General features: G+C 67.1%; 37 protein-coding genes and 1 pseudogene (1 of these 38 running past the window's edge). 25 read left to right on the top strand and 13 right to left on the bottom strand.

What is annotated here, in order from left to right:
- The 3 genes from GLP40_RS31285 to GLP40_RS33435 form a co-directional block, all read right to left on the bottom strand.
- The coding region (locus GLP40_RS31285) for an IS3 family transposase (RefSeq protein ID WP_328290874.1) at positions 1–780 on the bottom strand (780 nt) is incomplete at its 3' end.
- Positions 781–797: 17 nt separating this feature from the next.
- A complete protein-coding gene (locus GLP40_RS34635) occupies positions 798–1091 on the bottom strand; it encodes a transposase (RefSeq protein ID WP_154791605.1) in 294 nt (97 codons plus the stop codon).
- Positions 1092–1256: 165 nt separating this feature from the next.
- Positions 1257–2300 (bottom strand): SDR family NAD(P)-dependent oxidoreductase, encoded by a 1044-nt coding sequence (locus tag GLP40_RS33435; protein WP_328290871.1) that lies wholly within the window; start codon positions 2298–2300, stop codon positions 1257–1259.
- Between the two features lie 99 nt (positions 2301–2399).
- Between GLP40_RS33435 and GLP40_RS31270 the strand changes: the two genes are divergently transcribed.
- Both GLP40_RS31270 and GLP40_RS31265 read left to right on the top strand, forming a co-directional pair.
- Positions 2400–2801 (top strand): MerR family transcriptional regulator, encoded by a 402-nt coding sequence (locus GLP40_RS31270; RefSeq protein ID WP_328290870.1) that lies wholly within the window; start codon positions 2400–2402, stop codon positions 2799–2801.
- 270 nt (positions 2802–3071) lie between these two features.
- Positions 3072–4174: pseudogene (locus GLP40_RS31265) on the top strand (IS630 family transposase).
- A gap of 305 nt (positions 4175–4479) precedes the next feature.
- Here GLP40_RS31265 and GLP40_RS34955 read toward each other — a convergent pair.
- Positions 4480–5655 (bottom strand): cytochrome P450, encoded by a 1176-nt coding sequence (locus GLP40_RS34955; protein ID WP_154791603.1) that lies wholly within the window; start codon positions 5653–5655, stop codon positions 4480–4482.
- A gap of 145 nt (positions 5656–5800) precedes the next feature.
- Positions 5801–6262, bottom strand: a complete 462-nt coding sequence (locus GLP40_RS31255) for a nuclear transport factor 2 family protein (RefSeq protein ID WP_154791602.1) — start codon at positions 6260–6262, stop codon at positions 5801–5803.
- Positions 6263–6741: 479 nt separating this feature from the next.
- Here GLP40_RS31255 and GLP40_RS31250 point away from each other — a divergent pair, with 479 nt between their 5' ends.
- Positions 6742–7518 carry a DUF72 domain-containing protein gene (locus tag GLP40_RS31250; protein WP_154791601.1) on the top strand — a complete coding sequence of 259 codons (777 nt, stop codon included), beginning with the start codon at positions 6742–6744 and terminating at the stop codon, positions 7516–7518.
- A 247-nt stretch (positions 7519–7765) separates the two neighbouring features.
- On the opposite strand, the gene GLP40_RS31245 is transcribed toward GLP40_RS31250, so the two are convergent.
- Positions 7766–9028, bottom strand: a complete 1263-nt coding sequence (locus GLP40_RS31245) for a PucR family transcriptional regulator (RefSeq protein ID WP_196054860.1) — start codon at positions 9026–9028, stop codon at positions 7766–7768.
- Between the two features lie 173 nt (positions 9029–9201).
- Between GLP40_RS31245 and GLP40_RS31240 the strand changes: the two genes are divergently transcribed.
- Positions 9202–10779 (top strand): GMC family oxidoreductase, encoded by a 1578-nt coding sequence (locus tag GLP40_RS31240; RefSeq protein WP_328290869.1) that lies wholly within the window; start codon positions 9202–9204, stop codon positions 10777–10779.
- Entirely contained in the window at positions 10773–12473 is a 1701-nt protein-coding gene (locus GLP40_RS31235; RefSeq protein WP_407671734.1) for an aldehyde dehydrogenase family protein, read from the top strand. The genes GLP40_RS31240 and GLP40_RS31235 overlap by 7 nt, the downstream gene beginning before the upstream one ends.
- A gap of 376 nt (positions 12474–12849) precedes the next feature.
- On the opposite strand, the gene GLP40_RS31230 is transcribed toward GLP40_RS31235, so the two are convergent.
- Entirely contained in the window at positions 12850–13770 is a 921-nt protein-coding gene (locus GLP40_RS31230) for an NAD-dependent epimerase/dehydratase family protein (protein ID WP_154791599.1), read from the bottom strand.
- Positions 13771–13879: 109 nt separating this feature from the next.
- Between GLP40_RS31230 and GLP40_RS31225 the strand changes: the two genes are divergently transcribed.
- A complete protein-coding gene (locus tag GLP40_RS31225; RefSeq protein WP_154791598.1) occupies positions 13880–14821 on the top strand; it encodes a GlxA family transcriptional regulator in 942 nt (313 codons plus the stop codon).
- Positions 14822–15238: 417 nt separating this feature from the next.
- On the opposite strand, the gene GLP40_RS31220 is transcribed toward GLP40_RS31225, so the two are convergent.
- Together GLP40_RS31220 and GLP40_RS31215 are read right to left on the bottom strand one after the other, a co-directional pair.
- Positions 15239–16198, bottom strand: coding sequence for a phosphotriesterase family protein (locus GLP40_RS31220; protein ID WP_154791597.1), 960 nt, complete (start codon positions 16196–16198; stop codon positions 15239–15241).
- Positions 16195–17697, bottom strand: coding sequence for a long-chain-fatty-acid--CoA ligase (locus tag GLP40_RS31215; RefSeq protein ID WP_154791596.1), 1503 nt, complete (start codon positions 17695–17697; stop codon positions 16195–16197). The genes GLP40_RS31220 and GLP40_RS31215 overlap by 4 nt, the downstream gene beginning before the upstream one ends.
- Positions 17698–17928: 231 nt before the next feature.
- Between GLP40_RS31215 and GLP40_RS31210 the strand changes: the two genes are divergently transcribed.
- The 11 genes from GLP40_RS31210 to GLP40_RS31160 all read left to right on the top strand — a co-directional run bounded on the left by GLP40_RS31210 (position 17929) and on the right by GLP40_RS31160 (position 27463).
- Entirely contained in the window at positions 17929–18570 is a 642-nt protein-coding gene (locus tag GLP40_RS31210) for a TetR/AcrR family transcriptional regulator (protein ID WP_328290867.1), read from the top strand.
- 274 nt (positions 18571–18844) lie between these two features.
- The gene (locus tag GLP40_RS31205; protein WP_328290866.1) at positions 18845–19597 is read left to right on the top strand and encodes an SDR family oxidoreductase; all 753 of its coding nucleotides are present in this window, start codon (positions 18845–18847) and stop codon (positions 19595–19597) included.
- 10 nt (positions 19598–19607) lie between these two features.
- A complete protein-coding gene (locus GLP40_RS31200) occupies positions 19608–20597 on the top strand; it encodes an NADPH:quinone oxidoreductase family protein (RefSeq protein WP_154791594.1) in 990 nt (329 codons plus the stop codon).
- A 37-nt stretch (positions 20598–20634) separates the two neighbouring features.
- Positions 20635–21396 carry a 3-oxoacyl-ACP reductase FabG gene (gene fabG / locus GLP40_RS31195; protein WP_154791593.1) on the top strand — a complete coding sequence of 254 codons (762 nt, stop codon included), beginning with the start codon at positions 20635–20637 and terminating at the stop codon, positions 21394–21396.
- A gap of 32 nt (positions 21397–21428) precedes the next feature.
- Positions 21429–21881 carry a MaoC family dehydratase gene (locus GLP40_RS31190; RefSeq protein ID WP_154791592.1) on the top strand — a complete coding sequence of 151 codons (453 nt, stop codon included), beginning with the start codon at positions 21429–21431 and terminating at the stop codon, positions 21879–21881.
- An 18-nt stretch (positions 21882–21899) separates the two neighbouring features.
- On the top strand, positions 21900–23087 hold the full coding sequence (locus GLP40_RS31185) for an acyl-CoA dehydrogenase family protein (RefSeq protein WP_154791591.1): 1188 nt from the start codon (positions 21900–21902) through the stop codon (positions 23085–23087).
- Positions 23084–24202, top strand: a complete 1119-nt coding sequence (locus GLP40_RS31180; RefSeq protein ID WP_154791590.1) for an acyl-CoA dehydrogenase family protein — start codon at positions 23084–23086, stop codon at positions 24200–24202. Before GLP40_RS31185 ends, GLP40_RS31180 begins: the two co-directional genes overlap by 4 nt.
- A 56-nt stretch (positions 24203–24258) precedes the next feature.
- Positions 24259–25482, top strand: a complete 1224-nt coding sequence (locus GLP40_RS31175; protein ID WP_154791589.1) for an acyl-CoA dehydrogenase family protein — start codon at positions 24259–24261, stop codon at positions 25480–25482.
- Positions 25483–25523: 41 nt separating this feature from the next.
- On the top strand, positions 25524–25847 hold the full coding sequence (locus tag GLP40_RS31170) for a putative quinol monooxygenase (RefSeq protein ID WP_154791588.1): 324 nt from the start codon (positions 25524–25526) through the stop codon (positions 25845–25847).
- A complete protein-coding gene (locus tag GLP40_RS31165; RefSeq protein ID WP_154791587.1) occupies positions 25847–26848 on the top strand; it encodes an NADP-dependent oxidoreductase in 1002 nt (333 codons plus the stop codon). The genes GLP40_RS31170 and GLP40_RS31165 overlap by 1 nt, the downstream gene beginning before the upstream one ends.
- Before the next feature lie 15 nt (positions 26849–26863).
- Complete coding sequence (locus GLP40_RS31160; protein WP_328290864.1) at positions 26864–27463, top strand: TetR family transcriptional regulator; 600 nt, start codon at positions 26864–26866, stop codon at positions 27461–27463.
- Positions 27464–27547: 84 nt separating this feature from the next.
- Here the strand turns inward: GLP40_RS31160 and GLP40_RS31155 are convergent, their stop codons facing one another.
- Together GLP40_RS31155 and GLP40_RS31150 are read right to left on the bottom strand one after the other, a co-directional pair.
- Positions 27548–29083: an MFS transporter gene (locus tag GLP40_RS31155; protein ID WP_328290863.1), complete on the bottom strand. Its 1536-nt coding sequence runs from the start codon at positions 29081–29083 to the stop codon at positions 27548–27550.
- 550 nt (positions 29084–29633) lie between these two features.
- Entirely contained in the window at positions 29634–30518 is an 885-nt protein-coding gene (locus GLP40_RS31150) for a class I SAM-dependent methyltransferase (protein WP_154791623.1), read from the bottom strand.
- 51 nt (positions 30519–30569) lie between these two features.
- Here GLP40_RS31150 and GLP40_RS31145 point away from each other — a divergent pair, with 51 nt between their 5' ends.
- The 6 genes from GLP40_RS31145 to GLP40_RS31120 all read left to right on the top strand — a co-directional run bounded on the left by GLP40_RS31145 (position 30570) and on the right by GLP40_RS31120 (position 36670).
- Complete coding sequence (locus GLP40_RS31145) at positions 30570–31949, top strand: NADH:flavin oxidoreductase/NADH oxidase family protein (RefSeq protein ID WP_154791586.1); 1380 nt, start codon at positions 30570–30572, stop codon at positions 31947–31949.
- Positions 31946–32536, top strand: a complete 591-nt coding sequence (locus tag GLP40_RS31140) for a TetR/AcrR family transcriptional regulator (protein ID WP_154791585.1) — start codon at positions 31946–31948, stop codon at positions 32534–32536. Before GLP40_RS31145 ends, GLP40_RS31140 begins: the two co-directional genes overlap by 4 nt.
- A gap of 32 nt (positions 32537–32568) precedes the next feature.
- Entirely contained in the window at positions 32569–33723 is a 1155-nt protein-coding gene (locus tag GLP40_RS31135; RefSeq protein ID WP_154791584.1) for a DUF6670 family protein, read from the top strand.
- Positions 33724–34019: 296 nt separating this feature from the next.
- A complete protein-coding gene (gene pnuC, locus GLP40_RS31130; RefSeq protein ID WP_328290862.1) occupies positions 34020–34712 on the top strand; it encodes a nicotinamide riboside transporter PnuC in 693 nt (230 codons plus the stop codon).
- A 199-nt stretch (positions 34713–34911) separates the two neighbouring features.
- Entirely contained in the window at positions 34912–35775 is an 864-nt protein-coding gene (locus tag GLP40_RS34950; protein WP_154791583.1) for a universal stress protein, read from the top strand.
- Between the two features lie 280 nt (positions 35776–36055).
- Positions 36056–36670: a cutinase family protein gene (locus GLP40_RS31120; protein WP_154791582.1), complete on the top strand. Its 615-nt coding sequence runs from the start codon at positions 36056–36058 to the stop codon at positions 36668–36670.
- Between the two features lie 19 nt (positions 36671–36689).
- Here the strand turns inward: GLP40_RS31120 and GLP40_RS31115 are convergent, their stop codons facing one another.
- Positions 36690–37079 carry a hypothetical protein gene (locus GLP40_RS31115; protein WP_154791581.1) on the bottom strand — a complete coding sequence of 130 codons (390 nt, stop codon included), beginning with the start codon at positions 37077–37079 and terminating at the stop codon, positions 36690–36692.
- 994 nt (positions 37080–38073) lie between these two features.
- Here GLP40_RS31115 and GLP40_RS31110 point away from each other — a divergent pair.
- Positions 38074–38742, top strand: a complete 669-nt coding sequence (locus GLP40_RS31110) for an ArsR/SmtB family transcription factor (protein ID WP_154791580.1) — start codon at positions 38074–38076, stop codon at positions 38740–38742.
- A gap of 139 nt (positions 38743–38881) precedes the next feature.
- On the top strand, positions 38882–40435 hold the full coding sequence (locus tag GLP40_RS31105; protein ID WP_154791579.1) for an amino acid permease: 1554 nt from the start codon (positions 38882–38884) through the stop codon (positions 40433–40435).
- Positions 40436–40446: 11 nt separating this feature from the next.
- Here GLP40_RS31105 and GLP40_RS31100 read toward each other — a convergent pair whose 3' ends face one another.
- A protein-coding gene (locus GLP40_RS31100) for a 3-oxoacyl-ACP reductase (RefSeq protein WP_407671733.1) crosses the window boundary here: on the bottom strand, positions 40447–40990 show its 3' portion. 236 nt of this gene lie beyond the right edge of the window; the window shows 544 of its 780 coding nt (coding positions 237–780); the start codon falls outside the window, past its right edge; the stop codon is at positions 40447–40449.

The following is a 40990-nucleotide window of genomic DNA, read 5'->3' as shown; positions in this document are numbered from 1 at the left end:
GTTCGCGCACTGGAAACACGGTGCATTGCCTACCGGTTCAACAGCGGGAGCCGTGTAACGGGAGACTGTTAAGCACGGTTCTGAGAGCGGCGGCGGGTGAGATTCCCGCCGCCGACTCACCTCGTAGCAGGTTCCTGTGCGACCTACCGATCGTAAGATGCCGAGTTCCTTTGCCGTCGCCGCGAATTCAGCGGAAAGATACTGACTGCCGCGGTCGCTGTGGAAGATTGTCTTCCCGGTGGCGATGGGCAAGTTCCGGGCGGCCATGCGCAGGGCGTCGGTCACCAGTTCGGTGCGCATATGGTCGGCCATGGCGTAGCCGACGACCTTCTTCGAATAGCAGTCGAGCACGGTGGCCAGATACAGCCAGCCTTCCCAGGTGCGGATGTAGGTGATGTCGCCGACGAGCTTGCGTGCCGGCGCGTCGGCGGTGAAGTCACGCGCCAGCAGGTCGGGCAGGTCGGCGGCGTCACCGGCGACGGTGGCGACCGGCCGGAACGGGCGGGGCTGGCACGGCACCAACCCCAGCTCACGCATGATCTTGCGCACGGTGTCGGGATCGACCCTGGTGCCCCACCGAGCGAGCTGGGCGTGGACGCGGCGGTAGCCGTAGGTGCCGTCGGAGTGCTCGAAGCAGAACCGGATCTCGGCTTCGAGGACTTCCCGCCATTGCGCCGTGGCCGACGGCTTACGACCGCGCCAGTCGTAGAAGCCCGAGCGCGATACCTCCGCCCACCGACACATGTCGACCACGGAATGATTGCCTTCTTCGGACGCGATGAACGCGTATTTGACCGTTACCGGTGCTTCTTCGCGAAGAAGGCCACCGATTTTCCCAAGAAGCGGTTCTCCTCTTCCAGCTCCCGAACCCGCCGCTCCAATTCCTTCAACCGGGCACGTTCCGGCATCGACAAACCGGTATCCGCTGCAGAGTTCATTCGCTGGAACTGTTTGACCCAGTTACGGATCGTCTGATCAGTCACCCCGCAATCACGCGCGACATCGACGACCGGCCGGGACTTCTCGACCACCTCGCGTGCCGCCGTCTCCCGGAACTCCGGGCTGAACTGACGCGACTTCCTCTGTGCCACAAACCACTCCGTTCAGTTACCCAAATTCTACTTTGGGTCGCTGTCCGAAGAACTTCCAGCACCTCACACACCATCAGAAGCACTCGAAGAGGTGTTGCGCTGACCGCCGGAACCGCACCAATTTGCAGGGTGCGGATCTCCTGGTTTCGTAGTGTGCAAAAGTGGTTAAGGCGAAAGCCGAGCCGGAGCTGGTGCCGCATGGTACTGGCGGATTCGCCAGTCGTCCTCGACGTGCTGGATGACCAGGGACAGGCAAAGCTGGCGAGGCTCGCCTGTGGGCGAGGTGAATTCGGCCTCTGCGAAAGCGCTCACTGTTTCCTCGCCCAGCCGTACCGCGTGCCGTACCTTCGCGGTGACTGTCGTACCGTCTGCGACGTTGTCGTAGTACGCGGAGATCTCGGCGGGGCCGACTCGCAGATCGGGGTCGACCCCCTGGAAGAGTGCATCCTCAGTGAACAACGAAGCGATATCCGTCGTTCTACGATCGTTGAACGCCGTCTCCCAGGCGTTGAGCACTTCGGCCACAACACCGCTCGCCCGCTCCTGAACGCCGGAATCCGCCACCCGGCGGAAGCCGTGCCCCGTGTGGATGATTTCACGCTCCCACTCGTGACGCGCCTGGATGTGCAGGCGCCAGTAATGCTCTGCTATGTCGTCCGGATCGAATGCGGTGCCTGGGGCGACCGGGCCGTCGATGGTGACTGTCGCGATGTGGACACCCGACGGTCCATACTGTTTGTCGAGCAGGGTCACGAGGGCGCGCACTCCGGCCTTGCCCAGGGAAAGACTGACATACTCCGGTTTCGGCTCCGGCATGCCACCGGTGACAATTAACGAACCACTACCGCGTCGCGCCATCGCGGGGGCGACGAGCGCCGCGGTGTTGATCGCCCCCACCACGTTGACCGCCCACGCCTCCTGGTGCGCGAGGACCGACAATTGCCCCGGCAGGTCGGGCCGGATGACCGCCGCGTTGTAGACCACCACATCCGGCACACCGAACATCTCGTTCGCGGAGGTGAGCGCGTCGCGAAGCGCCATCTCGTCGGTACTGTCCGCCGCGAAGGTGGCAATGGGCACCCCGAGAGGTTCGGCGGCGACGGTCTTCAAAGTGGTATCCGACCGGGCAACCATCGCGATCGGCATTCCCTCGAGCGCGAATCGCCGGGCGACGGCCAGACCGATTCCCGGCCCGGCTCCGATGATCACAGCTCCTGTCATCACTAACTCCTTCAGCTTCCTGCAACGTACGAAGGAAGGCTAAAGTCTCACATCAGTGAGAAGGTCAAGCCTAACGAGGGAGCCACTGTGCGAATCGGCGCCCTGGCACGTGCCACCGGAGTGAACGAGCGGCTGCTGCGGTACTACGAGGACCGAGGTCTGCTCCGGCCGATCCGTCGCTCCAACGGCTACCGCTACTACACCGAGTCGGACATCACCACGGTGGCGCATATCCGGTCGTTGCTAGCTGCGGGCCTGTCCACCGCCGTGATCGCCAGGATTCTGCATTGCATTCACGGCGACGGTGAAGAACTCTCACCATCGCCATGCCCAGGGATGATCACCCAGCTACGCCGAGAACACGCTCGGATCGATCACACGATCACCCGGCTCCAGGCAGCCCGGCAGACCCTCGACGCACTCATCGACGACGCCGTCGACCCGTCACGCGCCGGTGACGTAGCTCGGCAACGAAACAACCAGGGATGACGCCACGCCGGGGTCTGTCCAGGATAACGGCTCTGTCGCGCTTTCGGTTTGCGCCGTGAGGCGCTGTGATTCGAGAGGGTCTTCCAGCGTGGCGTCACCATTCAGTGGCGCATCTTTCGGCTACTTAAGACTGGTGGTAGGACGTGATCCCGGCCAGGATCAGTTCCAGTACCCGGTGGGAAGCTCTCTAGTGTCCCGCGCCGGGAATTCGTTGTTTAAATCAAGGTTGTGAGCTGGCGTGTCGGTAGGTCTGCTCGGGATGGACCGTTCATGCTGGCGGTCGTGCGTGGGCGTCCGAAGCAGCGGTTGGTGTTGACCGATGAGGAGCGGCAGGTGTTGACCGGGTGGACCCGGCGGCGCAAGTCGGCGCAGGCGCTGGCGCTGCGGGCACGGATCGTGCTGGCGTGCGCGGGGGAGGGCGGGTTGCGGTCGAACACTGATGTTGCTGCGGCCGAACGTGTTTCGCTGCCGACGGTCGGCAAGTGGCGTCAGCGGTTTCTGGAGAAGCGGCTGGACGGGCTGGGTGACGAGCCACGGCCGGGTGGTCCGCGCACGATCACCGACGAACAGGTCGAGCAGGTACTGGTCGCGACGCTGGAGCGGTCCCCACACAGTGCCACGCACTGGTCGAGGGCGTCGATGGCTGCCGAGACCGGTTTGTCGAGGTCGTCGGTCGGCCGGATCTGGAAGGCGTTGCGGTTGCAGCCGCACCGGAACGACGAGTTCAAGATTTCCAACGATCCGTTGTTCGTGGACAAGGTGCGTGACGTGGTCGGGCTGTATCTGGATCCTCCGGAGAAGGCGATCGTGTTGTGCGTGGACGAGAAGTCCCAGATCCAGGCCCTTGACCGGTCGGCGCCGGTGTTGCCGATGATGCCGGGCATGCCCGAGCGGCGCACCCACGACTACGTCCGCCATGGCATCACGACTCTGTTCGCCGCGCTGAACGTGGCCACCGGCGAGGTGATCGGACAAATCCACCGCCGCCATCGCGCCACCGAGTTCAAGAAGTTCCTGGCCAGGCTCGACAGGGAAGTACCGGCCGAGCTGGACGTGCACCTGATCTGCGACAACTACGGCACTCACAAGGCGCCGATCATCGTGAAATGGCTTGCGGCACATCCCCGCTTCCACATGCACTTCACCCCGACCTACTCCTCCTGGCGGGGCGAGGTCGAACGTTGGTTCGGCCTGCTCACCGACCAGCAACTCCGACGCGGCGTCCACAAAAGCATTGCCGCACTGGAGAAATCAATCCGCGATTGGGTCACCGCATGGAACGAGGACCCCAAGCCGTTCGTCTGGACCAAGACCGCTGGATCCTGGAACGACTCGCCTCATATTTGAAACGAATTCCCGGCGCAGGACACTAGCTCGAGTTTTAACGTCTGGGGTCGTGTTGAGGACCCCAGTTGATCATGGACGAAGCCCTTGGCTGATGATTTGTCTTGCGACAGAAAAAATCTCGGAACCAAGGGCTTCGGTGAATAGTGTGCACGATACCGGCTGTGCCGGTGTGTTGGGGGACCTTTTCCTAGGAAATTCGAGGTGGAATGGCACCGAGCCTCCGCCCCGGCCGCAGTTGGCTTCGGCCGGGCAGACGCACCAGATTCCGATCCCCGACCCGCGTCGAAGACCGATAGAACAGACCTCGGTTGAGTCGGTCAGAGGGCGCGGATTACCGTGCGACACGGTCGAAGCGCAGGTGAAGTTCACGAGGTGCGCCGACGCTGATGCCGACCGACCGCTGTACTACGGTGCCGGGGGCGAGGCGGAATCCGGTGAGCCGGTCCAGCAGGCGCGTGATGCCGATGTCGAGTTGCATGCGCGCGAAGTGACGGCCGACGCAGCGATGGATACCGATGCCGAAAGCCAAGTGCGGATTGCGGTTACGGTCGAAATCCAGTTGCCCTGGATTGTCGAATCGATCGCTGTCGCGGTTGCCCGATCGCCAGTGCACCGCGAGTCGGTCGCCCTTGGCCATCGCGACGCCGAGCAGGTCGTTGTCCTCTACGACGAGTCTGCCCATGACGCTCACCGTCGAGGTGTAGCGCAGCAGCTCGTCCAGATCGTGTGCGGCCCAATCGGGTTCACGCAGCCGCGCCTCCAGGCCGGGCATTTCGGCGAGATACTCGGCGATGTAGGCGAGTGCGCCACGGGTGGTGTCGAGCCCGCCCAACAGCAGCACGGTGACTACGCCGAGACGTTCCTCCATGGTGAGCGGGCGGCCGCCGGCAACGGTGGCATCGACGATGGACTGCAGCAGATCCGCGCGGGGCGCGGCTTCCCGCTCGGCCATGAGCTCGGCGGCCAATGCCGCGACGGCGGCGAAACTTTCGGGCGTGTTCTGCACCGACACTTGCGTGACGGCATCGACCGCGCGTGCCAGCCGCTGCTGGTTGTCGTCGTCGAGCACGATCTTGGCCAGCGCACCCGCGGTGAACGGGATCGCGAACTCGCTGACGAACTCGACCTCCCCGCGGTCGGCGAACCGGTCGATGAGTTCGTCGGCGAGCTGTTGCACCACAGGCGCGTATCGCCGCAACGCCGACCGAGAGAACGGCTCGTTGAGGAATGCCCGGAAGTCGTGATGCAGCGGCGGATCCACATCGATGGGCGGCAACGCGACTGGCACCGAAGTCAATCCGGGCATGGCGGAACTGAATATCTCCGGATGCGCGGCCACCGTGACAAGGTCTTCGTACCGCGTGACCACATGCATTCCGCCACCGAATCCCGTGTGCACGACCGGGCATCGCTCGCGCGCCCACGTGAGCTGATCGTCGAGCCGCGCGCAGTGGTCTTCGTCGAACCAGTCGAGACGATCGAAGAACTCCTGATGGCCGTCGGTCACGCCGAACCCCTTCCCGCCCCAGAGCAGTAGTGCGCTGATGGTGCGCCCGGCGGGCGCACCGAGTCAACCCGCTCGGCGCGTCGAGGACCGATCAGAACTCGCCCGATTCCGGGAAAGCGCTTGTGCGCCATGCGAGGTCGTGGTGTCAATCCTCTGCGGCGATTCGCCGAGGCTCGGTGCGGAGGTGGTGGGAGAGGTTGCCTGCCAGGGTGATGTGGACCTGCCGTTCCATGAAACTCCAGTCGTTATCCAGGCGGGTGAAGTGATCGATATAGCGGCCTGCGGCGATGGGTTGGAGGGGGAGGTCGGGGAGGGCTTGGAAGACGGTGAAATAGGAACGGGCCGTGGCGATGTGGGATTCGTCGTCGAACTCGATGGCGATATTGGTGGTGGCATGGTGGGTGCGCGGAGTGCCGTCGTCGTAGAGGATCACCGTGGCGCGGAACATCTTTTCAAGGTTTTCGCCGCCTGTGATCGTGGTGCCGCTGCTGGTGAATGTGGCGTTGGCGAACAATGCGCCGACGCCGGTGAAATCCCCGGCGTCGACCAGTTCCGCGTATGTGGTGATCAGGTTCGTCACGGCGGTCGTGTCGGCGGCTGTGCTCATACCATGTGAGGGTAGGCGGCAGGTGGGCTACCGCGTGGGCCGACGCCGTGTAGACGTGCCGTACGCCGTCGACGGTCTGCGGTGCGCGGACCAGCTTCGCGACCTTGTCGGCGCGGTCGACGAGGTCGTCGGCGCTGCCCTCGCGAGCGCGGCCGCGGACCTGTGTCGTCGAGCGAGCGGCCATGGTTGCTCATGGCCGCTTTACCCTCGCTCTCGACTGTGGAGAATGCGCAACTGGTCGTGAAAAACGCTGTGCGGCAATGGGTTATCGGAGAATCAGCGCTCGACCCTTGCTTGCCCTATTTGTCCAATATGTGATCGTCAATGGCCGGGAGGCCGCCCATGGGCTCTGTAGAATGAGTGACGTCGACTCGGCTGTGCCGCCGTAGCCGACAACCCACAGCACCGGAGCGGAACGGAGTTCTCACTCTGGAGAGCCAGGTCCTCGAATGCCGTGGCCGCCACTCGGGTGGCGCGCCATGACGGTGTTTGTCGGGACTTCGGGGTGGCAGTACGCCGACTGGCGGGAGGTGCTGTACCCGAAAGGTGTCGGGCAGCGGCGGTGGCTGGAGTGTTACGCGCGAGGGTTCGCCACCGTGGAGTTGAACGCCGCGTTCTATCGGCCGGTGGCGCGTAGCACCTTCGAGGGGTGGCGGAAGCGGACGCCGGGTGATTTCGTGATGGCGGTGAAAGCGAGCCGGGTGGTCACGCATTATCGGCGGCTGAGCGATGTCGAGGTCCCGGTCGAGCGGATGATCGATGCGGCCCGCGGGCTGGGGGACCGGCTGGGCCCGATCCTGCTTCAATTGCCGCCCACGCTGACCGCCGCCCCGGACCGGCTCGACACGGTGCTCGGGCTGATCCCCGACGACCTGAGGGTGGCGGTCGAACCGCGCCACGAGACCTGGTGGAGCGACGAGGTGCGCGAGGTACTCGAAGCGCACAATGCGGCTTTGTGCTGGGCCGACCGACTGAACCATCCGGTCACGCCACTGTGGCGCACGGCCGACTGGTCATACGTCCGCTTCCATGAAGGTGCCGGTAGGCCACGGCCTCGCTACCCGGAACGCGTGCTGGCCGAATGGGTCCGGCACATCGACGACGCATGGGAACAAGACCAGGACGTTTACGTCTACTTCAACAATGACCCCGGCGGCGCGGCTGTCCATGATGCGGTCCGGTTCGCCGACCTCGCCCGCACCGCGGGCCGCCCCGTCACCCGCACTCCCGACCGACTCCCGCTCGCGTCCGACTAGAGGAGCGAGACCCGCGGGCAGTTCCTGAGTCGGCTGGTCGGATTCGCGATGCAGTCGCGCGAGGAAGACGTCGAGGCCGCCGGCAGCGCCCGTCGGTCCTGACCGAAATCCTGGTCAGTTACGTGCAGCCACGGTAGATCAATTTGTTGTCTATTTGACGATGTCCAGACTCGCCGAATACGCGGCACACCGGTGACCACGCATCGTGGAATTGGGCAGCTATTCGTCTATGACCGGCAGCATGTCCTCAGGCCGGATCAACGCCGGCCAGCCGCGCGGCATGCAACGCGATGTACAGCTCGGCCGCGGCCTTCGGGTCCGAACACCGCCGATCGGTGAGGGTCTCGATGCGCCGCAACCGGTAGTGAATGGTGTTCCGGTGGTAGTGCAGCCGTTGCGCCACCTCGGTATTGGACCCGCCGCACTCGAACCATAGCTCCAGCGTGTCGAGCAGGGTGTCGCGCTCCTCCGGCGGCAACTCCAGAACCGGCCCCAGTACATCGTCGGCCAATTCCCGCGACGCCGAGGGCGCGTGCGCGAGCACGAGCGGAATCGGCGTGCTCCCGTACGCGGTGACGGTGGCGCTGCCGGGCGGCGCGCACCGCCCCGCGAGTTCCGCCTCGCGCAAGGCGGTCCCCGCCGAGCCGGGCGTCGGGAAGGGGCGGCTCACCCCGATTCGTCCGGTCGCATGTGAGCGCAGGCGCGACAGCACCCGCTCATGTGACCGCGCGGTGGCCACATTGAGCAGCCCGATCCGGGCGCCCGGCTCGCTGAGCCAGATCGACTCGACGAAGTCGGCCCGCAGCCGTTCCTCGATCCCGAACAGCGGTTCCACTGCGCCGGAATCGGTTTCGGCGTATACGACGACGAAACTGCCCAGCGGCGGCAGGTGCAGGGCCCGTGCGATATCGCGCTGGGTGGGATCGTCCGCCTCGCCGTCGAACAACCTCCGCAGCATGGCGCGGCGTTCGAAGTCGTGGCGGCGTACCCGCTCGTTGAGGAAGTCGGCGTACGCGTCGGCGGCGGCGCCGGAATAGTCGTCGAGGATCCGCCACATCTCCGAGCCGAGCCGCGGCAGCACGTCCAGATTCGTTCCCGCCGCCGCGATGAGCGCCCGTTCCCACAGCAGCCGCCCGGCCATCCGGTACGCGTGCAGCACGGCAGCGATCGGCACGCCCAGTTCCGCCTTGACCCGACCCACCACCGTCGCCGGTTGCAGCCGCCGCCCGGCGCTCCCGGAGAGTTGTTCGAGCAGGGCGGTCAGGTTGTCGCGGACGACCAGGTGCAGCTGGGCCTCGGTGAGGGCGGCTTCGGCGTAGGCGTGGTCGCCGGTGAGGATACGGCCGACGAGTTCGGTGGCGAGATCGTCGACCTCGACGAGCAGGCTGCGCGCCACCGCGGTCGAATCGCTCGACGGCACCGCCGTCGAACCGCTCGACGGTGCTGCGGTGGAACCGGTCGGCGGCAGTGCGGGGGAGCCGCTGCGCGGCGGCTCGGTCAGCGCTGTCATGGATTCGATAGTAGGCATGTGCTCTCGACACCGATTGTGCTCCAGCACAAACGGCCGCGCGGCATCGGTAAACCCGCGCACATGGTGGGCGGATGCACCGGACACGCAGTATCGACACCGACAGCGACAGTGACCGGGGTCATACCCCGGGTCGAATGATGAGGTGGAGAGAGGTGTCGACCGTGTACGACTACGTCGTCGTAGGCGCGGGATCCGCGGGATCCGTGCTGGCCAGCCGATTGTCCGAGGATCCGGCGATCCGGGTGGTTGTGATCGAGGCCGGGCCGCGTGACACCGCCGAGGAGATTCACCTGCCGGCCGCCTTCCCGTCCCTGTTCAAGAGCCCGCTGGACTGGGACTACGACACCGAGCCCGAACCCCGCCTGCACAGCCGCCGCGCCTACCTGCCGCGCGGCCGCGTCCTGGGCGGGTCCAGCTCCATGAACGCCATGATCTACATCCGCGGGGCCCGCGCCGACTACGACGCCTGGGCCGCCGCCGGCGCGGACGGCTGGAGCTATGACGAGGTGCTGCCCTACTTCGTGCGGGCCGAGGACAATGAGCGTGGCAAGGACGCCTATCACGGCGTCGGCGGGCCGCTGTCGGTCAGCGACAGCCGGTCGAATCATCCACTCGGCGAGGCGTTCCTGCGCGCCGCCGAACAGGCCGGGCACACCCGCAACGACGACTTCAACGGCGTGACCCAGCTCGGCGTCGGCCGCTATCAGGTGACCCAGCGCAATGGCATGCGCTGCAGCGCGGCGGTCGCCTACCTGCACCCGGCGCTGGAGCGGAGGAACCTGACCGTCATCACCGACGCCCTCGCGCACCGGATCGTCATCGAGAACGGCCGGGCCACCGGCGTGGTGATCGGCCGCGGCGGCAGCACCGAGACCATTCGCGCTCGGCGCGAAATCGTGCTGGCCGCAGGCGCTTACGGATCGGCACAGCTGCTGTTGCTGTCCGGCGTAGGCCCGGCCGAGCAGCTGGCGGCCTTCGGCATCGAGACCGTCCGCGACCTGCCGGTCGGCCGGAATCTCCAGGACCACCTATCGGTGTTCCTCAACTACCGCACCGACCGCGAATCCCTGATGACCGCGCTCACGCCCGAAAACCTGGGCCTGCTCCAGGAATCCGGTCGCGGCCCGCTGACCTCGAATATCGGTGAGACCGGCGGCTTCATCGAGACCCGCGCCGGACTGGCGGGCCCGGACATCCAGTTCCATCAGGCCCCGGTCCTCTTCCACGGCGAGGGCATGGGCGCGGCGACCGAGCACGGATACGCCTTCGGTCCGTGTCTGATCAACCCGACCAGCCGCGGCGAACTCACCCTGCGCTCGGCGGACCCGGGCACCGCGCCGCGCATCCGCCACAACTACCTCGACACCGAGGCCGACCGCGCGAGCATCATCGCCGGACTGCGCAGTGCCCTCGACATCGCCGACCAGCCTGCGCTGCGTGACATCACTACCGGCGAATTCCTCACTCCCGCAGGCGATTCCGATGACGACCTGCTCGACTTCGCTGCCCGCACCGCCCAGACCCTCTATCACCCCACCTCCACCTGCGCCATCGGCGCGGTCGTCGACTCGCGCCTGCGCGTGCTGGGCGTCCAGGGCCTGCGCGTCGCCGATGCCTCGGTCATGCCGTCGGTGGTGCGGGGCAATACCAACGCGCCCACGATCATGATCGGTGAGAAGGCCGCGGTCATGCTCGTCGAGGACGCCGACTCGGAAGGAAACGCATCGTGACCACGACCGTCGCGGCGACCGTCGAAGCCGCCGTCTCCGCGCTCCGGCAGGGCGAAATCGTCTGGGCGCGAACCGCTCTGCCCGCGCGACGGCGGCTGCTGGATCAGATTCACGCCAATACCGCCCGCTATTCGAGGGAGTGGGTCGAGACCGCCGCCGCCATCAAGCAGTTGCCGCTGGACTCGCCGCTGCTCGGCGAGGAATGGGTCAGCGGCCCCTACTCACTGCTCACCGGCGCGGCGGCGCTCGCGGAATCGCTGCTGGCACTGGAGGAGGGCCGCAGCCCGGTCGACGGCTATCCGATCCATGCCGCCCCCGGCGGACGCACGGCGGTCGACGTCTTCCCGCACGGTCTCTTCGATTGGTTGCTGCTCAACGGATTCCATGCGGAGGTCTGGTCCGGGCCTGGTGTCGATGCCGAAACCGTCCGCGCCCGAGCCGGCCTGGGGCAGCGCACCCCGAACCAGACCGGCGGTGTCGGCGTGGTCCTCGGCGCGGGCAATATCTTCTCGATCGCACCGCTGGACGTGCTCTACCAGCTCTATGCCGACAACCGGGTGGTGGCGCTCAAGCTCAACCCGATCACGGACCCGCTGCTGCCGGTACTGGAGAAGATCTTCGCGCCCATGATCGAGCTCGGCTTCGTGCGCCTGCTCACCGGTGGTCCCGAGGTGGGGACGGCGCTGGTGCACCATGCCGGCGTGGACGCGGTGCACATGACCGGCAGCGCCCTCACCCACGACGCCATCGTCTTCGGCACCGGCGAGGAGGGCGCGCGGAACAAGGCGGCGGGCACACCGACACTGACCAAGCCCATCACCAGCGAGCTGGGCGGCGTCTCACCCACGATCGTGGTGCCGGGCCGCTGGTCGAACGCCGACCTGCGATTCCAGGCCGAGCACCTGGCCACCCAGCGCCTGCACAACAACGGCTACAACTGCGTCGCCGCGCAGGTGGCGGTGATCTCAGCGGACTGGCCCCAGAAGGACCGATTCCTCGCCGAACTGCGCGCCGCGCTCGAGCGGGCCCCACAGCGCCCGGACTACTACCCGGGATCGGCCGCCCGCGTCGACGACGCGCGCCGGTCCTATCCGGACGCCGAGCGGATCGGCGCGCGTACCCTCATCACCGGCCTGGTGCCGGACCGCAATGAAGCCGCGCTGCGCACCGAGTACTTCGCCCCGGTACTGGGCGTACTCGAATTGCGCGGTGACCCAGCGGAATTCCTCGCGCAGGCGGTGCGCGTGTGCAATGACGAGTTCGAGGGCACCCTCGGCGTCAACATCATCGCCGACCCGGCCACCATCGACCGGCTGGGCGAGCACTTCGACCGAGCCGTAGCCGATCTGCGGTACGGCACCGTCGCCATCAACGCCTGGACCGGCCTCGGCTACCTGACCGCCCGGGCCTCGTGGGGCGCCTTTCCCGGGCATACCCTCGCCGATATCCAGAGCGGAATCGGCGTGGTGCACAACGGATTGCTCATCGCCGAACCCGAGCGCACCGTGGTCCGGGGTCCCTTTCGCCCCGCCCCGCGGTCGCTGTTGCGCGGCGAGTTCGCGCTCTCCCCGAAGCCGCCGTGGTTCGTCACCAACCGCACCGGCGCCACCACCCTGCGGCGTCTGACCGACTTCGCGAAGCGTCCCGGCGTCGCCGCGCTTCCGGGCATCTTCGCCTCCGCGCTGCGCGGCTGAGCGCGGAGAACCGGGGTGCGAGTGCAACAACGGGTTCAGGTATCGGCGTGAGCCGGGCCGATTCGTACCGTGTGGCCTATTTTACGTTGCGTGACAACGTTTTTCGGGCATCGATAGCCGAGGATCGCTGCCGGTGGCTGAAAGAAGCGCTGGCCTCGCTCAGCAGAGAATGGAAAGTCGGCCCGGACCCGTGTGAGGACGAAGGCGAGTACTGCCTCGATGAGGATGAACTCGCGGCCCTTACCCCGACGAATGGGCCGACGACCAGGACGAGTAGCAAAGGCGTAGCGCCGGATTCGGCAGATCTGGACCTCGTGGGCCGGATAGCCCGTAAGGCTTGATGCCCTGTCGAGCACGGCGATCGGCGCGCATATGGTCAGGAAGTGCTGCCGAAGCGGGCGGTATCGGTGAGGACCGTGTCGATCGGAGTGGGGAACAGGTCGAAGGTTTGCTGGGTCAGCGCTGAGTCGAGGACGTCGGGGTATTCCAGCGAGTAGTACATTTCGATCAGTTCCGCCATGATGGGGTCGGTCGCGCCCGCCCATGCCAGATCCGTCAGGGACATCGGGATCAACTGTGGCGCAGGCGAGTTGGTCAGCTTCGCGAGGCGCTCGGCGACATCTCGCAGTGACATGATCGTCGACGGCACATGCCAGGCCCGGCCCCAGGAGCGGTCGTCACGGGCGACGGCGGCCAGGGTCCGCGCGACATCGTCGACGTAGGACCAGCTTTTCGGTACGTCCGGGTCGCCGGGGTAGCGGGCCGGTGACCCGGCGATCACGTTGCGCGTCACCAGGAAGTTGAACACCGATCCGGCGTCTCGGCCCAGGTAGTCCGAGGCCCGGACCTCGGTGATGCGCACCCGGCCCGCCTCGTGCGCGGCCAGCGCGTCGAGCCATATGCGCGCTCGCACTGCGCCTTTCACCGCGACCGGAGACATCGGCAGGTCCTCGGTCATCGATCCGCCCACTCGGCCGTAGCCGTAGGTGTTGCTCAGTGATACGTAGTTCGCGCCCGTGCGTTCGGCGGCGACGAGGACGCCCGCGGCGATCGGCGGGAAGTCCGTGGGCCAGCGGTCATAGGCGGGCCAGGTGGTATTGATCAAGCTCTGGGCGCCCGCGGTCAGTGTGGTGAGCCCCTCGACGTCGGTGGTGTCGCCGATGACTCTTTCGATCATTGGATGCTCGGGTCCGAGCCCGCGCCGGCTGATCAGCCGCACTCGCTCACCGGCCTCCGCCAGCACCAGGGCAGTTCGGCTGCCCGTGCTTCCGGCACCGGCGACCACATGCAAAGACATGGCATTCCTCCTCGACTCGAACCGCCTGGCGGCGGCTCGAACCTCACTGTGCCCGGCCCCGAACAGCTAGAGTAGTGGCTGGAATGACTTATATCCCAAGGATCAAGCCATGCACCGTGTCGTCGTACTCGCTGTCCCTCCGGTAACAGCCTTCGATCTGGCGATTCCCGAAATGGTCTTCCCCACAGCACGAGTCGATGGCGAGCCTGTCTACGAGGTGGTGGTGTGCACCGCCGATCCGGGCGTGGTGGCCGGATACGTCGGGCGGAGCGTGGTGATCGATGACGGTCTGGACGAGATCGAGACAGCCGACACCGTCATCGTGACCGGTACCGGAGCACGTACCGCGGCCGATGCTCGTGTCCTGACCGCACTCCGTGCGGCCGCCGCCGCGGGCAAGCGCATCGCCTCGATCTGCACCGGTGCGTTCGTCCTGGCTCAGGCCGGTCTTCTGGACGGACGTCCCGCCACCACGTACTGGCTGTACTCGGCCGAGCTGCGCGCGCACTTCCCTACCGTGGACCTGCAACCGGACGTGCTCTTCGTCGACGATGGCCAGATTCTCACCTCGGCCGGATTGGCCGCCGGGCTGGACCTCTGCGTGCACATCGTGCGCCGCGACCATGGTGCAGCGGTGGCCAATGCTGTGGCGCGCTTGGCCGTCGTCGCGCCGATTCGTCCCGGCGGCCAAGCACAGTTCATCGAAACGCCACTGCCGCCGGAAACCGGAACCTCGCTGGCCGAAACCCGTTTCTGGGCATTGCAAAGACTCGACGAGCCGCTCACCCTGCGTGAACTGGCCGCACACGCCCACGTCAGCACCCGCACCCTCACCCGTCGTTTCCGCGCGGAAACGGGATCCAGTCCCCTGCAATGGCTACTGCACCAACGGATCGACCGTGCGCGCGAACTTCTGGAAGTCACCGACCTCCCGGTGCCCGAGGTCGCACGGCGGTCCGGACTGGGCACCGCGGAATCATTGCGCCAGCACCTGACCAGACGACACGGCCTGACCCCCAGTGCCTACCGCACGGCCTTCAGCCGTCGATGAACAGCCCCTCCCGGATCGGTAACGATTTCCACGGCCACCGTGTCCGTGTTCGTGCAGCGGCATCGCGGTCCATAGCGTTGCCGCCCGACGGTGCGTTTCCTGTTGACGACAAGTGCGAGATAGCCGCATGCGTGTCCACACGGCCCGATTCACGAGCCGGGCGTATCTACTCATCGCCGCAGCGGCGGCAGGTGCGCTGCTGATCACTGCCCCGCCGCCTTCGCGTCGCCGCGGGCGATCTTCTTGCCGACCTCGCGCACCTTGGCGTGGTCCTCGGCGGCCTACCGCGGACCTCGAGGAGCGGCCGGCCAGCCTCCTGACCGCGCCGCGCATCGGCCGCCGGGACCGCGTCGGGCGGACTGATGGCGGATCGAATTGCCTGCCGCCGCAGGGAATCCCGTGCGGCGGCAGGTGCTCTCATCGCTCGAAGTAGCGGCGGGGGTTTCGGACCAGGATGGTGTCGATGTCGTCCTCGGTGAGGCCCTTGGCGAGGAGGGCGGGGAGGACGTCCTCGCTGATGTGGCGGTAATTCCACCTCGGGGCGATCTGGGCCTTGGCGGCCGGGTCGAACCAGTCGATGAAGCAGGCTGCGTCGTGGGCGATGACGATCTTGTCGCGGTAGCCGCGGCGGACCAGTTCCACGATGGTGTTCACGCGGTCCTCGAACGGCAGCAGGATGTCGACGCCGAAGCGGTCCATGCCGAGATAGGAACCCGCGTCGGCCAGTTCGGTGAGATAGTCCAGATCGGTGGAATCACCGGAGTGGCCGATCACCACGCGGGTCAGGTCCGCGCCCTCCTCCCGCAGCACCCGCTGGGCCACCAGCCCGGACCGGGTGTGCGGGTTGGTGTGCACCGTGATCGGCGCGCCCGTCCGCGCCGAGGCCTGTCCGACCGCCCGCATCACCCGTTCTACACCCGGCGTCAGCCCTGGTTCCTCGATGGCGCACTTGAGGAATCCCGCGCGCACCCCGGTCCCGGCAATGCCCTCGGTGAGGTCCTTGACGAACAGCTCCACCATCGGCTCGGGGATGTCCATCATCAAACCGGGCCCGCTGTAATGGAATTGGAACGGTACATCGTTATAGGTGTAGATGCCGGTGGCGACGACGATCTCGAGCTCGGTGCGGGCCGCGATCTGCTGGATCCGGGGAATGTAGCGCCCCAGCCCCAGCACGGTCGGGTCCAGGATGGTGTCGATGCCCAGCGATTTCAGTTCGTCGAGCTTTTTCACGGCGTCGTCGACGCGGGCCTGCTCATCCCAGTCGCCGTAGTTCTGCTGGTACTCCTCGCCGAGCACGAAGACGTGCTCGTGCACCAGCACCCGGCCCAGCTCGCTGGAATCGATGGTTCCGGTGACGGTGGGGACTGTGCTCATCGAGATGCCTTGTCTGTGAATAGGTTCGGATCGATGGCGCGCTTGAGGATCTTGCCCGTCGCGCCCTTGGGAAGCTGGTCGGTGAAGGCGAAGCGGTGCGGCACCTTGTAGGCGGACAGGCGTTCCTTGGCCCAGGCGCGCAGTTCCTCGGGGTCGAGGTCGACCCCGGGCGCGGACGCCACCACCGCGCCCACCTCCTCGCCGTAGTGGTCGTCGGGCAGCCCGATCACCGCCACCTCGACAATGCCGGGATGCTCGTAGAGCACCTCCTCGACCTCGCGCGGATACACGTTGTAGCCGCCGCGAATGATGAGATCCTTGGCGCGGTCGACGATGTAGACGTAGCCGTCGTCATCGACGCGGCCCAGATCGCCGGTGCGCAGCCAGCCGCCGGACAGATCCGTCGCCGTCGCGCCGGGGCGCTGCCAGTACCCCTTCATCACGCTGGGACCGCGCATGAACAGCTCACCGACGGTGTCGGCGGGCAGCACCGTGCCCTCCGGATCACGCACCTCGATCGATGTGCCGGGCAGCGCGGTGCCCACCGATCCGGCCCGCTGCTCCCGATCCAAGGAGTTGTAGGTGGCGGCCCCGCTGGACTCGGTGAGCCCATAGCCCTCGAGAATGGTGCAGCCGAAACGGTCCGAGAAGGCCCGGATCACCTCCACGGGCAGCGACGCGCCACCCGAACAGGCCAGCCGTAGGCTCGCGAAATCCTCCGGCCCGTAGTCGCCGGCGCTGTGCAGCATGGCATTCCACATGGTCGGCACGCCCGCCACCACGGTGAGCCCGTGATCGCGGATCGTTTCGATCATCGCCTCGGGGGTGAACGGCGACACCATGGAAAACGAACTGCCCGCGTGCAGGGTGGTGATCAGGCACACCGCCTGCCCGTATACATGGAACAGCGGCAGTCCGGTGCCGAAGCGCTCCTCGGGAGTGAGCCGCAGCTGATCGATGAAAATGCGTGCGGTCTCGATCAGATTGGCGACGGTGAGCTCGACGCCCTTCGGCTTGCCCGTGGTGCCCGAGGTGTACAGCAGGATCGCGGTGTCGTCCTGATCGCGCCGGACCGGTTCGGCCACCGGCTGGGCGGGGGAGGTGTGCGCACCGGGTTCGAGCACCTGCACCGGGATACCGCGCTCGGCGGCGGCCTGCTCGGTCGCGGTGCGCGCCAGATGCCAGGCAACGGCATAACGCGCGCCGGAATCGTCGAGCACATAACCGATTTCGGGTGCGGTCGCCATGGTGTTCACCGGGATGGCGACGGCTCCGATCAGATGCGCGCCCAGATAGGCGATCACGAACTCCGGCACGGTCGGCGCCACCAGCAGCACGCGATCTCCCGCCGCGACACCGGATTCGGTGAGGTGACCGCCGAAGGCCGCACTGCGGCGCGCCAGCTCGGCGTAGGAGAGGGTGTCGTCCAGGTGACGCAGCGCGATGGCGTCGGGGCGTTCGGACGCGTGCTGCCAGACGCGGTCGGCGACATTTGTCATAGAACATCCAGATATGTAGAGATCGAATGAGACCGGGCCGATTGTGAGGGGTGTCACGGCCCTGGCCGCGACCATATATGAATCCGGTGTCAACTTCAATAAATGTCGTGACCGTGTCCGCGATGCGCGCCGGCGGACCGGATATTGTCGACGTTGGGCGATATGCGCTGGTGTGAGCGGTGATACGGTGTCAACCGGCAGCCGTCCCTGTGACCGAGTGAGTGATCCGCCGTGACGTCCGAATCTGTCGCCCGCGAGGCCGTGCCTCGTCGAGTGCCCCCGCGCACCAAGCGCGGAGAGCGCACCCGCGCAGCCCTCATTGCCGGAGCTCGGGAAGTCTTCGAACGCGACGGCTACCTGGATGCCAGGATCGCCGACATCTCCAAGGCCGCCGGCGCCGCCTCGGGGTCGTTCTACACCTACTTCGACAGCAAGGAAGAGATCTTCACCGCCGTCGTCGAGGAGGTGCAGGAGGAAATGCTGCACCCGCATGTGCGGGCGCGCACCGGCGTCACCGACCCCCGCGACCTCATCGAGGCCGCCAATCGTGAATACCTGCTGGCCTACAAGCGCAATGCGCGCCTGATGGCGGTGTTCGAAGAGGTCACCCAGATCAACGAGAACTTCCGCTCGCTGCGCGCGGAACGCAACCGCGCCTTCGTTGCCCGCAATGGCCGGATGATTCGCGAGCTGCAGGAATCCGGGCTGGCCAGTGCGGATCTCGACCCGCTGATCACCGCCCAGGCGCTGTCGGTCATGGTCAGCCGTATGGCCTATATGGTCTTCGCCCAGAATGAGCGCATCGCGTTCGAGAAGCTGGTCGGCACGCTGACTCAGCTGTGGGTCAATGCCCTGCAGCTGAAGTCCGGGTAGTTCACGCCCCGGCCGACGGTCGTCGCGTCCGGCCTCGAAATCTGAATTCGGGTTCGGGTTCGCATCGCTTTGTCCTGCGTTACCTGGTCTTTCATGACCACTGTGTGCCGTATCACAGGTATTCAACCCCGGCTGCGGTATTGACCGCGGCGGGCGTTTCGAGCATGGTTGCGGAAGAAAATAAGCGCTTAGTAACCTCCCGCTCGACGGTTGGACCCGGGCCGCGGCGCGCCGATGACCGTCGCGGCCGCGGGCGACCTGAAAGGACCTGTCCGTGAACAGATTCGAAGGCAAGACCGCCATTGTCACCGGCGCCAGCCGGGGTATCGGCCTCGGTATCGCGCAACGCCTGGTGGACGAGGGCGCCAAGGTCGTGATCACCGCCCGCAAGCAGGACGCGCTCGACGAAGCCGTCGCGGCGCTGGGCGGACCGTCGAAGGCGCTGGCCGTGGCCGGGCGCGCCGACGACGCCGCGCATCAGGCCGAGACGCTCGAGCGGGCCGTCGAGACCTTCGGCAGCGCCGATCTGCTGGTGAACAACACCGGCATCAATCCGGTGTTCGGGCCGATGGTGGAGCTCTCGCTCGATGCGGCCCGAAAGATCGTGGAGGTCAACTGCCTTGCCGCGCTGTCGTGGGTGCAGCACGCCTACCGAGCGTGGATGAAGGAACACGGCGGGGCGGTCGTGAACGTCTCCTCGGTCGCCGGTCTCAAGCCCGCGCCCGGCATCGGCTTCTACGGTTCCAGCAAGGCGATGCTGACCCACATCACCCAGGAACTCGCGGTCGAGCTCGGTCCCGATATCCGCGTCAACGCCGTCGCGCCCGCGGTCGTGAAGACCCAGTTCGCCACCGCCCTCTATGAGGGACGCGAGGAGAAGATCGCCGCCACCTACCCGCTCAAGCGGCTGGGCGTGCCGGAGGACATCGGCAGCGTGGTCGCCTTCCTGCTCTCCGAGGACGCGGCCTGGCTCACCGGCCAGCTGCTCGTCGTGGACGGCGGCATCACCCTGACCGGGGGTGTCTAGCGTGGCGGACATGCAGGCGTGGCGTGTCCACGAGCTGGGCGAGCCCGCGCGGGTGATGCGGCTCGTGACCGTGGAGCGCCCGGAACCCGGGCCCCGCCAGGTGGTCGTCCGGGTCACCGGCGCGGCGGCCAACTTCCCCGACGTCCTCATGTGCCGCGGCCTGTACCAGGTGCGGCCCACGCTGCCGTTCACGCCGGGCATCGAGCTGTGCGGTGAGGTCGTGGCCGTGGGCGACGAGGTCGCCGGGATCGCCGTCGGGGATCGCGTGCTCGGCGGCAGCTCGCTGCCGTACGGCGGGTTCGCCGAGTACGCGGTGCTGGAGGCGTCCCAAACCTTCTCCGCGCCACCGGCTCTGGACGATGCGGAAGCCGCGGCCCTGTTCGTCGGCTACCAGACCGGATGGTTCGGACTGCATCGTCGTGCCGCTCTGAAGGCGGGGGAGACCCTGCTGGTGCACGCGGCCGCGGGCGGTGTCGGCAGCGCCGCCGTCCAGCTCGGCAAGGCCTCCGGGGCCCGTGTCATCGGCGTGGTCGGCGGTCCCGAGAAGGCCGAGTACGCCCGTGCGCTCGGCGCCGATATCGTGATCGACCGCAGCAGCGAGGATTTCGTCGAGGTCGTCAAGCAGGTCACGGACAATCGCGGTGCGGACGTCGTCTACGACCCGGTCGGCGGCGACACCTACACCCGCTCGACCAAGTGCATCGCCTTCGAGGGCCGCATCCTGGTCGTCGGCTTCGCGGGCGGCGACATCCAGAGCGCCGCACTGAATCACGCACTGGTCAAGAACTATTCGATCGTCGGCCTGCACTGGGGGCTCTACAACGCCTACGACCCCGCCGCGGTCACCGAATGCCACAGCGAGCTGACCCGGCTGGCGGCCGCGGGCGCGATTCGGCCCCTGGTCAGCGAACGACTGGCCTTGGCGGACATCGCCGATGGCGTCCAGCGTCTCGCGGACGGCACGACCGTCGGCCGTGTGGTCTGCACGCCCGCGGCCTGATCGACACCGACCCGATCGCCTCACAGAGGAGAACATCATGAGCACCCAGACACAGCGGGTAGCGGTCGTGACCGGCGCGGCCCGGGGCATCGGCGCCGCGGTCGTACGGCGACTGGCGGCCGACGGAATGGCCGTCGCCGTCCTGGATCTGGATGAGGAGGCCTGCAAGCCGGTCGTCGCGGAGATCGAGGCGGCCGGTGGCCGGGCCCTCGCCGTCGGCGCGGACGTGTCCGACGAGGACGCGGTGAACCGGGCCGTGGACCGAGTGGCCACCGAACTCGGCGCGCCCACCGTACTGGTCAACAATGCGGGCATCCTGCGCGACAACCTGCTGTTCAAGATGAGCGTTTCCGACTGGGACGCGGTGATGGGCGTGCACCTGCGCGGGGCGTTCCTGTGTTCGAAGGCCGTCCAGCGCCACATGATCGAGCAGGGCTTCGGCCGGATCGTCAGCCTGTCGAGCACCTCCGCGCTGGGCAACCGCGGCCAGGCCAACTACTCCGCCGCCAAGGCCGGATTGCAGGGCTTCACCAAGACCCTCGCCATCGAGCTCGGCAAGTTCGGCGTCACGGCCAATGCCGTCGCACCCGGCTTCATCGAAACCGAGATGACCCAGGCCACCGCCGAGCGCATGGGCGTCTCCTTCGACGATTTCCGTCAGGCACTCATCTCCACGATCCCGGTGGCCCGCTCCGGCAAGCCCGAGGACATCGCGCACACGGTCTCGTTCCTGGTGAGCGAGGGCGCGGGATTCGTGTCGGGACAGGTGATCTACGTGGCCGGCGGGCCGAAGAACTAGCCGCGCAACGGAATCGAACGAAAGGACGAGCAATGCGCGTATTCCAGGGGCTGCCCGAACTGGAGAAGGCAGTCGGCGCCCATCTCGGCTACGGCGACTGGCACACCGTGACCCAGGAGCAGATCGACCGATTCGCCGACGCGACCGGTGATCACCAATGGATCCACATCGATCCGGAACGGGCCGCGGCCGGTCCGTTCGGGACGACCATCGCGCACGGCTTCCTCACCCTGTCGCTGCTGCCCATGCTCACCGCGAGCGTGTACACGGTCGAGGGGCTGTCGATGGGAGTCAACTACGGGACCAACAAGGTTCGCTTCCCGTCCCCGGTCCCGGTGAACTCCCGGCTGCGCGCCGGGGTGGAGCTGGTGTCGCTGGCGCCGTCGAGCATGGGATATCAGGCGATCAGCCGTGTGAGCGTGGAGATCGACGGCGTCGCCAAACCGGCCTGCGTCGCCGAATCCGTCTCGCTGCTGGTGCCCTGAGGCGAAGGAGAGGGTCCGATGAGCGATTCGATTCGCGACGACCTGCGCCGGCGGGTGGAATCCCTGCTGGCAGAGCATGATCCGAGTACCGCCGACCCGGTGACCTTCCACCGCGCCCGCTTCGATGCCGGACTGGCCTGGGTGCACTTCCCGGTCGGCCTGGGCGGCCGCGGGGCCGACCGGGACCTCCAGCTGTTCGTCGACGAGCTGTTCGAGCAGGCGGGCGCCCCCGGCCATCAGGCCGAACTCAATGGCATCGGTCTCGGTATGGTGGCGCCCACCATCGTCGCCCACGGCACCCCGGAGCAGCGGCAGCGCTACCTGCGTCCGCTGTGGACCGGCGAGGAGATCTGGTGCCAGCTGTTCAGCGAGCCGGGCGCCGGATCGGATCTGGCGGCGGTCGGCACCCGGGCCGTCCGCGACGGCGAGGACTGGATCGTCAACGGGCAGAAGGTGTGGACGTCGGTGGCCCACAAGGCCGATCTGGCGATCCTGCTCGCGCGCACCGATCCGGACCGTCCGAAGCACGCCGGCCTGTCCTTCTTCATCTGCGATATGCGCGATCGCGGCGTCGAGGTGCGACCGCTGCGCCAGATCACCGGCGAGGCCGAGTTCAACGAAGTCTTCCTCACCGACGTCCGGATCCCCGATACCCAGCGGCTGGGCGCGGTGGGAGAAGGCTGGCGCGTCGCCACCACCACCCTCAACAACGAGCGGGCGGCGATCGGCGGCCGCGCGGCGCCGCGCGAGAGCGGTGTGCTCGCGGCGGTGGCCCGCACCTGGCGCGACAATCCGGACAAGCACACGCCGGAACTGCACGATCGGCTGCTGCGGCTGTGGGTCGAGGCCGAAGCCGGGCGGCTGGCCGCCACGCGCATGCGGCAGCGGACCTCGGCCGGTCAGCCGGGGCCCGAAAGCTCCGCGCTCAAACTGGCTTTCGCGCGGTCCAACCAACAGCTGACCGGTCTCGAACTCGAAATCCTGGGCGAGGACGGCCTGCGCTACGACGACTGGACCATGGTGCGGCCCGACCGCGTCGACTTCGCCGGCCGCGGGCCCGGCTACCGCTACCTGCGCGCCAAGGGCAATTCGATCGAGGGCGGCACCTCGGAAATCCTGCGCAATATCGTCGCCGAACGGGTCCTCGGCCTGCCCACCGAGGCGCGCGGGGACAAGGACACCGCCTGGAAGGATCTGGCCCGATGAGCGACGACATCCTGCTGCTCGATATCGACACCGAGGCGGCGCTGCGGCACGCGGTGCGCGATCTGCTTGCGGCCCAGTGCGATCCGGCGGCGGTCGCGCGCGCCTACGAGGGCGATCGGGCGCTGACGCCGGGACTGTGGAAGGCGCTGGCGGGGGATCTGGGGCTGGCCGGACTGCTCATCCCCGAGGAGCGTGGCGGCGCGGGCGGCTCCGCTCGCGATGCGGCGGTGGTGCTGGAGGAGCTGGGGCGGTCCGTCGCTCCCGTACCGTTCCTCACCAGCAGTGTCATCGCCGCCACCGTGCTGCTCGCCGGTGATTCCGACCTGGTCGGGAAGCTCGCCGGCGGCGAGGTGACGGTCGCGCTGGTCGCGCCTTTCACCGCCGCCTCGCCGGACACGGTCCCTTCCTTCCGGAAGCACGCCGACGGCCGTCTGTCCGGCAGCGCGACCAGCGTCGCGGGCGTCCTGGACGCCGATGTCCTGCTGGTCGCGGTCGAAACCGCTTCCGGCACCGAGATTCACGCTGTTCCAGCGGCTTCGGCCACGGTCACACCCGTGGTGTCGCTCGATATGACCCGCCCGCTGGCCGATGTCGTGGTGGACTCCGTGCCCGGGCAACTCGTGGTCCCGGCCGATGCGGGAGCAGCCGCTGTGCAGGCTGCTCTGCGGACCGGGGCGGCGCTGTTGGCCTCGGAGCAGGCGGGTATCGCGGCGTGGTGCCTCGAGACCACCGTCGGCTACCTGAGGATGCGCCGCCAATTCGGCCGTGTGGTGGGCGGATTCCAGGCACTGAAACACCGTCTCGCCGACCTGTTCGTGGAGGTCGAGGCGGCGGCGGCCAGTGCCCGCTACGCGGCGGGTGCCATCGCGGCAGGCGATCCCGATGCCGCCGTGGGCACCGCGGTCGCCGCGGCCTACTGTGCGGACGTCGCGGTGAAATCCGCCGAAGAAGCGCTGCAATTGCACGGCGGCCTCGGCATGACGTGGGAGTATCCGGTGCATCTGTATCTCAAGCGCGCCAAGGCCGATCAGCTCGGGCTCGGCAGTCCCGGCCGTCACCGCGCGGTGCTGGCCGAACTGGTCGCTCTCGGCTCGCCCGCCGAAACTCGAAGTTGAATCCGGATTCAAGTATAGTTTCGCCTGCGCGGCACAGACTATTTCGAGGAGTGACCATGTTCGACATGACCGATCGCGCCCAGCGCTACCGGGATGATCTGCTCGCCTTCATGGATGAGCACGTCTACCCGGCCGAGGCGGTGTACGAGGCGCAGATGGCGGAATCCGGGGATCCGCATTTCCAGCCGCCGATCGTCGAGGAGCTCAAGAACGAGGCCAAGAAGCGGGGCCTGTGGAACCTCTTCCATCCGCACCCGGAATGGGGTCCGGGCCTGACCAACCTGGAATACGCCCCGCTGGCCGAAATCATGGGCCGCAGTGCGCATCTCGCGCCGGAGGCCACCAACTGCGCAGCCCCCGACACCGGGAACATGGAGGTGCTCACCCTCTTCGGCACGCCCGAGCACAAGGAGCAGTGGCTGCGCCCGCTGCTGGACGGTGAGATCCGCTCGGCGTTCGCCATGACCGAGCCCGCGGTCGCCAGCTCCGACGCCACCAATATCCAGCTGCGCATGGACCGTGACGGCGACGACTACGTGCTCAACGGCCAGAAGTGGTGGACCTCCAACGCCCTGCACAAGAACTGCAAGGTGCTCATCGTCATGGGCAAGACCGATACCGGCGCGCCCGTGCACCGGCAGCAGTCGATGATGGTCGTCCCGATCGATGCGCCGGGTGTGACCGTGCAGCGTGGCCTGCCGGTCTTCGGCTACCAGGACCGCGAGGGCCACGCCGAAGTGCTGTTCGAGAATGTGCGGGTGCCCAAAACGGCGCTGCTCGCCGGTGAGGGCGACGGGTTCATGATCAGCCAGGCGCGCCTGGGTCCCGGCCGGATCCACCACTGCATGCGTGCCATCGGCATGGCCGAGCGGGCCCTCGACCTGATGATCGATCGGGCGCAGTCGCGCGTCACCTTCGGCGAGCCGGTGGCGAACCGGGCCAATATCCAGGACTGGATCGCCGAGTCGCGCATCGAGATCGACATGGCCCGCCTGCTGACGCTCAAGGCCGCGCACCTGATGGACACCGTCGGCAACAAGGCCGCGCGCACCGAGATCGCGGCGATCAAGGTCGCGGCCCCGAATGTCGCGCTGAAGGTCGTCGACCGCGCCATCCAGGTGCACGGCGGCGGCGGTGTCTCCGACGACTTCCCGCTCGCGCTCATGTACGCCCACCTGCGTACGCTGCGCCTGGCCGATGGGCCGGACGAGGTGCACAAGCGCTCCATCGCGCAGTGGGAGCTGCGCCGGCGCGACCCCCATTGGGGCAAACGCGGGTAACCGCAACGATTTTCACACCATCACTCCTCGAGGAGGAACCCATGGCCGATCCCTGCGTCGTCGTCGCGACCATGATCGCCGAGCCCGGCCAGGAAGACCTGGTCGAACAGACCTTGCGCGCGGCGGCACCCGCCGTGCACGCCGAACCCGGCTGCGTGCGCTACGCGCTGCACCGCCATGCCAAGAATCCCGGGCACTTCGTCATGATCGAGAAGTGGGCGTCCAGGGAAGCGCTGCGCGCGCACGGCCAGGGCGCCGCGCTGCGTGAGGTCGGCGCGGCCCTGGCGGAGGCGCTCGCGGCGCCGCCGGACGTGCAGGTCTTCGAGCCGCTGCCCGCCGGTGATGCGGAACAGGGTGCGCTCTGATGACGAAGACACAGCAGGTCCGGCTCGCACAGCGCCCGACCGGGCTGACCGACGCCGACACCTGGGACGTGACCACCGAGGAACTGCCCGAACTCGGCGACGGCCAGATCCTGGTGAAGGTCGCCTTCATCTCGCTGGATCCGGCCATGCGCGGCTGGCTCAACGACGTCCGCTCCTATGTCCCGCCGGTCGGGCTGGGCGAGGTGATGCGCTCACTGGATATCGCCACCGTCGTCGAAACCAACCATCCTGATTTCGCGGTCGGCGACACGGTGAGCGGGTTGTTCGGCGTGACCGAATACGCGATCAGCGACGGCCGCGGCGTGCAGCAGGTCGACCTCGCGGTCGCACCCGGGCCCACCTGGCTGGGCGCGCTCGGAATGCCGGGTATGACAGCGTATTTCGGGCTGCTCGAGGTCGGGAAGCTGAAAGCCGGGGAAACCGTCGTGGTCTCGGCGGCGGCCGGCGCGGTCGGCAGCGTGGTCGGCCAGATCGCGAAGGCCAAGGGCGCCACCGTCATCGGCATCGCGGGCGGGGCGCAGAAGTGCCGTCTGCTGACCGAGGAGCTCGGCTTCGACGCGGCCATCGACTACCGCGACGAGGATGTGCTGCGGCGGCTGCGGGAACTCGCGCCGAAGGGCATCGACATCTACTTCGACAATGTCGGCGGTGAGATCCTCGACGCCGCGCTCGCCAATCTGCGCCGCGGGGCCCGCATCGTGCTGTGCGGGGCGATCTCGGCCTACAACGCCGACACGCTGCCGCCCGGGCCGTCGCGGTACATGTCGCTGCTGGTGCATCGCGCGTCCATGACCGGTTTCGTGGTCTTCGACTACGCCGACCGGTACGGCGAGGCGGTGGCGGACATCGCGAAGTGGCTGTCCGAGGGCAAGATCAAGAGCCGGGAGCACGTCGTCGAGGGTGGGGTGGCGCGTTTCGGAGAGACGCTCAACCTGCTGTTCAGCGGCGGCAACACCGGAAAACTGGTGCTCGCGCTGTGATGTAAGACTGTTCAGGTGACCGAATCAGAGGATCGCTCGCGCGCGGACGAGACGCGGGCCCGGCTGTTGGAAGCCGCTGTCGTCGCTTTCGCCGAGCGCGGCTTCCACGGCTCCACCACGCGCGACATCACCTCGATCGCGGGGCTGAGTACGGCGGCCATCTACGTGCACCACCGCTCCAAAGAAGAACTGCTCTACCAGGTTTCGCGCGGCGGGCACCTGAACACGCTCGAGCGCATGCGCGAGTCCGTGGCCGCCTCGGACGACCCGGTCGAGCAGTTGGTCGCGGTCATGCGGGAATTCGCCATGCATCACGCTCGCGCGCATACCGTCGCCAGGGTCATCAACTACGAACTGGCCGCGTTGAGCCCCGAGCATCAGCGCGAGATCAAAGAGATCCGCCGTGTCATCGACGCCGAGATGCGGCAGCTGATCGAGCGCGGGGTCGACGCGGGCGTGTTCGACAACCCGAATCCGCACATGGCGGCGGTGGCGCTGCTCTCGCTGGGCATCGACCTCGCCCGCTGGTACCGGGAGGGCGGGCCGCTGTCGCCCGAGGAGATCGGTGACTACTACGTGGACCTGGCGCTGCGGATCGTCGGCGCACGCAAATAGCCTGAGCCACAGTGAAAGCGGAATCCTGGTCTCGGCGAAGTATTCGCCGAGGTGTTCACCGCGCCGATCAGTCCGGGGTATCAGCTACGGCTGTGGCTTTCTGCGGCGGGGCATCAGCACAAGGGCCACCACCGCCAGAACGAACGGCAGGAGGCTGACGGTCAGCATGGTCAGCCGTAGTGCGTCCGCGAAGTCCTGCCCGAGGCGCAGTCCGGACGCGTGCCGGATCAGGTTCGGATCGAATCCGTTGCTGCCCGGACTGAGCGCCAGACTGCTACGCACGGCGTCTACCGTCCGCTCGGCATTGGTCGCGGACAGTCCGCGCGACTTGGCGTCCGCCAGCCACTCCCTTTTGAAGTAGATCCGCAGTAGTAGCAGATAGATCGTGGGGCCGAACGCGTAACCGGTCATTCCGGCGGCCAGTTGCGCGGAAGCCACCGCTCCGGAATGCCCGGGCGGCGCCTCGGATAGGACCGTCTCGGAGACCGATGTGGAGGTGACCAGCGAACCCAGGTTGCACACCCATACCGCCAGCACCAGCAACCAGAACGCCATGGTGGGGCTGACCGTTGCCGCCATCAGCAGCCCGCTCACCCCGAGCACCGACAGACCGGCGACCAGCACCGGTTTCGGGCCGTACTTGCCGATCAGTCGCCCGGCCAGGATCAGCGCGCAGGCGATCAGCAGAGTTCCGGGCAGATACAGCAGACCGAGGGACTCGGGCGAGAGCGAGAGCACCAAGCTGCCGAACTGGCCGAGGGCGATACCCAGCCCCGCGGCCAGCAAGTTCAGCGTGAGGTTCGCCGCAAGAGCCACGCTGAACGCACGGCTGCCGAACAACGCCAGGTCGAAGGCGGGCTCGGGGGTGCGGCGTTCGTGACGCACGAAAAGCGCGGCGGCCAGTGCGCTGAGCACGAGCGGCAACACGGTCTGGGGGCGGGAGATGCCGTTCGGTGCCGCCGCGAGGCCGATGACGAGGGCGAGTAGAGCCGTTCCGACCAGGACGATGCCGATCACGTCGAGCCGGCCGCGCTGTTGAACCGGGGACTCCGGGACGTACCTGTTGGTCAGCCACAACGAGGCCAGGGCCAGCAGCGGCCCGAGCAGGAACAGCGCCCGCCAACTGACTGCCGCCACCGCCCAGCCGGTCAACGCGGGACTCACCCCGCACAGCACCATCTCGACGGCCATGAACGCACCGATCGCCGCCGCCCGCTTGTTCTCCGGCACCGACGTCTTCAGCAGAGCCAGCGGCACACCCAGCAGCGCCGTCATCCCCAGGCCGCTGACCAGGCGCATCCCGAGCAGGAAGCCGTAGCCGGACGAGAGCGTCGAGGCCAGGTTGACAACCGTGACGAGGACCAATCCCGACATCATCAGCCGTTTGAGCCCGAAGGCGTCTGCGAGATTGCCCGCCGCGAGGACGGCGGCGGCCATCACCAGTGTCGCCGCGCCGCCCAGCAACCCGACGAGCTGCGCCGGGACGTGCAAGGCTCGGCTCACCTCGGGCAGGTTCAGGCTGAACACCAATGGGTCGACGACGGTGACGGTGAACGCGATGGCAAGTGCGACGATGATCGGCGTCGTCTTCGCATCGCCGCGAGACCGAACTGCAGCCACCACACACCTCCTGCGTTCTGCGCGTCGTTACCCATGGTCCCCGGAGGGACCCGCCCACGGTCGGCAACCCGGTCCAACGGCGCTGGGATCGGTACGGGTACCAGTGCCCACCGACGCAATCGCCGACGAAACCGGCGCCGCCGCAGGCTCAGATTTCCGACTGGCCGCCCTTACCCGCCGGTGCACACCCCGGCGAGCGCAAGAAAGCGGGAAGTCCGGTGTGTCGGGCTTCCCGCTTTTGTTTCGATTATCTTGCGGCGCCGCCACTTTCGGTTTTCGCCGGATCGGCTCAGTAGAAGATGTAGGGACGATGTCGTCCCAGGTTCGTTCGTTCTTCGCCTGGCTGCCCATGGACCTCGATCAGAGCATGGACCACACCGCCGCTGAACTGTCCCGTCGCGGCATCCGCGTCCATACCGCCGACCGTGCGCCACATCCCGCCCATAGCCCTGGGATCGACTGCCCCGCAAGAACTTCCACTCGCGGTTGCAGGGATGCGCGCGGCCCTGGATCCCGTGCCACTGTGAACCCCGGGTCGCGCGGCCGAGTGTCAGGGTCGGCAGGCGGTGACCAGGTTGATCAGTGACTGCTGATGGGGACCATCGACGACCGGGGTGCCGCCGAGCCGGCTGATGTAATCGGTGAGGTTGATACGGTCGCCGGTCCAGCCGCGGGCGGTGAACCAGTCGACGGAGTCGGTGCGAGGCTCGTTGTAGATCATTCCCACCCACTCCGCGGCGTCGGTCGCGTCGCGGTCCTCGGTCATGGCGGTGACGGATTCCTCGGGCAGCGGATCCATCTGCTCGATGGCGACCCGGCTGCCGGGTGCGCTGAGCGACGCGATCGCCTCGAACAGTCTGTCCTGGGCGTCGGGGGTCAGGTAGATGAGCAGTCCCTCCACCAGCCACGCGGTTGGCGCGGTGGCATCGAATCCGCTGTCGCGTAAAGTCTTCGGCCAGTCCTCGCGCAGATCCACCGCCACCTCGTGGCGCTCGGCGCGCGGCTTGCGCCCGGCCTCGGCGAGCGTGTCCCGTTTGAACTCCAGCACCTGCGGCCGGTCGAGTTCGTAGATCACGGTTCCGTCCGGCCATGCCAGCCGGTACGCGCGGGAGTCCAGGCCCGCGGCCAGGATGACCACCTGACGGACGCCCGACTCCGTGGCGGCCGACACGTAGTCGTCGAAGTATCGGGTGCGAGCGATCTGATGCTGCTGGAAGGGCACCCCGAAATCGGGGGTCAGCAGCGGATGCTCGGCCAGCCGCCCTTCGAGCAGCTCGACCCATTCTCCGCCCGCCGCCCGCATGAACAGCTGGGCGAATTCGTCGTGCGCGGGCGCATCGTCCGCTCGGCCGCCCAGCATCCGGGCCGCCGCCACGAACAATGCCGTAGATCCAACGCTGGTCTGGATATCCCAGGAGTCACCTTCGGTGCGCATATCCGCCAACGTACCCACGCCGGCGGACAAGGTCATTTTGCCGAGCCGAGGATGGCGGGAATCCGCCGTGTATTCACCAATGCAGCGAAGAAGACAACGCAGTTCGCATTGACCTTGGGCCCGGGAAGCGCTTCACTAGTTAAGACGACTGGTCATCTTAGGAGGATGTTCATGGAAGGATCAGCGCTCGGAGGTGTGACGACACCTCTGGCCGAGTCTCTGGTACTGCCGAACGGGACGGTTCTGTCGAATCGTCTGGCCAAGGCCGCGATGTCGGAGTGCCTGGGCGATGCCCGCAGTGCGCCTACCGAGCGGCACGTCGCGCTGTATGAACGGTGGGCCAGCGGCGGGGCCGGGCTTCTCATCACGGGCAACGTGATGGTCGACCGTCGCGCGCTCGGAGAGGCCGGCAACGTCGCTGTCGAGGACGATCGCGACCTGCCGATGCTGTCTCGTTGGGCCGCGGCGGCGAAGGCCGGTGGGGCGGTGACGCTTGCGCAACTCAATCACCCGGGACGTCAAGTGCTTGCCGGCGTGAGCGCCCGCCCGGTCGCCCCGTCCGCCGTGGGTGTGCGGGGCGCCGCCGGGATCTTCCGGACGCCGCGGGAGTTGACCGGCGCCGAGATCGAGGCACTGATCGCACGATTCGCCGCTGCTGCGGCGGTCATGGTCGGGGCGGGGTTCGACGGTGTGGAGATCCACGCCGCCCACGGCTATCTGATCAGCCAGTTCCTGTCCCCGCTGACCAATCTGCGCACCGATGCGTGGGGTGGTGACCTGGCCGGGCGGAGCCGTTTGCTCCTCGAAGTCGTGCGAGCGGTTCGGTTCGCGGTCGGCTCCGATGCGGTCGTGGCGGTGAAACTCAACTCGGCCGACTTCCAGCGTGGAGGGTTCGACCGCCACGACGCGGTGGAGGTGGTCGGCATGCTCAACAACGAGCCGGTGGATCTGGTCGAGATCTCCGGTGGCACCTACGAGTCGACCGCGTTCATGGGTGTGCCGGCACAACCGGTCAAGGCGAGCACGCGGGCGCGGGAGGCCTACTTCGTCGATTTCGCCGAGGAGGTCCGCGACGGCCTGCGGGTTCCGTTGATGGTTTCCGGTGGCTTCCGCACCGTGGCCGGGATGGCCGCGGCACTCGACTCCGGTGCCGTTGACGTCATCGGCCTCGGGCGCCCACTGGCCCTGGAACCCGATCTCGCGCGCAGGTTCCTCGACGGGACCGCGGCCGCCAGCACCGTGCGCCCGCGTCAGCTCGGGTGGCGCCGCTTCGACGGTATGACCGACCTCATCTGGCACACCACGCAGTTGCAACGCATGGGCCGACGACGGGACCCGAAGCCGGGGCGGCACCCGCTGCTGACGTTGGCGGAATACTCCTGGCATTACGCCCCCTACCTCGCGCATCGGATCACCGGAGGACTGCGATGACCCGCCAACGGGCCGCAACCGCCGAAGTCCGAGAGCGGCTGCTACAAGCCGGGCTGGATCTGTTCCATTCACGCGGCTACCACGCCGTCGGCGTGCAAGAGATCACGAACGCCGCCGGAATGCCCAAGGGCTCGTTCTACAACCACTTCGCCAGCAAGGAAGACCTCGCGCTGGCGGCTCTCGAGCAGTACGCCGCGCAAAGCCCGCTCGATCTGCTGACCGACCGCAGTGCGGGAGCCGTCGCCGCGCTGCGAGCGCATTTCGAGGAACTCGCGCGCCGGTTCACCGAGTCGGACTACCGGCGCGGGTGCTTGATGGGCAACTTCTCCAACGAGATAGCCGACGAACTGGACCGGCCCCGCCAGCTCTTGGCCGACCTCTTCGAGGGCTGGAAGTTCCAGCTCACCGACGTCATCACTGCGGCACAGGCGGCCGGGGAGGTCTCCGCGGCCGTGCCGGCCGACCGCCTGGCAGGGCTGGTGCTCAGCGCGTGGGAAGGCAGCCTCACCCGTGCCCGCGCCGCCCACAACGCCGACCCGCTCCACGACTTCTTCGACACCGTCTTCGACCACCTGCTCGCGGTGTAGTCACCGCCGAGCCCACCGAGAAAGACACCAGCATGTCCCGATCGCTCGCCGAACGCCGCAACGCTCATCTCGCCCGACTACTCGGGCGCTTCTTCCACGCCTACGCCCCCGAGGACGCCCCGCTGCCGCGCGGACCGCTGCTGCGCCCGCATACCCGGGGAAAGCGATTCACCTTCTCCCACTACAACGTGGTCATCCCCGACCTGCCCGCACCACACCGCCACCTCACGTGTCTGGCACTGATCGGAACGGCAGGTGTGGAGGTCTTCGACCTCGACGACATGGTGGCCGACACCCCCCGCACGACAGCCACACTCGCGGTCGGCACCGCCGCGCCGGGTGCTTCCTGGTTCCGCCGCTACTCCACTCGACGCGACTGCCGCTTCGAACAAGACGGCTCCCACATCCAGATCGGCGAGAACCTCACCCTCACCGGCGCCTTCCCCGACTACGAGATCGTCGTCGAGCAGCCCGAGCTCCGCCTCGACATCACCGCCCACTGCACCGGCCAGGTCACCTGGTTCGCACGCAGTCCCATCTACCAGCACCTCGGCTACCCAGCTACCTACCAAGGCACACTGACCTGGAAAGGCCGGACTCAGCAGATCAGCGGGATCCTCTCGCTCGAACACGCACGTGCCCTTTCACTCACCGCGATCCGCGACACGGCCGTGCCGCAACCGCTTAAGCTGCCGTGGAACTTCTTCACCTACCAGGTCATCAAGCTGGCCCCGGACACCCTGCTGATGCTCGCCAGCGCCGAGGCCTTCCAGCAACCCGTCCTGACAGGCGCGTGGATCAAACAAACCGACGGCCGATCGCGCCGACACGTCGACGACAGTGTCGTGTTCGAGGTGCTGCGCTACCAGGACCAACCCCACATCGCGCCCAACGGCGCCGAGATGCTGCTTCCCGCCGAATTCCGCTGGCGCATCCACAACGACGACGGCGCCGTCACCACCGAGATCAACGCACGCTACGACACCGACCCCGTCTTCGGGATCGGTCAGGGCTGGATCGGCGGCTACTCCTACAACGGCCACCACGACGGAAAACCGATCACCGGCACCGGCTACATCGAATACGTCCGCACTCGCCCGACCGCACCCAACCCGACCCGACCAAAATCCCCTACAGCCCAAATCGCCACGCCCTCACCAAAACCCAATAGTCCCGGCTTCAACTAGTCGTGCTACACCGACATGTGAAGCACCGAAATTGCGCACGAGGCAGGAGGGACATACCGCCCGTCAGGCGCTCAGGCTGATGGTGACCGCGTCCGCCTGGTCGAAGGTCACCGAGCCGAGGCGAAACGCCGATCCCAGTGCGGGCGTCGAGGTCGACACTCCGGAGGAGTGGAAAATCGGGACCCGCGCGCGATCGGGAATATCGGGTCGTGGCACGGTGGTTCGGCACAACCACAGGACGCACGACCCGGACACTCGTCCAGCGGCCGTGCTCGGAAGGCAGCGGAGGAGGCCCGGTGGACGCCGGATTCAACCTGTTCGGTGAACACATCCTCTGGACCGACGCCCTCGGCAATGTGCTCTCTCTCGCGGTGGTCTGGCTGGCCATGCGCAAGACCATGTGGACCTGGCCCGTCCAGCTGGTCGGTGCGGTCCTGCTGATGGCGGCCTCGGTGCACGCCCACGTGCCCGGCAATGCGCTCAAGCAACTGTTGTTCATCGTGCTCGCGGGCTACGGGTGGATGGCGTGGCGGCGCGGCACTTCCGACCATCGGGACCTGATGGTCCGCCCGGCCACTCGCCGCGAACGCCTGACCCTGCTGATGCTGCTGGTGGTCGGCACGATCGCGGTTGCCGAGGCGTTCGCCCACCTCGGCTGGCTGCACATCGCCTGGTCCCCGTGGGCCAATGCCTACGTCTTCGTCGGCAGCGCCATCGCGACCTTCGCCCAGAGCCGGGCCCTGACCGACTTCTGGATCATCTGGATGCTCGTCGATCTCGTCGGGGTCCCGCTCGCGGTGAAGTCCGGCCTGTACGCCTCGGGCGCGGTCTACGGTCTGTTCTTCCTCCTGGTCGTCCTCGGCTTCCTGCGCTGGCGTCGCGAATACCGTTCGCGCCGAGCCCTTCCTGTCCCACTTCCGATCACCGAACCGACCGGCGGCGGGCAGCCCGCGCGGTCTGGGCCGGAAACCCGTGCTGATGCGCGGTGAGAGTGCCGCTGTCCAATCCTGCTGAGCGCCAGCACTGTCCAGACGAGCGAGGTGCTCCCCGGCCCGGCGAGCACCTGTTGATCGCCACTCGGCAGGGTTCGTCGTCGGACTGCCGACGGCGAGTCAACCCGGAGACCGGCCGGTCGGCTTGTAGGATCGCCCGCGGAGGGTTCTTCCACGGGGAAGGAGGCCGAACGAGGTGTTTGCCAACAGTCTCGACCGGCCGATAGTCGTGGGTGTCGATGCCTCCGAGTCCGCCCTGCACGCGGTGCGCTGGGCCGCCGTGGACGCGGCGCTGCGCGGGGCGCCCCTGCATCTGGTGTTCGCGGTGCCGGCGGTGGTCGACGCCCCGCTGGACGAGAGCCCCGTCCGCCTGCTGCACGATCGACTGCGCGATACCGCCCAGGCCGCGCTGGACAGCGCCGCGCAGGCTGCCCGGAAGGCAGTGGCGGACCGGCAGATTCCCGATATCCGCACCTTCCTGGTCGACGCCCCGGCCGTCACCGTGCTGTCGGACCTCGCGGAGACCGCCTACTTCGTGGTCGTCGGCGTGCGCGGCATGAGCGCCTACCACCGCAGCCTGCTCGGGTCGGTGAGCACCGGTGTGGCGCGACACGCCCATGGACCGGTGGTGGTCGTTCCCGGCGAGACGGCCGCGCTGTCGGACCGGCCCGTGGTGGTCGGCGTGGACGGGTCGACACACAGCGTCCGCGCGCTCGAGATCGCTCTCGACGAGGCCTCCCGCCGCGGTGTGCCCCTGATCGCGGTCCAGGCCTGGGAGCTGTCCGGCGCCAGCGACACCCACAGCCACGACGACGCGGTCCGCCTGCTGACCGCCATGCTCGACCGGTATGCCGCGGCTTGTCCCGGTGTCGAGGTGAAACCGCTTGTCGCCGAAGGGCGTCCCGCACGCATTCTGCTGGATACGGCGTCCGGCGCGCAGTTGTTGGTAATCGGAAGCCACGGCACCCGTGGCTATCCCGGCATGTCGCTCGGCTCGACCGGACATGCCCTTGTGAACGGCAGCGAGTGCCCGATCGCCCTTGTTCGTCTCCGCAACTGAGCCACCGGCACCGGCGATTTCCCGCAGCGCACTCTCGATTACAAGAGTTTCACACCGGCGCACCGGGTTTGACGACGGCCGCGATGCGCACTGCTCGCGTCAATGCCGGGCAAGCGTCCGTGCCCGCACGAACGCACCCCGCTGACATCGCGATACGGCCAACAAAAACGGTGCGGTTGTAACTGTTTCGCCAGGAATCAAGAACGCCAGCAATTCCTGGGTACATCCTGCGCAAGCCGGGCTGGACCCGGAGATCAGACAAATATAGAAAGTTACGACCATGCGTAGAGCAACGGCGCTCTTCGCCGCATTACTGTTGGCCATCCTCTTTTCCACGACATACCTGACGGCTCCGAAGGCCAATGCCGATGACTGCACCGGTGATTGGGCGATCGGCATCGGCGGACTCGGCGACAACACCTCGTCCATCTTCGCCCCGTATGTCAATCAACCCGTCGGATACAACTCCGCCGACCCGATGTCGGGGTTGAACGAACTCGATCGGCTGTTCTGGCAGCACCGCAATGAATGTCCGGGCGACCACATTCGGTTGATCGGGCACAGTGAGGGCGCCGGCATCGTGCACGCCTGGGTCACCGCACACCAGGATGTCGACAATGCCAACGCCATTCTGCTGTCGGATCCCAAGCGGGCCCCCGGCCCGGGTTGGGGCGGATTGTCCTCGACTCCCGGCAGCGGGATCATCGGCTATCCGCTGGCCGGCGTCGACGACTGGTTCGGCGATTTCCCGGTGCTGACGGTGTGTAACAGCGATGACCAGATCTGCGACACTTCGGCCGGTTGGTGGGGTTACCTCTTCGGGGGTGCACACGGTCGTTACGATTTCGATGTCTGGGACTACGGCGATTGGGATTCCGGCGTCTGGTACCGGTAATCAAGTGATTCGAAGGGGATCAGTAGCCGAAAGGCACTGGTCCCCTTTGGCTGAACCCGTGCCCCATCGACGTGCACACGGCCGTACCGTTGAAGGTGATCTGACAGGTCGCGCCCGCATAGGTTATCGAGAACCGCGGATCGTGCCCGCTCACTTGCGCGATGGGCGTCAGACCAGGATTCCCGCCCGCCAAGGTGTGGCTGCCGTTGGAGTTCCACTGCGGATGCGCCGGCAATACGGTCGAATCGATGAGAATGGCAGGCACATTCGGCACCGGCACCTGTACCCCGGCGTAGAGTACATTCATGGTGGCCGCCGGAACCGTCAGATCGCATCCCACCGTGCCGTCCGTGCCGATCGAGCAGTTCCATTCACCCAGGCTGAAATACACGGTGTCGCCGATCTGCACGGGCCCGTCCGTCTCGTCGGCGTACGCGCCGCCCGCTCCGGAGAGTCCGGCAACAATCCCGAGAATTCCCCCGCAAACCCATGCGGCGGTAGCTTTCACAGCCCTGGACACGACATCTCCCTGATGCGTGAAGTGAGTTTTCCGATGGATCCGACCATGGAGAAAAATATCACTATACGGCGCAAAGGCAAGAGTCCTGTCGAGGGGGCTAACGCCATCACGGGCGTCGCTGACCCCGTGTGGGCCTTCGGATTCGGCGACAATTCAGCAGATTTGTTTTCGCTAGCGAAACGCCGGCCGCCGAGAGTAAGGCCCGCGAGGGTAACCCTCACCCCGACGTGGTGGTCCCCGATATCAGCATGCTCCCGGTCGTCGGCCTTCGAGTCACCCACGGCGTCCGCACCTCCCCGCTCAGCAGCCGTCGTCGTCCTGCTGCTTGCGGCGAATAGGTCCGCGCCGCAGTGAAATCCGGTGCGGCGGGCTTTCTCGTCGAGGGCACCCCCCGCCCCGCGAACTCACGCGTCCCGTGGAGAGGGTCGCCGCCGGGATGCCATCCTCGCCCCCTCCATCACCGAACCCATGGGGAATTGGCGGAGGTGCCGCGTCGGACGGTCAGGTCCGGACGCGGGATTCGAGCGTGGGCATGGATTACCGGTGGGGCAGGGCGGCGAGCCAGGCTCCCACCGGGTGGGGCTCGGGAGGATATCGAGGGTGGCGGGTTCGAGGGAGTCGAGCTGCCGGCCGTCGGTGAAGGCGGATTCGATATCGGTGCGGCTGAGGCGGTGTGGGCCCCAGGTTCCGGGCCGGCGGTCGCTGAAACCGAGGAGAAGGTAACGGCCGCCGGGGCGAACGATGGTGGCCGGGCCGTTCACGAGGGCGGTGCGGTCGGGCCGCGCGCTCGTTGATCCACGGCGACGACTCTGCGTGAGTGCGGCGAACGCCCACGTGGACGCGGCGGACTATACTATTCCACAGATTATTGGAGGAATCCGTGATGGTCATCAACCCGAGTGCTGAGAAGGCGCGTCTCTATGAGGCGTTCGCCGCCAGCGGCAAGGCGCTGGCCAGTGGAAAGCGGCTGGAGCTGCTGGATCTGCTGGCACAGGGCGAGCGCACGGTCGAGGCGCTGGCCAGTACGGCCGGGCTGAATCTGACCACCGCGTCGGCGCATCTGCAAACCCTCAAGCAGGCCGGCCTGGTGACGACTCGGCGCGAGGGTGTGCGCATCCATTACCAGCTGGCCGGTGATGATGTCGCGCAGCTGCTGGCGCTGCTGCGGAAGGTGGCCGAGGCCCATCAGGCGACCGTCCCGGGCGCGCGGGCCGACTATCTGGGCGAGGACGGCGCGCGGGAGGTCACGGCGGCGGAACTGGTCGCGCTGGCCGATGATTCGTCGGTGGTCGTGCTCGATGTTCGCCCGGTCGTGGAGTACCTGGCCGGGCATATCCCGGGTGCGCTGTCCATCCCGATCGAGCAACTGGCCGAACGCGTTTCGGAACTCCCCGCCGACACCCAGGTCGTCGTCTACTGCCGGGGTGAATACTGTGCCCTCGCCTACGACGCCATCCGCCTGCTGAACACGGAGGGCCGCAACGCGGTTCGCCTCGCGGACGGCATGCTGGAATGGCGGTTGGCCGGACATCCGGTCGCCATCGGGGCCTGACCGGTCGACCGCCTCGACGTCGCCGCGATCCGACCGGGCAACTAGTTTGTCCGTTGGCCTGCGGTTCGAGGCATGGTTACCGCACACTGGGCTCCTGGCAAACGCCGTGTGAGGGCGGTGTTTTCACTCGGGAGCTAGCATGACCGCAACTCAGCCTCGATCCGATGATGAACGGCGGCTCGCCGAACTCGGTTACAAACAGGAATTGGCGCGATCCTGGTCGGGATTCTCCAATTTCGCCATCAGTTTCACCATTGTCTCGATCCTCACCGGCGGCCTGGCCAGTTATGGGATCGGCCTGTCCAACGGCGGGCCGATCACCATGGCGTGGGGCTGGCCGCTGGTCTCGGTGATGGTGCTGTTCGTCGGACTGGCCATGGCCGAATTGGCCTCGGCCTACCCGACCTCCGGGGGCCTCTACTGGTGGGCGTCCGAGCTGGGCGGGCCGGTGTGGGGCTGGTTCACCGGATGGTTCAACCTGATCGGGCAGATCGCGGTGACCGCCGCCATCGATTACGGGGCGGCCATTTTCACCACGGTGGTGCTGAATGTGATCGGGCTGGACATCGGGACCGATCGCAATGCCATCTTCCTGGTCTTCACCGGGATCCTGGTGCTGCACGCGGTGCTGAACATCATCGGCCCGCACCTGTCGGCGGTGATCAACAATGTGTCGGCGTGGTGGCATGTGGGCGGTGTCGCCATCTTCGTGGCGGTGCTCGGTTTCGGTGCGCGCCACCATCAGAGCATCGGGTTCGTGTTCACCAAGACCGTGGACAACAGCGCGATCGGGTTCGGCGGGGTGGCGTTCAGCTTCCTGCTCGGGCTGTTGCACGCGCAGTACACGTTCACCGGGTACGACGCCTCGGCGCATATGTCGGAGGAGACGCACGACGCCTCACGCATGGCGGCCAAGGGGATCATCAACACCATTGTGGTGTCGGCTGTCGCGGGTTATCTGCTCATCATGGCGGTGACCTTCGCGATTCCGAATCTCGACGAGGCGCTGGATCCGACCAAGAACAGCGGCTATCCGGTCATCTACATTCTGCAGAATTCGCTGAATTCGTTCTGGTCCGGGCTGCTGCTGGTCATCGCCGCGGTCGCCCAGTTGTTCTGCGGCTACGCCTCGATCACCGCGGCCTCACGGATGCTGTTCGCCTTCGCGCGGGACGGCGCGGTGCCGGGATCGAAGCTGTGGGCGCAGCTGTCGGCGCGCAAAGTGCCGGTGAACGCGGTCTTCTTCGTATCGGTGTTCGCGTTCATTCTGCTGATTCCGTCCATGCTGGTGCCTGCCGCCAATGCCCCGACCGCGTATGCCGCCGCGACCTCGGTGGCCACCATCGGCCTGTATATCGCGTACGGGATTCCGGTGCTGCTGCGGCTGTTGCGCGGCAATCGATTCCAGGCCGGGCCGTGGCAGCTCGGAGGCTGGCATCGGCCGATCGGGGTCATCGCGCTGATCTGGATCGTCGTCATCAGCGTGCTGTTCATTCTGCCGACCGATGATCACGGGTATCCGTGGGTCGACGGATTCACCTGGAACGCGGTGAATTACGCGCCCCTCACCCTGGTCGGGGTGGTCGGTGCGATCGCCATCTGGTGGTTCGTCTCGGCCCGGCGCTGGTTCACCGGGCCCAAACGAACCGTCGAGGAGCCGCCGGAGGCCGAGGACGCCCCCGTCGGCGCCTGAGAACCGTTGGGCTACAGCGGCGTCACGTATGCCCCGGAGATGCCACCGTCGACCAGGAATTGCGAGGCGGTGATGAAGGAGGAGTCGTCGCTGGCCAGGAAGGCCACTGCCGCGGCGATCTCCTCCGGCTCGGCGAACCGGCCGACGGGAATGTGCACCAGGCGGCGCGCGGCGCGCTCCGGATCCTTGGCGAACAGTTCCCGCAGCAGAGGAGTGTTGACCGGTCCGGGACACAGGGCGTTCACGCGAATGCCCTGGCGCGCGAACTGCACTCCGAGTTCGCGGCTCATGGCGAGCACGCCGCCCTTGGAAGCGGTGTAGGAGATCTGCGAGGTGGCCGCGCCCATGACGGCGACGAAGGACGCGGTATTGATGACCGAGCCCCTGCCGCGTTGGAGCATATGGTCGATGGCGTATTTGCTGCACAGGTAGACCGAGGTCAGATTGACCTCCTGGACCCGCTTCCAGGCGTCGATGCCGGTGGTGAGGATCGAATCGTCCTCCGGCGGTGAGATGCCCGCGTTGTTGAAGGCGATGTCGAGACCGCCGTAGGTG

It is taken from the genome of Nocardia aurantiaca (assembly GCF_009708175.1).
In the GTDB taxonomy this organism is placed as follows: Bacteria; Actinomycetota; Actinomycetes; order Mycobacteriales; family Mycobacteriaceae; genus Nocardia; species Nocardia aurantiaca.
The sequence above is the reverse complement of the archived record's forward strand: the minus strand, read 5'-3'. Positions and strand labels throughout refer to the sequence as shown.

Excerpts from the sequence above, each read along its gene's own strand:
- GLP40_RS31255 (WP_154791602.1), bottom strand. The coding sequence starts at position 6,262 with ATGAGCACAGCCGCCGACACGACCGCCGTGACGAACCTGATCACCACA.
- GLP40_RS31250 (WP_154791601.1), top strand. The coding sequence starts at position 6,742 with ATGACGGTGTTTGTCGGGACTTCGGGGTGGCAGTACGCCGACTGGCGG.
- GLP40_RS31245 (WP_196054860.1), bottom strand. The coding sequence starts at position 9,028 with ATGACAGCGCTGACCGAGCCGCCGCGCAGCGGCTCCCCCGCACTGCCG.
- GLP40_RS31230 (WP_154791599.1), bottom strand. The coding sequence starts at position 13,770 with ATGTCTTTGCATGTGGTCGCCGGTGCCGGAAGCACGGGCAGCCGAACT.
- GLP40_RS31225 (WP_154791598.1), top strand. The coding sequence starts at position 13,880 with ATGCACCGTGTCGTCGTACTCGCTGTCCCTCCGGTAACAGCCTTCGAT.
- GLP40_RS31220 (WP_154791597.1), bottom strand. The coding sequence starts at position 16,198 with ATGAGCACAGTCCCCACCGTCACCGGAACCATCGATTCCAGCGAGCTG.
- GLP40_RS31215 (WP_154791596.1), bottom strand. The coding sequence starts at position 17,697 with ATGACAAATGTCGCCGACCGCGTCTGGCAGCACGCGTCCGAACGCCCC.
- GLP40_RS31200 (WP_154791594.1), top strand. The coding sequence starts at position 19,608 with ATGCAGGCGTGGCGTGTCCACGAGCTGGGCGAGCCCGCGCGGGTGATG.
- fabG (WP_154791593.1), top strand. The coding sequence starts at position 20,635 with ATGAGCACCCAGACACAGCGGGTAGCGGTCGTGACCGGCGCGGCCCGG.
- GLP40_RS31190 (WP_154791592.1), top strand. The coding sequence starts at position 21,429 with ATGCGCGTATTCCAGGGGCTGCCCGAACTGGAGAAGGCAGTCGGCGCC.
- GLP40_RS31185 (WP_154791591.1), top strand. The coding sequence starts at position 21,900 with ATGAGCGATTCGATTCGCGACGACCTGCGCCGGCGGGTGGAATCCCTG.
- GLP40_RS31180 (WP_154791590.1), top strand. The coding sequence starts at position 23,084 with ATGAGCGACGACATCCTGCTGCTCGATATCGACACCGAGGCGGCGCTG.
- GLP40_RS31175 (WP_154791589.1), top strand. The coding sequence starts at position 24,259 with ATGTTCGACATGACCGATCGCGCCCAGCGCTACCGGGATGATCTGCTC.
- GLP40_RS31170 (WP_154791588.1), top strand. The coding sequence starts at position 25,524 with ATGGCCGATCCCTGCGTCGTCGTCGCGACCATGATCGCCGAGCCCGGC.
- GLP40_RS31165 (WP_154791587.1), top strand. The coding sequence starts at position 25,847 with ATGACGAAGACACAGCAGGTCCGGCTCGCACAGCGCCCGACCGGGCTG.
- GLP40_RS31150 (WP_154791623.1), bottom strand. The coding sequence starts at position 30,518 with ATGCGCACCGAAGGTGACTCCTGGGATATCCAGACCAGCGTTGGATCT.
- GLP40_RS31145 (WP_154791586.1), top strand. The coding sequence starts at position 30,570 with ATGGCGGGAATCCGCCGTGTATTCACCAATGCAGCGAAGAAGACAACG.
- GLP40_RS31140 (WP_154791585.1), top strand. The coding sequence starts at position 31,946 with ATGACCCGCCAACGGGCCGCAACCGCCGAAGTCCGAGAGCGGCTGCTA.
- GLP40_RS31135 (WP_154791584.1), top strand. The coding sequence starts at position 32,569 with ATGTCCCGATCGCTCGCCGAACGCCGCAACGCTCATCTCGCCCGACTA.
- GLP40_RS31120 (WP_154791582.1), top strand. The coding sequence starts at position 36,056 with ATGCGTAGAGCAACGGCGCTCTTCGCCGCATTACTGTTGGCCATCCTC.
- GLP40_RS31110 (WP_154791580.1), top strand. The coding sequence starts at position 38,074 with ATGGTCATCAACCCGAGTGCTGAGAAGGCGCGTCTCTATGAGGCGTTC.
- GLP40_RS31105 (WP_154791579.1), top strand. The coding sequence starts at position 38,882 with ATGACCGCAACTCAGCCTCGATCCGATGATGAACGGCGGCTCGCCGAA.